Consider the following 56467-nt stretch of genomic DNA (forward strand, 5'->3'; position numbering starts at 1 on the left):
CGCGCTCAATCGCAATGCTTGAGGAACACATGGCGACTGATCACTTAGTGTTCTGGGGCTGGGAGCCTGGGCCGGGCCGCCAGCTGCCACCAATGGACAAACCCACTTTCGACGAGCAGGTCCGGACCTGGATTCGAAACGGTGCGCCGTGCGATTCGCGCGAACCGTTGCGTTCCTCGGTCGGACGGACCCGTGCTGAACTGAATGCCGATGCAGCCAAGAGCCTGCGAGCTGTCGCTGACTCTGGCATCGTGAACACCCAACCCTCCTCGAGGAGCCGGCCATGATCTCATTTCAATTGAATGGTCAGCCGCAGACGGTTGATGTGCCGGGCGACACACCGGTTCTGTGGGTCCTGCGTGACACGCTGGGCCTGACAGGAACCAAATTTGGTTGCGGGATTGCGGTGTGTGGTGCGTGCACCGTGCACGTTGACGGCCAGCAACGTCGATCCTGCGTGACACCTGTGGAGTCCATCGCCGGCCAGAGCCTCAGCACGATCGAAGCGATCGCCGAGCAGGACGAAGTCGGGCGTGCAGTGCAAGAGGCATGGGTGCGCCACGACGTGGTGCAGTGCGGCTACTGCCAGAGCGGACAGATCATGTCCGCAGTAGCGCTGCTCAAAGTCAACAAGCGGCCGTCCGATGCCGACATCGACAAGGCGATGAGCGCCAACCTGTGCCGCTGCGGCACCTATGCACGCATCCATGCCGCTGTGCTGGACGCGGCGAAATCTATCGCTTGAAGGAGCAGCAAACATGAAACGCTTGCAAGCTGCTATGGGCGCCAGCGAGATGGGGCGCCGACACTTCCTCAAACTGAGTGTAGGCACCGGTTTCGCGGTGTACGCGATGGCAATTGATGCGCAGACGCCGTCGGCAAAGCCGGAGGACGCACTCACGCCACAGCAGCAACCCAGTGCCTTCGTGAGCATTGACGCGGATGGCATCGTCACGGTCACCATCGGAAAGACCGACATCGGCCAAGGCGTGCAGACTGCGTTGCCGATGCTGGTGGCCGAGGAGTTGGATGCCGACTGGGCCAAAGTGCGTTGCAATCTGGGCCCGGCTGGCGAGGCCTATATGGACCCCGTGTACAAGATGCAAATCGTCGGCGGCTCCACCACCATGAAACACTCGTGGATCCAATACCGCGAGATCGGTGCCCGCATGCGCGCGATGCTGGTTGGCGCCGCTGCCAAGCGGCTAGGCGTGTCGGCTTCGCTGCTCAAGACCGAGGCCGGCGTGGTGATTGCACCGGATGGCCGCCGCCTGACCTACGGTGATCTGGCCACCGCAGCATTGGCCGAGCCAATCCCGAAGAGCGTTCAGCTCAAGTCAGCCGATCAATTCAAGTTCATCGGAAAACCCACTGGCCGGCTCGATGCACGCGACAAGTCGAGCGGCCAGCAGAAGTTCGGGATCGACTTCACATTGCCCGCCATGCGCACCGTGGTGATGCTGCATCCGCCCGTGTTTGGCGCGAAGGTTGCACGATTTGACGCAACGCAGGCCAAAGCAATTGCTGGCGTGGAGGACATCTACCAGGTGCCGCTCTACAACGGAGGCGTCGGTCTTGCCGTTGTGGCGAACGGGTTTTGGCCCGCGCGCATGGCGCGCGAGGCCTTGAAGGTCGAGTGGGACACTGCGGGCGTTGAGAAGGCAGACACAGACGCCTTGTGGGCAAGGTATCGGGCGTTGGCGCGCCAGTCCGGCACGAAAGCGCATTCGGCCCATACGCCCGATACCTCCGCGCTGGCAGGTGCCCGGCTGAAGATCACCGCCGAGTACACCTTCCCGTACCTGGCGCACACGCCGATGGAGCCGCTCAATTGCAACATCGACTATCGCGGTGATCAATGCACGGTGTGGGTGGGCTCGCAACTTCAGATGGCTGACCAAGCTGCGGTGGCGAACGTCTTGGGTCTGAAACCCGAACAGGTCACCTTGAACACCATGATGGCCGGCGGAGGATTTGGACGGCGTGCCACGCCGACTTCCGATTACGTGGTCGACGCCGCACAGGTTGCCAAGGCGCGCTATGCCGCAGGCCGCCGCGAACCTATCAAGATGATCTGGACGCGCGAGGATGACGTTCGTGGCGGTTACTACCGGCCGATGCACCTGCACCGCGTCGAGATAGCCCACGATGGCAAAGGCACCGTGTTGGCTTGGAAGCACATGATCGTCGGCCAGTCGATCACGGGCGGAACCCCACTTGAGCCGTTCACGGTAAAAGATGGCGTTGACGAGACGATGGTCGAGGGCGTGGCCGGAAGCCCGTACCCCTTTCCGATCGCACTCGAGGTGCACCATCCGAAGGTGAACGTTCCGGTGCTGTGGTTCCGTTCGGTGGGACACAGTCACACCGCCTTCGTGATGGAAACCTTGGTCGATGAACTGGCGCGTGCCGGGGGCATTGACCCCGTCGCGTACCGCCGCCGGCTCCTCGCGAAGCATCCGCGCAATCTCGCCGCGTTGGACCTCGCAGTTGAGAAATCCGGCTACGGCAAAAAGCCCTTGCCCCGCGGGCACGCATGGGGAGTGGCTGTGCACGAATCCTTCAGCAGTGTGGTGGCCTATGTGGTCGAAGTTTCGATGCGTGGAAACGAACCTTTGCTGCATCAGGTGACTGCCTCGGTCCATTGCAACATGCCGGTGAATCCACGCACCATCGAGGCGCAAGTGCAAGGCGGCCTGTTGATGGGCCTAGGCATGACGATCCCTGGCGCGGAGATCACCCTCAAGGATGGCCATGTGCAGCAACATAACTGGAACGACTACCGCGTGCCGACGCATGCGCACATGCCGAAGATGACGGTGCATATCGTGCCCTCGGCGGAACCACCCACCGGAATCGGTGAGCCTTCGGTTCCGCCCATTGCGCCCGCTATGGCCAATGCGATCGCAGCGCTCACCGGTAAGAGACATCGAAGTCTGCCGTTCAACGTATGACGAGTGGTCTTCTCGCATTCGCAAGTGGCAAAAGCGGGCTGCCCGAAGATCTCTGATCCGAGCGCCTTGAGCGTTTTTTAACGACACCCAGGGTTGCTCCGGCAGCGCCGTATGACCGCAAGCGCGATCTCGAACAACGCGTTCGCCGATGGGGGTGGCCGCGAGGGCGGAGCACAGACCGACGCGTTCCTGCAGATCAAGGCAGTCCAGATTCACTCCATGCGTCCACCTAGAGGCACCATGCTGCACCAGTCTTTCTTCCGGGTCCTGTACTCAAGCCTTGTGCTGACGGTGCTCACGGCTTGTGCAGGCATGCCTACGTCGATGCCTCGTGAACCGAGCACGGCCATGAAAGACACCGGCGACACCGCGCTTGGCCGGGCCGCCGCTCCCCTGACGGCGCCCCACCCGGGCCTGTCCGGCTTTCACTCTCTTACCGAAGGTCCGGATGCTTTCGCTGCCCGCATCGCCTTGGTGAATATGGCGCAGCGCAGCGTTGACCTGCAGTACTTCATTTGGCACCAGGACGCCACGGGCCAAATGTTATGGGAAGCCTTGTGGCAAGCCGCAGAACGCGGTGTAAGGGTGCGGGTACTTCTGGATGATCATCACACCGATGGACAGGACGCCGTGTTGGCCGCGATGGACGCGCACCCAAATATCGAATTGCGGCTGTTCAACCCCTACGTGAATCGGAACGTCCGCTTTGCCAACCTCGCCCTGGACTTCTCGCGACTGAATCGCCGCATGCACAACAAGTCGCTGACCGTCGACAACCAGGTGACCATTGTCGGTGGGCGCAATGTCGGTGACGAGTACTTCGGCGCCGCCGAGGGCGTCGCATTTCAAGACATGGACGTGCTGGGCATCGGTCCGGTGGCCCAAGATGTGTCGAATGAGTTTGACCTCTACTGGAACAGCGACGTTGTCTATCCCTCAGCTGCCGTGCTGCCGCCCGCGGCGAGCGACGGCCTGGCTCAGGTGCAGGCGTCATGGGCTCGCGTACATGCAGCCCCAGCGGCGCAAATCTACGTTGAGGCGGTGCGCAAGACGCTCGTCGCGCGCCAGATTGCCAGATACGAACTACCGTTTACATGGGCCACCGCCCGCGTGGTCCATGACAGTCCGGAGAAAGGCCGCCGCACACCCAAACGCGAGGAATTGTTGAATGCGCGCCTCGTGGAGTTGATGGGGAATCCCGGCAAGGAACTGAATGCGGTCTCGCCTTATTTCGTGGCCGGTGAAGAGCTCACCGAGATGCTGACCGGTTTCGCCAAGCGGGGCGTCAACGTCCGGGTCCTCACCAATGCCCTGGTCTCCACAGACGTGGTGGCCGTGCACGCAGGCTACTCAAAATATCGGGTGCGACTCCTGCAAGGTGGTGTACGGCTGTATGAGCTCAAACCGGAGTACACGGCGCAACGTTGGGACACTGCCCGTGAGCAGGCCAGAAAGTCGCGCGACCGCGAGCGGCAGGAAATGAGCCAAGATGGACAGACTACGTCCCAATTCGACTCGGCCCCACGCGCCGCATCCAGCTTTGGGTCTGGTTCGGGCTCAGGTAGCAGCGGCAGCGGGGGGAGTTCGGCATCGAGCTTGCACGCCAAGACCTTCGTGACCGATCGGCGCTTGCTGTTCGTCGGCTCCTTCAATCTCGATCCGCGATCGGAACGACTGAACACCGAGATGGGTGTAGTTATTGACAGCCCGGTAATGGCTGAAGAGATCGCCTCGTTGATGGACGACGTTGTTCCCCAGCGCGCTTACGAAGTGCGGCTTCAACCCGATGGTCACAACCTGGAGTGGGTTGAGCGCTCGTCACAAGGCGAACGCGTTTGGCGTGAGGAGCCGGGCAGCACGACGTGGAACCGATTGTTGATCAACGTATTGCAAGTGTTGCCGATCGAATGGCTGTTGTAGGGCGTGCGTGCGGTGTACGAGTGTTGATTTCCGCCGGAAATTGGCTCGGTAGATGCACGATCAGGGATGGGGTGAATCCAACAGAACCGCCGCCATTGGGCGCGAGATCCCTCGGCTAAATGTCCTGCCAGCGGCTTTTGACGTTGAGACAATAGCAAGATCGCTAGGGGCCCGAAAGGGCCTGTTATGCGTGCTTGTAATTCAGTAAAAAGGCTTCTATGCACATGACGACGATGAGGGGCGCAGCGGGTTTGCTGCATCTGGTGTTTGCAGTGCCGACGGTGGTCACAGCCATCGCGGCTTCGCCACTTTCGAGAGGTTGACCCGATGGCTGTCGAAGGAAGTGCGGGTGACCTGATCAAGGTCGTGAGTCTGCTCGGTGCTGCCGTCGTGGCGGTGCCGCTTTTCAAGAAAATCGGCCTCGGCTCCGTGCTGGGTTATCTGGCCGCGGGCCTGGCCATCGGGCCCTTCGGCTTCAAGCTGTTCACCGACCCGCAGGCTATCCTGCACGTGGCCGAGCTGGGCGTGGTGATGTTCCTGTTCGTGATCGGGCTGGAAATGCGGCCCTCCCACTTGTGGAGTCTGCGAAAGCAGATCTTCGGGCTGGGCAGCCTCCAGTGCCTGGTGTGCGGCTTGCTGCTCACGCTGGTCAGCATCGGCTTCGGCTTCCCCCTGGCCGTGTCATTCGTCTGTGCTACGGGCTTCGTACTCACGTCGACCGCCATCGTGATGCAGCTGCTGGGCGAGCGAGGCGACATCGCTGCGCCACGCGGTCAGCGCATCGTCTCCGTCCTGCTCTTTGAAGACTTGCTGATCGTGCCGCTGCTGGCCATCGTGGCTTTCATCGCTCCGCCGGCGCTGGACGCCGCCGTGGTGCCCTCACGCTGGGGCGTGATCGGTCTGGCGCTGGGTGCGCTGGCCGCGCTGGTGGCCGCCGGCATCTGGCTGTTGAACCCGTTCTTCCGAATCCTGGCCAACGCCAAGGCGCGCGAGGTCATGACGGCCGCTGCGTTGCTGGTGGTGCTCGGTGCGGCGCTGTTGATGCAGTTGGGCGGCTTGTCGATGGCCATGGGCGCGTTCCTGGCGGGCGTGCTGCTGTCCGAGTCCACCTTCCGCCATCAGCTTGAGGCCGACATCGAACCCTTCCGCGGACTGCTGTTGGGGCTGTTCTTCCTTGGCGTAGGCATGTCGCTGGATCTGGCCGTCGTGGGCCGCAACTGGCAGCTGATCGTGGCCGGCGTGGTGGCGCTGATGGTGACCAAGGCGCTGTGCATCTACGCCGTGGCGCGCCTCGCCAAGAGCTCGCACGCCGACGCGCTCGATCGCGCCGTGCTGATGGCGCAGGGTGGGGAGTTCGCGTTCGTGCTCTTCGCGGCGGCCCTGGGTGCGGGCGTCATCGATGCCACCGTCAACGCCAACATGACTGCCGTCGTCGTACTGTCGATGGCGCTGACACCGCTGATCGTCCTGGCCCACCAGCGCTGGGGCCCACGCGTTGCAGAGTCGATGGAAGGCGTGGAAGCGGCGCAAGACCGGCAGGCCAGCGTGCTGGTCATCGGCTTCGGCCGCGTCGGCCAGATCGCCAGCCAGGGCGTGGTGGCGCGCGGCGCCTCGCTGACCGTGATTGACAACGACACCCAAGTGATTCGCGATGCGCAGAACTACCTGGGCTTCAAGGTCTACTACGGCGACGGGGCGCGGTCCGATGTGCTGCACGCCGCCGGCGCGCACACCGCCAGCGCCATTCTGGTCTGCGTCAATGACAAGGCCGCCGCAACGCGCATCGCCGAGAGCGTGAGAGCCGAATGTCCGCACGCGCGCGTGTTGGTGCGGGCCTACGACCGTCAGCACGCGGTGGAACTGGTCCAGACCAATGGTGCGGACACCGTGATTCGGGAGACCTTCGAATCGGCTATGAAGATGGGCTACGAAGCAATGTTGGCCACTGGCGCGACTGTGGATGAAGCCAGCGCCGTCATTTCAGACTTGCGCCGGCTGGATGACGATCGCTTCGACTTGGAGGTGGCAGGCGACGCATTCGCTGGTCGCGCATTGCTGCAGGCCGGTCTGCGCAATCGTGGGAACCGCGATAGCAGCAGCGCTGAAGCGCCTGTGCCTTGAACGCCCGAACGCGCGGTGACTTCTCAATGCCGATGCCCTTTAGGGAACAACACGCACGCCTTTCATCATGGCAATTCGCACTTGATCGGACGTGCCCTTTCAATCCGATCAAAGCGGTTGACCAAGACGAACCACGGTTACTGCGCTTCCGCGCGGCAGATTCGAGTTCTTGTGCATCGACCTGCGCGACACGATAGGACGCCGGCTGATACGGCGAATACCAAGACCTCTCGCACGCTGCAATCGTAGATTTAACAAAGTATGAAAGGCGAATGATGTCGTTTTTTAGATCTCTCACCAACACTGTATTGATCGCCGGCTTTATCAGCGGTTGCGCCACCGTGCGCCAGCAAGATTTGGATGCTTGGGTGGGCGCTCCTGTCGAGGCCCTGGACGCGCATCCGGTGTTCTTAACGATGCCCATGTACCGCGCACAGACCGCCAGCGGCGTCGAGACACGCAACTACGTAAACAGTAAAGAAGTGGAGCAATGCTTCACCAACCTCGGTGTACGCCGTGGAGATAAGAAGTATGTGAGCCACAGCGCATTTACCACTTGCTCCGATAGCCGGGTGGTATGCAATAACCTGTTTTACATTCAAGGCGAAAAGGTTCTACGCTACGTGCCGACTGGCGCCTGCTACACGGACGATAGTGTGCGACCAAACGTTGGCTACTTGGCGCCCAAGCAACCCGTCCGGTAGCGCTCGGCGTGAGCCACCAACACCACTTTCTCAGCCCCCTGCGGAAGTCAAAAAGCCCTAAGTAATCACCACTTAGGGCTTTTTTCTTTCCAGCGTCCCCAGCAAGCGCTGCAACGCCTCCAGGTCGGCCGGCTTGACCAGGTGGTGGTCGATGCCCGCTTCCCGCGACCGGCGGCGATCGTCCTCCTGCCCCCAGCCCGTCAACGCCACCAGCGTCGGAGGCGCCACCGGAAACAGCCGATGGATCGCCTTGGCGACCTCGTAGCCGTTCATGCCGGGCATGCCGATGTCCAGCAGCACCACATCGGGCTTCCATGCCGCCAGCACCTCCAGGCCGTGCACGCCGTCGTAGGCCACGCGCACCCGTGCATCGAGCGACTCCAGCACCATGGCCAGCGTGTCCACAGCGTCGCGGTTGTCGTCGATGAGCAGGATCTCGATGTGTCCCAGCGTCGCGGTCGCCGGGGCTGCCGCAGCCTCCGCGGCCGGCAGGGCCTGCGCGAGCGGCAGGCGCAGGGTGAACTCGCTGCCCTGCCCCAGCCCGTCGCTGCGCATCGACAAGGTGCCGCCGTGCATCTGCGCCAGCCGGCGCGACAGGGCCAGCCCGATGCCCAGGCCCGCCTGGTGGCGCGCGCTGTAGCGGTCGCCGCGGCTGAACATCTCGAACAGCCGGGGCTGCAGTTCGGCCGCAATGCCGATGCCGTTGTCCTGCACCCGGATCACCGCGCAATCGTCTTCGCACGCCGCAGTCACCGAAATGCGCCCCTTGTCTTCGGTGTACTTGGCCGCGTTGTTCAGCAGGTTGGCCACGATCTGCGCCATCCGCACGGGGTCGCCTTCCAGTTGCAGCGGCACCTCCGGCAGCGTCACGGCGAGCGTGTGGCCCGCCGCCTTGATCAAGGGGTCGCTGGTTTCCACGGCGCTGGCGATCACGCTCGCCACGTCCACCCGTTCCTTGCGCAGCGACAGCGCGCCCCGGCTGATGCGCGACATCTCCAGCAGGTCTTCGACCAGCCGGATCATGTAGCTGATCTGCCGGTCCATCATGGCGTGCAGCCGCTCCGAGCGCGCATCGGAATTGCCCGTGCGGCGCAGCACTTCGATGGCCATGCGCAGCGGCGCCAGCGGGTTGCGCAACTCGTGCGACAGCGTGGCCAGAAACTCGTCCTTGGCGCGGTCCGCCTGCGCCAGCCGCTCGGCCTGCTCGCGCACCGACTGGTCCGCGGCCTGCCGCTCGGTGATGTCGCGCGTGGTGCCCGCAATGGCGACCACTTCGCCGTCGGCACCCAGCACGGGCGCGAAGATGTAGTCGTACACGCGCGTGCCGTTGGTGCCGGTGAAAGGAATCTCCCCGCGGATCGGCGCGCGCGTGGCGATCACGCGGTCGATTTCGGAGTCGTGCAGGTCGGCGTGCCACTGCTCGTAGCCCAGGTCCGTCCAGCGCTTGCCGCGCACGTCCTGCACGCCCCAGGTCTGCAGCAACGCGTCGTTGGCATACAGCGCTCGGTGGTCCAGGTCGAACACGTAGACGAAGTCGGGCGTGCTGTTCAACGCGGTCTCGTAGATGCGCCGCTGCGTCTGCGATTCGTCGATGAGCCGCTCGCGCTCGGCCTGCGACTTTCTGGCTTCCTCGGTGAGGCTCTCCAGCATGCCGTGGCTGTGGTGCGTGGCCGACGACGCTTCCTCCACGTGGTTGACGATGAATTCGATCTCGCCGTCGTCGCCCGCAACCGGCGTGCTGAGGATGTTCCAGCAGCGCTTTTCGAACCCGCCGCCCATCGCCTGCGGCAACGCCAGGTCGTAGCGCTGACTCTCCACCCTGTGGGGCGAGCGGGAGTCCAACACATGCCGCAGCGCGGCGTGCAGATTGCTCGCGCTGTCAACAAGCGGGTCCCCCGGAAACACATCGAACAACGCGCGCCCGAAGATCGATGCGTCGGTGCGCGTGGTCGCCAGAAATTCAGCGCTGGCAGCGACGATCGTGAAGCCGGCGTCCGGCCTGACGACGAGATACCGACCCGTGAGGGCCTGAAACAACCGTTCGATGAGAGGGGGCGGGGGCATCTTTCGATTCTGCATGCGGACCTGCGCCCGGCGCCGCCCTGCGAGCGCCAGCGCATCGTCCCAGGCTGTAAGCGCGCCGCTCGAAATGAAGCGGGCCGAAGCCTACCTGCGCTTCTGCCTGGCAAAGCCCTCGTGGTCGATGGCCGTCACGCGTTCGCCCGCCGAGCATTCGCTGGTGAGCGTGATCCTCTCGTTGTCCGAGAAATAGGTGGCGTAAAGGTGCCACAGCTGGCCGTCCAGGCCGAAGCTCAGGTGCAGCTTGAAGTCGGAGCCCCACCGGGCGGTCCCCGTGCCCACCTTCTCGACCCACTGGTGCAGGCCCTTGATGATGATCACGTCCCGCTCCGCAGAGCCCACGTAGTCGCCCAGCTTGCTCGCCCCGACGCCGCCGGGTCGGCAGTTCTGCGCAGCGGGCCGGCCGAACAGCTCCCTGATCTTGGCCTCGGTGTTGTAGGTGCCGGTCAACAGCCGGTCGTAGGAGCGCCGCGGGTTCAGGCGAAGCAGGCTCGTATCGTTCCAGGCGCGGTGCCTGCTGTAGTTCCGATAAAGCGGGTTCGTTCCGTCGTGGAAGGTCAGGGACATCGCTGCGCTCCGGGAAGCCGAAAACCGCAGATTCTTCATCCGCGCGCCGAACAAGAGTAGTCGTCCGAACGGCCTAAGCCATCCGCGCGAGCACCGTCAGGATCTTGCGCCAGCCCGCCTGCTCGTCCAATGAAGTCCCGATCTGCGCCGCCTCCATCGCCTGCCGCTCGCGCGCGGTCGCCTGCTCCTCGATGCGCGCGCCCCGCACCGTGAGCCACAGCTTCTTGGCGCGATGCTGCGCGGGGTCGCGCTCCGCGACGATGAAGCCCTGGTCCTGCAGCAGCTTGATCGGCCCCTGCAGCACATGCTTGCCCACGCCCAGCAACTCGGCCAGTTGGCCGGCCGAGAGCCCGTCGGCACGCGCCACCGCATAAAGCACGCGGCGATGCACGCGCAAGAGCCCGTGCTCGGCAAGGAAGGCATCGGCCTCCTTCACCAGACCGCGGTGCGCGAAGTGCATGAGCAGCAGCGCGCCGTCCTGCGGATGCAACGCGCGCATGCCGAGGCTGGCGACGCGCTCCAGGTCGAAGGCGGGATGCGCAGCGGTATCGGCGCAAGCGGAAGAAGATGGAGAAGAAGAAGACGGATCGGCCATGTGCCGGCATTGTCCTTGCGGCACCAAGACCGCACGGTCAGCCGGACATGCGCCGGAGGGCATGTCGCCGATAATCCGCCGCGATGCTCCTCCGCTTCCACACCGCACCGCACAGGCCCGCCGCCCGCACGGGCATGCCGCGCCCGGGCGTGGCGGTGATCCGCTGGGCACTGCTGTGGTTTGCGCTGTCGCTGGGCGCGGCCATTGCCTCGCCGCTGGTGCACCCGCTGTCGATGGAACTGGTCTGCTCGGCCAGCGGTTCGGTCAAGGCCATCGTGCACACCGACGACGGCGTGCACGAACTGGGCGCCGGCCACCTGGACTGCCCGCTGTGCATGCTCGGCGGCGCGCCGCCTGCCGCGCCGGTTGTCTCGCCGGCCACGGCCGCGCCTGTGGACCACGCCGTCGCGCAGGCAGCGCACACGCACATCGCGGCCGTCGCCGCGGCGCCGCTGCCGGCGCGCGGGCCTCCCGCCCTCTGCTGAATCGCTTCAGGTTTTTATTGCGCATGCGAGGCTGCCGTTAAAGGGCATGCCGCATGGCGCGTTCCAGCCATTCATGCGTAGGCGCATTGCGCGCACGCCAGAGAGCTTTCATGCACATTCCAGGCCCATTGCCAATTTCTCGCCGCCATCTGCTCATTGCAGGCGGCAGCCTCGCCGCCCTGTCGCTCGCCGCCTGCGACAAGGTGCTTCCCGTGCGCTACAACGGCATCGACCTCACCGGCGCCAACTACGCGCAGGACTTTCGGCTCACCGACGCCGACGGCCACGAGCGCACGTTGGCCGACTTCAAAGGCAAGGCGGTGATGCTGTTCTTCGGCTTCACCCAATGCCCCGACGTGTGTCCCACCGCGCTGGTGCGCGCCGCCGAAATCCGTCGCATGCTCGGCGCCGACGGCGAGCGCCTTCAGGTGGTGTTCGTCACCGTGGACCCCGAGCGCGACCTGCCCGTGGTGCTCAAGGCCTACACCCAGGCCTTCGACCCCAGCTTCATCGGGCTCTACGGCGACCTCAAGACGACCAGCGAAACCGCCAAGGCCTTCAAGGTCTTCTATAAAAAGGTGCCCACCGGCTCGTCGTACACCATGGACCACTCCACCTTCAGCTACGTGTTCGATCCGGCCGGAAAAATCCGGCTGGTGCTGCGCCACGAACAAAGCGCGCAGGAATGCGCAGACGACCTGCGCAAGATCCTGCAGACCAGCGCCTGACTTTTCAACCATTCACCCGATTCAGTTCCATCCAAGGAGATCTCTCATGACCCCCATCGCCCGCATCCTCGCCCTCTCGGCCGCCTCGTTCCTCGTGAGCACCGCCTATGCGCAAGTCACCGTCAAGGACGCCTGGGTCCGCGCCACCGTGCCCAAGCAGCAGGCCACCGGCGCATTCATGCAGATCAGCGCGCCGCAAGACAGCAAGCTGGTGTCCGCCAGCTCGCCCGTCACGCCTGTCGTCGAAGTCCACGAAATGGCCGTGCAGGACGGCGTGATGCGCATGCGCCAGGTGCCCTCGGTCGCGCTGCCCGCGGGCAAGACCGTCGAGCTCAAGCCCGGCGGCTATCACGTGATGCTGCTCGACCTGAAGCAGCAAGTGAAGGAAGGCGACACGGTGCCGCTCACGCTGGTGTTCGAAGGCAAGGACGGCAAGCGCGAATCGCTGGAGGTGAAGGCACCGGTGCGTGCCTTGAATGCGTCGGCCAAACCGGCGACTGCGCACGGCGATCACAAGCACTGAGCGACGCTGGGCGACTTGGCGCGACTTGGCGCGACTTGGCGCAAGGGCCGGCACGCACCGGCCTCACGCCCCATCAATTCATCGGCTTCGGGCAGCCTCGATCAACGCGAGCCCCGCCGTCTCCAGCGCATGCACCGGGCCCTTCTTGCCCAGCCGCTGGCCGTTCATGTAGGCACCGTCGATCAGCAGCACCAGCTGATCGGCCAGCTCCGCGGGCTTGCGCGCACCGATGCGCTTGGTCAGCGCGTGGAGCCGGCGATGCAGCTCGACCTTGTTGCGCAAGGCCACCGCGCGAGCGGGATGCGCAGGCTCCGGGAACTCGGTGGCCACGTTGAGAAAAGGGCATCCGCGGTACGCAGGCGTTGCGATGTGGCGAGCGATCCAGCGCAGATGCGCCTTCAGTTCCGCGCCTGCATCGCCCTCGTGCTTTGCAGAAATCGCATCCCAGTCGCGCCAGTACGCCGCATCTTCCTGCTCCAGAAATGCAACGACCAGATCGTCCTTGGTCGTGAAGTGCCGGTAGAGGCTGGTCTTGGCAACGCCCGAGCGCTCGACCACCAGGTCGACGCCCACCGCCCTCACGCCCTCCCGGTAAAAAAGCTGCGCGGCGGTTTCGAGAACGCGCGCCCGCGCGCCGGATGCTGCGGGCTCGCCTGCCGCCGCAACGGCTTCGGCAGCGATGGAATTGCGTCGGGTCATTGCATGTGCTCCAGGGATCGAAGGGCGTGCCATCCGCACGCAGCCGGAGTTTACTTGACACGCTACAGATCTGTACTCTAAGCTCGCCCAAGGGGAGTACAGATCTGTAGCGTTTTGCGGCAGATGTCTCTGCCGCAGGAGTTCTTCACATGCCATCGAATCCATCCGTGCTCGTCTACGGCGCCTACGGGCACACCGGGCGCTTCGTCGTGTCGGCGCTGCGCGAGCGCGGCTTCATGCCCATCCTTTCGGGCCGCGACGCCGACAAACTGAACGCGCTGGCAGCCAGGCATGCAGGGCTCGAAGTGCGGCCTGCATCGGTCGATGAAGCTGCATCGCTGGACCGTGCGTTGACGAGCGCCGCGGCGGTCATCAACTGCGCGGGCCCTTTCGCCAGCACCGCCGCGCCGCTGATCGAAGCCGCGCTGCGCGCACGCATTCCGTATCTGGACATCGCGGCCGAAGTCGAAGCCAACATCGACACCTTCGCGCACTTCGATGCGCGCGCCCGCGAGGCCGGCGTTGCGGTGGTGCATGCCGTTGCGTTCTATGGCGGGCTGGGCGATCTGCTGGCAACCGCGGCCATGGGCGACTGGGATTCGGCCGACGAAATTTCCATTGCCTACGGCCTGGACAGCTGGTTGCCCACGCCCGGCACCCTGGTCGCGGGGCAGGTGTCGAGGCAGCGGCGCGACGGTCGACGGGTCGTGTTCGCAAACGGAAAGATCTCGTACGTCACAGGCCCCGCGCCGACGGCCGAGTGGACGTTTCCCGCGCCCCTGGGCACGCAGCCGGTCATCGCTGAATTCACCATGGCCGACTCGGTGACGATCGCGCGCCACCTGAAGGTGCCCGAGATCCGCTCGTACATGACGGCGGTGGCGGTCAAGGACCTGAGCGCACCGGGCCAGGAGGCACCGAAGGCCAGCGACGAGAGCGGCCGCTCATCGCAGACCTTCGTTGTCGAAGTGGTGGTGCGCCGAGGCAGCGAGCGCCGCACCGCCGCTGCCAGCGGGCGGGACATCTATGCGTTCAGCGCGCCGCTGGTCGTGGAGGCACTCGCGCGCGTGCTCGGCGGCGATGCGAGGGCGGGCGGTGTGTTCACCGCCGGCGAGGCCTTCGATGCAAAAGATTTTCTGGCGTCGCTCAGCCCTGCGCATCTGTCGTTCGCACTGGGTTGAAAAACCGCGCGAAACCTTCTCTGCCGCTACCACGCTTTCCCTCATACAACCGCTTCGAAGTCATCTCTTTTTCCCACCGCTGAGCCCCCTGCCTGTTCAACAGGCAATGTGGTGGAAAGCCCCGTCAATCCTCGCTTCGCGCACTCACCTCCTCAGGCAACCCACAGAGTTGTCCACAGAAAAATCTAACAAGTCATCCAACTGACTTCGACCTGCGCTTGGCCGAAAGGCTGTTCCAGAACGGCGGAACTATGATTCGCCGCAACCAGAAAGCCCCTTGCCATGACACACCCACCACTTGACTACTCGGCTGCAGGCGTCGACTACAACAAGATCGACCCGCTCAAGCTGCTGGCGCAAAGGTCCGCCAGCGCAACCGGTGCCAACCTTGCCGCGCACGGCGTGGCCGAAGTGGCAGGCTCGCGCGGCGAGTCCGCCTATGTGATGGAAATCGACGGCCGCTTCATCGCCTCGATCACGGAATGCCTGGGCACCAAGGCCCTCGTCGCCGACGCGGTGCGCGCGATCAGTGGTCGCACGCACTACGACACGATTGCGCAAGACACCATCGCAATGGCCGTCAACGACCTGATCACCGTCGGCGCCACGCCGCTTTCGGTGCACGCCTACTGGGCAGCCGGCGGCAGCGACTGGTTTGCGGACGAAGAACGCATGCACGACCTGGTCGAAGGCTGGCGCAAGGCCTGTGACGTGTGCAAGGTCAGCTGGGGCGGCGGCGAAACGCCGGCGCTCGCGGGTGTGGTCGAGGCCGGCCGCATCGACCTGGCCGCATCGTCGGTGGGCATCGTGCCCTCGCGCGAGCGCCTGACGCTCGGCGAGAAGATGGGCAACGGCGACGCCATCGTGCTGCTGGCCTCCAGCGGCATCCACGCCAACGGCGTGAGCCTGGCGCGCAAGCTGGTCGAGCGGCTGCCCGACGGCTACGCCAGCTTGCTGCCCGACGGGCGCACGTACGGCGAATCGCTGCTGGATCCGACAACGCTGTATGTGCCCGTGACCGAAGCGCTCTTTGCCGCAGGCATCGTGCCGCATTACATCGCCAACATCACGGGCCACGGCTGGCGCAAGCTCATGCGCCACGCGGGCGAGTTCACCTACCGCATCCACACGCTGCCCGACGTGCCGCCGGTGCTGCGCTTCATGCAGGAACACGCGGGCATCGACGACCACGAGGCCTATGGCAGCCTCAACATGGGTGCGGGCTTTGCGCTCTACGTGGCCAAGGAGCAGGCCGAAGAAGTGGCCCGCATCGCGCGCGGCCTGGGCGTTGCCGCATGGGTCGCGGGGCGGGTGGAAGCGGGCGCAAAAAGCGTGGTGATCGAGCCGCTGGGCGTGACCTATGCGGCGGATGAACTGCACGTTCGCGCGTAGGCACGCTTCGGAAAGTTCGAGCCGCAGTCAAACGGATTTCGCGGCGACGTAGCCCTTGAACTGCTCCCGCAGCTTGGTCTTCAGCAGCTTGCCGGTGGCCGTATGCGGCAGGCTCTCCACAAAAGCCACGTCGTCTGGCAACCACCACTTTGCCACGCGCTGCGACAGAAAGGCGAGCAGCTCCTCGCCCGTCACCGCCGCCCCCGCGCGCTTGACCACGATGAGCAGCGGGCGCTCCTGCCACTTGGGGTGCGCGATGCCGATCACCGCCGCCTCGGCCACCGCCGGGTGCGCGCTCGCGGCGTTCTCCAGGTCGATGGACGAGATCCATTCGCCGCCCGACTTGATGACGTCCTTGGCGCGATCGACCAGCTGCACGTAGCCGTCTTCATCGATGTTGGCGACATCGCCCGTCGGAAAGAAACCCTCGGCGTCCAGCACCGCCCCGCCCTCGCTCTTGAAGTAGCCGCTTGCAATCCACGGCCCGCGCACATGCAGGTGGCCGAAGGCCTTGCCGTCGTGCGGCTGGCGCTGGCCGTCTTCGCCGACGATCTTCAGCTCCACGCCCCACACGCCGCGGCCCTGGCGCATCTTCACGCGCACCTGTTCTTCCTTGGGCATCGACGCATGCTTGGGCAGCAGGTTGCCGATCACGCCGATGGGGCTGGTTTCGGTCATGCCCCAGCCCTGCACGAAGTCGGCGCCGAAGTCGCGCTCGAAGCGCTCGATCATGCTGCGCGGCGTGGCGGCGCCGCCCACGCCGATGCGCTTGAGCCCGATGGCGCGCGTGTCGATGTCGGGGTGCGCGTCGAAGTACTGGAACAGCATGAGCCAGATGGTGGGCACCGCCTGCGAGAAGCCGACCTTCTCGTCGCGCATCAGCTCGTACAGGCTCTGGCCGTCCATGTGCGGGCCGGGCATCACGAGCTTGGCGCCGGTCATGGCCGCTGCGTACGGCATGCCCCAGGCGTTGGCATGGAACATGGGCACCGCGAGCAGCAGCGTCATCTGCGAGTTGACGCCGAAGGTGTCGGGCGCGCATTCCATCAGCGAATGCAGCACGGTGGAACGGTGCGAATACAAGACGCCTTTGGGGTTGCCCGTGGTGCCCGAGGTGTAGCAAAGCGACGAAGCAGTGCGCTCGTCGAACTCTGGCCATGTGTAGACCTCGCTCTGTGCGCCCACCAGCTCGTCGTAGCACAGCAGATGCGGCACGTCGATGGCGGGCATGTGCGCGCGGTCGGTCATGGCGACGAAGGCGCGCACGCTCCTGAGTTGCGGCGCGAGCTTTTCGACCAGCGGCGCGAAAGTGGTGTCGAAGAACAGCACCTTGTCTTCGGCATGGTTGACGATGTAGTCGATCTGCTCCGGAAAGAGACGCGGGTTCACCGTGTGCAGCACCGCGCCGGTGCCCGACACGCCGAAGTACAGCGCGAGGTGCCGCCAGGTGTTCCATGCCAGCGTGCCCACGCGGTCCCCCGGCTCGACGCCCAGCACCTTCATCGCATGGGCGACCTGCTTGGACCGACGCTGCACCTCCGCGTAGTTGGTTCGATGCACCGGCCCTTCGACCGTGCGCCCCACGATCTCGGCATGCGGGTGGAAAGTGGCCGCGTGATCGATGAGCGACGAGATCATCAGCGGGCGGTCTTGCATCAGTCCGAACATGGGTCTTGTCTCCTGTGCGGTGAATCTTCTGTTCCGGCGGTCGGCCGGATGGTGGCAGGGCGCCCCGATGCCCACATCGTCGGAACGGACGATTGAGCGGCCGGAACTTGCACCTAGGATGAACCTTCGTCGAGCATCATGGACGCCCCTGAATGAAAGCCAAAGCATGAACGTGTACGAAGCCGTTGAAAGCCGCCGATCGGTGCGCGCGTTTCTGGCCAAGCCCGTCGCCCCCGAGGTCATCCGCCGCGTGCTGCAGGCGGCCTTGCGCGCACCTTCGGGCGGCAACCTGCAGCCCTGGCACCTGCATGTGGTGGGCGGCGACCGGCTCGATGAACTCAAGGCCCTCATGCGCACCCGCGTGCAAGAGGCGCCGGCCGGCGAAGGCAGCGAGTACGACATCTACCCGCGCGAACTGGTCGCGCCCTATCGCGACCGCCGCTTCGCGGTCGGCGAGGCGATGTATGCGCGCCTTGGCATTCCGCGCGAAGACAAGGCCGCGCGGCGCGACTGGTTTGCGCGCAACTACCAGTTCTTCGGCGCGCCGCTGGCGCTGTTCTGCACGGTGGACCGGCGCATGGGGCCGCCGCAATGGTCCGACCTGGGGATGATGTTGCAGAGCGTGATGCTGCTCTTGCGCGCCGAAGGCCTCGACAGCTGCCCGCAGGAATGCTGGGCGATGTACCCGCAGACCATCGGCCGCTTCATCGAACTCCCGCCCGAGCGAATGCTGTTCACCGGCATGGCCATCGGGTATGCGGACCGGAGCGCGGCGCTCGATGGGCTGGTGACGGAGCGTGCGCCGCTCGCAGAGGTGGCGGAGTTCGTCGGCATCTGAGCGGTGTTGCATCAATGCAGGGAACGGTTCCTGCTTGATGTGTGGAACCACCCCGCTCTACGTTGCCCCATGCTCATCGCCCAGATCTCCGACCCCCATGTCCGGCCCGCCGGCCAGCTGTACCAGGGCGTGGCCGATTCGAACCGGATGTTCGCCGAGGCCATCGACCACCTGCACGGGCTCGACCGCCGGCCCGACCTGGTGCTGCTGACCGGCGACCTGGCCGATGACGGCCGGCCCGAGGCGTACGCGGAGGTCCGCCGCCTGCTGATGCACCTCGCGATTCCGTACCTCGTCATCCCCGGCAACCACGACCATCGCGAGAACTTTCGCGCAGCCTTCGCCGACCACGCCTACCTGCCCGCCACGGGTGCACTGCACTACTGCATCGACACGCACCCGGTGCGCATCGTCGCGCTCGACTCGTGCATTCCCGGTCTTCACCACGGGCACGTCGATGCCGAGGGCCTTGCATGGCTGCAGCGCACGCTGGAAGCCGACCGCGAGAAGCCCACGCTGCTGATGCTGCACCACCCGCCCTTCGTGAGCGGCATTCCCTACATGGACAGCTACCGGTACATCGACACGGCACCGCTCGAAGCCATCGTGCGCAGCGCAAGCAACATCGAGCTGTTGCTCTGCGGGCATGTGCATCGCACGATGCTCAAGCGCTGGGCTGGAACGGTCGTGTGTTCGTGCCCGAGCAGCACGACCGAGATCGCGCTGCAGCTCGCGCCCGGTGTGGCGCCGGCGTCGTACCTGGGGCGGCCGGCGTGCATGCTGCACCTGTGGGATGCGACGCATGGCATGGTCAGCCATGTGAGCCACATCGGGGGGATGGACGGGCCGTATCCGTTTGCGTGAGGGTTTGCGCGCGATTCGCGCCATGACGCCACGAGCCCCGACAAGGCGGCGGGCCGACGACAACCGCGCAGGCAGAATGCACTGGAGCAACGCCGCTGCGGAACACCCGGTGCATGCACGAACACGCCGGATACGGATCGACATGGCGCGCGAATCGTCAGACCCTTCGCCGGCAATCACGTCAACCCCACGGAAAGGCGACAACAAGCATGAGCACCCACACAGTCCGACTGCACCGCGTCTTCGCCGCGAAGCCCGAGAAGGTCTACCGCGCATTCCTCGACGCCGATGCCAAGGCGCGGTGGCTGCCGCCCAATGGCTTCACCGGCAAGGTCCATGCGATGGACGCCAGGGTGGGCGGCAAATACAAGATGTCGTTCACCAACTTCACCACCGGCCAGAGCCACGCGTTCAGCGGCGAGTACCTGGAACTGGTGCCCAACGAACTGCTGCGCTACACCGACACTTTCGACGACCCCAACCTGCCTGGCGAAATCCAGGTCACGGTCACGTTAAAGCAAGTCTCGGTCGGCACCGAGCTGAGCATCGTGCAGGAAGGCCTGCCCTCGGTCATTCCGCTGGACGGGTGCTATCTGGGCTGGCAGGAGTCGCTGCAGAACCTCGCAAGGCTGGTCGAGCCCGATATCGAGGGGTAGGCAACAAAGGCAGCGCCGGCTCGCCCTCAGCGCGGCGCCATGCGAATGGCCCCATCCAGCCGCACGCTCTCGCCGTTGAAATACCCGTTGGTGATCATCAGCTCCGCCAGCGTCGCGTACTCCGACGGGTTGCCCAGCCGCTTCGGAAACGGCACCGATGCGGCCAGCGCGGCCTTCACGTTGTCGGGCGCACCCTGCAGCAGCGGCGTGTCGAAGATGCCCGGCAGGATGGTGTTCACGCGGATGCCCTCGCCCATCAGGTCGCGCGCGATCGGCAGCGTCATGCCGACAATGCCCGCCTTCGACGCGGTGTAGGCCGCCTGCCCCATCTGCCCGTCCTGCGCCGCCACCGACGCGGTGTTGACGATGGCGCCGCGCTCGCCGTCCTGCAGCATGTCGAGCGTGAGCATGCCGGCCGCCGACTTGGCGATGCAGCGGAAGGTGCCCACCAGGTTGATCTGGATGATGCGGTCGAAGTTGGCGAGCGGAAAGTGCTTGATCTCGCCCGTCGTCTTGTCGCGGCTCGCGGTCTTGACCGCGTTGCCGGTGCCCGCGCAGTTGACCAGCACCCGCTCTTGCCCGTGCGCGGCGCGGGCCTTGGCGAAGGCCGCATCGACCTGCGTGTCGGAGGTGACGTCGACCTGGCAGAACACGCCGCCCAGTTCCCTGGCGAGCGCTTCGCCCTGTTCCGCGTTGAGGTCGAACAGCGCGACCTTCACGCCGTGTCCGGCCAGGCGGCGCGCGGTGGCCGCGCCCAGGCCCGAGGCGCCGCCGGTGACGACGGCGGAAATACTGGCATCGAGTTGCATCTTGAGGTGTCTCCGGATGGATTGTTGGCAGGCAGTTTAGGAAGCAGAATCGCCTGCCGGAATCGTCGGAAGCGACGGAATTTCAAGGCGCTCACTCCCCGTTTGCGATGCCTTCTTCTTCTGCCCCTTTGCCTTCCGCTCCCCGGATCCTGGAGACCAAGCTCAACCCGCCGGCCTTTGTGGCCACGCAGGTGCCGCGCAACGCCATCGCGCAAGAAGTTGCCGCGGCCGCCGTCAAGCTGGTGCTGGTGCGCGCGCCGGCCGGCTTCGGCAAGACCACCGCCATGGCGCAGATGCGCGAGCGCATGGAGGCACAAGGCACCGGCACCGCATGGCTCACGCTGGACCGCGCCGACAACGACGTCTCGCGCTTCCTCAACTGCCTGGCCGAAGCCGCGCTGCGCCTGGGCGTGGAAGAGCCGCGCACCGGCGGGCCGTTCGACGCCGTGGCCGCGCTGGATGCGCTGGCCGCGCACGACTCGCCCTTCACCCTGTTCCTGGACGACTTCGAGGTGGTGCAGGAGCCCGCCGTGCTGGGCCTGGTGCGAGAAATCATCGAGCACCTGCCGCGCCGCGGGCAGTTGGTGATCGGCTCGCGCAGCCTGCCCGACCTCGGCCTGGGGCGGCTGCGCGCTCGCGGCCAGCTGGTGGAGATAGACACCGACCGCCTGCGCTTCACGCTCGAAGAAACCGCCGCCTTCTTCGGGCTGCGGCAGGCCAACGCATCGAACGCACCTGGCGCACCCCAAGGCCCGCACGCCCTGCCCGCCGACCTGCTCTCCCAGCTGCACCACAAGACCGAAGGCTGGGTCGCCGCCATCTGGCTCGCGTCGATGGCGCTGGAGCGGCACGGCACCGCGACCGGTTTTGTGGAGCGCTTCTCGGGCTCCGACCGCGCGGTGGCCGACTACCTCGCCGAAGACGTGCTCGCGCACCAGCCGCCGGAGATACGCGACTTTCTGCTGCGCACCAGCATCCTGCGGCAGCTCGACGCCTCGGTGTGCCAGGCGCTCAACCCGCGCATCGACAGCGCCGCCATGCTGGAGCAACTGGCCGCGGCCAATCTCTTTCTGACACCGGTGAGCGGCGACGGCCGCGCGTGGCGCTATCACAGCCTGTTCGCCGACTTCCTGCGCGCACAGCTCGCGCGCGAGCTGCCCGGCGAGATCGCGCGGCTGCACCTGGCGGCCTCGGGCTGGTACGAATCGCAGGACCGCCCCGTGCCCGCCATCGACCACGCGATCGAGGGCGGCGACCATCCGCATGCGCTGACCCTGCTCGACAGCTACGCCGGACAATTTCTGGAGCAGGGCCGCATGCGCATGCTCGCGCGCTGGTTTGCGGCCATCCCCAGCCACCGCCTGCGCGCGCACCCGTTTCTGCAACCCATCGCGCTGTGGGCCGTTTGCTTCACGCGCGGGCCGTGGGAGGCGATGCAGATGCTGGCGCAATCGGGCTGCATCGACAGCGCCATTCCCGAAGTGCGGGCCAGCGCCCACGCGCTGGTGCCGCTGCTGCTGGCCATGCAGGACAAGCACGACGAAGCCTACGAAGCCGGCCGCGCCAGCCTGGCGCGCATGCCCACCGGCCTGGCCTTTGCCGACAGCGTGCTGCTCAACGCCATGGCCAACATCCTGGCCGTGCGCGGCGACCCGCACGAGGCGCAGCGCCTGCTCGACGCGGCGCGCCGCGCGCAGGGCGACAGCACGTTCAACCGCATGTACACCGAATCGCTCGCGGGCCTGTTCGACCTGCAGGAAGGCCGACTGCGGCAGGCCAGCGCGCGGCTGCGGATGGCCGTCGACACCACGCATGCGGTGTCCTACAACCACAGCCACGGCAACGCGTGGGCGGGCGTGCTGTATGCGGGCGTGGTGTACGAATCGAACCAGCTGCTGCAGGCCGGCCACCTGCTGAACGTGTATCTGCCGCTCGCGCGCGACGTGGGGCTGCCCGACCACATGATCCTGAGCCATGTGATGCGCTCGCGCATTGCGTTCTGCGCGGGCGACATCGATGCCGCCATGCAGGCGCTGACCGAGCTCGAATACCTGGGCCACCAGCGGCAGCTGCCGCGCGTGGTGGCCGGCGCCAAGCTGGAGCGCTCGCGCATGCTGCTGCTGCAGGGCAACGGCCCCGCGGCACGCGACGAACTGGCGCGCGCGGACGACGACCCGGCCCTGTGGGAGCGCGAGCGCCGGCAGCGATTGCCCGCCCACGACCTGGACTACCTGGCGCTGGCGAAGGCGCGGTGGGAGATTGCGTTCGGCGATGCGCGGGGTGCGGTGGCGGTGCTGGACGCCGAGATTCAGGCGGCTTTGGCGGCGACCCGACATCGGCGGGTGTTGAAGCTGCGCGTGCTGCGGGCCATGGCGCTGCAGCGGGCTGGTGATGTGGCGTCGGCTGTGGAAGAGATGGGGGCGGTGCTGGCGGTGGCGAGCCAGGAAGGGTTTGTGCGGCTCATCCTGGATGAAGGGCCGGCAGTGGGCGCATTGGTGCAGCGGGTGGCGAATGCTGCCGCGATGCAGGAGAGTGCCGCTGTTGCTGCTTCCCCTTCGTCGCGGGGTGATCCGATCCTGGCGGACTATCTCCAGCGCCTGCTGCAGGCGATGGGGGCTGTGGACGCGGAGCCGGCTCTTTCAGGGGATGGGCTCAAGGAGCCGCTGACGCGCAAGGAGATTCGCGTGCTGCAGCTGCTGGCCGAGGGATATTCGAACGCCGCGATGGCGGAGAAGCTGTTCGTGTCGGACAGCACGGTGCGCACGCATCTGCGTAATATCAATATGAAGCTGGATGCGAAGAGTCGGACGCAGGCGGTGGCGATTGGGCGGAGGGTGGGGGTGATTAGATAGCGTCTTTTAACGATTGGGTCGATTGGTAGTAAAACCCGTCCCTATCTATCTAATTACAGATCTGGGCGGATATATAACACGCATATCCTTCCGGAATTGCACAAGTCCACCATAGCTCGGATGCCTCACTGGAAATATTTTCAAGCCAAAGCGCGCCGAATATCGAGTCGCGTCGACGCCGACGGCAACAATTCGGCGAATATTCAGCCAAGCAAATAGCTCCGCATTAATATCATCGACTCTTTTTAATTCAGAAGAACTGAATTTTCGATTAGTAAAACTATGTTCTGCTTCATGTGGATGAAGCGGAAATACGTTCCACAATAACGGGGGATCTTTGAGGCTAGAAATTATTCTCCAGACTTCAGATGCGGTTCTTTCAGCAACGGCAGGAGTGCGAGTTGCTTTATTTGCGTTTGCCCCTGAATATACGCTACACACTCGGGCCAAGTGCGCTTCATCCGTGAATGCCAAGCCTGTTCGTCGTCCGCCACGATAGCCTAAATCTCGCCCCATCCACATCGTATCTACTCCCGATTCTTGGAAGGCACTTAGGTAGCTTCTTAAATTGCCTCGACGGCAACTTGCAGCGCTCTTAATATCATGCGTTGGACATACTTGACAATAAGGATTGAAAACCGAAGGCAAAACTACCTGCGATAGAGCTCGAACGATTTTTGACGCATCCATCGGCCTTCTCCAAAATTATATTTCCGATAAAGACGACTCTCAAAATCGCAACTCTTGTTGCCCTCTGAAACTCTCAACTTGATCGCCAGAAATTATATTTGTTTCGGCATTTTGCTGAGAAGATTTCACGTCTATCTTCCATTTTGGAGGAAATCGCGGAGCCTTCAATTCACCTTTTGGAGAAAACCTCTGCTTTATCCTCGTGCGACCTGTCATCTCACTAAATTCTGGGTGAGCAACGCGAGCATACTTGTCTGTTTCGCAAAACAGATTTTGGCAATCGATCAAATGTAAAGGACGCCCCCACAACGATGGAAATTTCAATCCCAGCCTCTCAAACTCGGCGTCTTGGCGATCTTTTACCCACTCAATAGTTTCTGCGGGTGTGTAGTCACCTAACGAAGAAAAGCATTTCATCAAGCCGTGCAATGCTCCTGGGCCAGGCTGTACAAAATCGTCTTCACTAAAATTGAAGTACTCGCTGTATGTAAGATCGATGGCATACTGATAAGCCAAGAATGGGCCAATACCAGGTAATCCACGCAATACGAAAAACAACTCCTGAAAAGATTTGGCCGTCAATATACGCTCCATTATCCCATCTCTTAAAACAGCAGCCAGCAAATCCAAGTGAGTTTTATGCTTATAGGTTGACTCCCCAATTCGCAATGCGCTCGGCATAATATAGGCCGCCGAATAAATCCTCTCTCCCGCCTGCATGGCATCTGTCAGGATTGAGTTCAATTTGCTCACATTGAAACTCGCCGCATCCAGAACACCAGCTTTTTCTTCCAAAAGCTCCCAGGTTTCGATTTTGTTGAATAATTTAAACAAAAGAATTCTCAAAACCGTATTGCGCGCGTCAAAATCACCCGAATAGATCACGTCTCCAATTAAATACTGACTCACACGATCAGATGCTCGATACGCATTTGTAAATCGATGCGACGAAATTATTGGGTCGTTTGTCCAAGGGCCAGTTCGATCTGTGAATCGCCTAAAATAAACTGCTTGCCGCTCTGTCGCAAATCGCCAATAAGTGTCGAATACGTATGTTGGCGTCGGAGGTGTTCGGATAGCAAAAATTAGGGCGTTCGAGTTAATGTGAGGCATAAAATTCTCTAGAAATAGACTGCAACGATTTACCGCATGCTTGGTCAAATTTTCGCACGCAAAGGCGTTCTGCTGCAGCTTTACGAAGAAGATTCACATACCCCTTGCGAGCAAACAACATGGAGCCAACGGGCATCGCCAAATTGAATTTTTTACCTAATTGGCAACGATTTTCCGAGCGGATTCGGCTGCGTTGGATTGGTCGGTTGTGCTGCTATAACCGGCTCGCTTCCTTTTACAGACTGCATTACCAATCTCCCCCACGCGCTGACCGCAGGACCTATGAGAAGTGCAATCAACGTGGCTAATACGCTAGCCAGTCCGACACAAACTGTCACTGTCCGGGTATGAATTCTACCTAGCTCGTGGACGTGCTCCTTCAACGCTTTGGTATCTCCCTCCAGGCGTTTAACCTCCTCCTTAAGATGCGCACTAAGATCAACAAACGAGTCGCTACCACCGGTAAGATTACTAATAATCCCTGGCGAAATAACCAAAGAGGCCGAATGCTTTTTATGGTCTTCTGAAGGAGCATCTAAATCCGCATACCAGATCAAAAATAGCGGCAACCCACGATGAAGATGGATTGGTTGAGGTCCCGCGTTAAACACCGCAAAAACCAAAGGTCCATGCCAACCAGGATCGACATGGAACCCAGACACATTGACCAAACCCTTTAATTTAAACGTCGCTTTCATGGAAATGAATGCCATTGCGTCGACGGGCACCTTCAATATTTCCTCCGTAAGCAAAAATGCGAACTGCCCCGCAGGCACTAAAAATGGCTCGTTCTGAGCTAGAAGCCGTTTTGTCCGCTCCTTACTTTCCGAAACGCTGGGGGTCACATAAACCTCCGCGCCCACTCGCAGTTGTATGGCGTTGCAATCTATCAATGCAGGAACGGCCGGCTCCGCTAGTTCTGCTAAACGCTGATGAAGTGTCTGGCTGCTCCAAAACGTCATGGCTTTTTCCTCGATCTTCTTTGGAAGGCGTACTCGCCTAGCCCGTTTATGGGATGTGTCGGACACCGCTCTACAGGACAATTAGTTGCAAGTCAAGCTAGAGAATTTAGGGAAAACCATAAACAAGCCGTCATTCCGATAAATTGATGCGGTTTCCTATCTGGATCTTAATCGCACATAATGGATTCGGCGACTCCGTCGTCTCGAGGACCGCAGAATGCACTCAATGTCCCCTCTTACTCAACTATCATTTTTAAGTAACCGACCCTTTGTCACACTCCCCGCGGAAATATCGGATGGAAAGGTTATTGGCTTGAACGCCTATCAACGAGTTGCTCGACAGACAGATAGGCTTGCTGGGGAGGGCCTTGAACTTCCTATTCTTGGGCTTTTTGGAGAAGTCGGGAGCCTGCTCAGCGCTCTAAAAAAGAGGAATAGAGATGGCTCTTCTCTTGATAGATATCGATCGGCGGTCGTTGAAGAACTTGGAGATACCTTGTGGTATTTCGCAAATGTGGCATCTCGAGGGGGACTTGAACTCGTCGTTTTAGCTCAGCGAATGTTTCGCGACCTAGAGGACTGGGACGAAGTGGAGTACGGCCACGAATTTGGTAGCTTTGCGGACATTCAAGCAATCCAAGACGGCCCGATTTCCGAAACCGAATTCAATAAGAGAGCTACTGATTTAGCGGGCTGCGTCGGCGATCTTTTAAATGATTTTCGCAGGGATGCGTTTCACAGAAATCGAGACAAACTATCTGCGCACCTTGTCGAAATTTTTCGCGCGATCATCTCGGCTGCCGATGCCTCGGGGATTTCCTTGGAAGATGCCGCACTTGAGAATTTGTACAAAACATACAGCCGCTGGCCTATCGATTTCACCTATCCACCGAAATTCAACTCTACTGGCAAAAGCTATGAAGAATTTCCAGAGAAGATGGAAATATTTATTAGCGAAGAAGATCACGCCGAAAAATCGTATGTAATCATGCGGTGCAACGAATTGATCATCGGTGATCGCTTAACTGATAACAAGCAAGAATTTGACGATTATCGATTTCATGATGTTTTCCATTTTGCGTTTGCCGTTCATCTAGGGTGGTCACCCGTCCTGCGCGCTCTGCTTCATTTGAAACGAAAAAGCGACTCGAACTTAGATGAAAATCAAGATGGTGCGCGTGCAATAATCATTGAAGAAGGAGTTGCGACATTTATATTTGCCAGGGGATTAGAACTGAATTTATTCAGCAACGTCTCACAAGTCGAGTACGATTTACTCAAGGCAATTAAAGATTTAATTTCCGGATATGAAGTTGAAAGGTGTGCGCTATGGCAATGGGAGCGAGCAATTTTGGATGGCTTTCGCGTATTTCGAAGTCTCAAAGAGCACCGCAAAGGAATACTTTCAGTTGATCTAAAAAATCACTCCCTCACATTTTCTCCCGCTTGATAATTTCAAAAAACTTTCAAAATCGAGGTGGACAATGAATATACATAATGTTTGCTTAATATATATTGCCCAAATGGCAAGCGTTGCAAATAAGGTCCGCGCCGAACTGGAAGCGGAGGGATTAAATGTTTGCTCAACAGAGGCAACCCTTGAGGAAATTAAGCAAACTCAAGCAGGAGCGCCAGCAATACGACCTGAACTCGCTGAGTGCATTGAATCAGCAGATTCTTGCATTTTTGTGATCCCTTCGAAACCCATTTCAGGCGAATTTGGTGCAGGAGTCGGGGAAGCGAATGCAACGGCAAAACAAATTATTGCGGTTCTCGAGAGCGGTACTCCGCTCCCCCCTCTATTCGACGAACATGCTGATTCAGTGGTTTCCGCGTCAGGGGATCAACTCATCCCCGCTATTCGGGGAAAAGTTGTCTGGGAAATTACCGGCGTCCCTAATGTAAAAATCCCGGTACGCATTAAATGCCAATGACCGATGAGAGTTTATTCTTACAAACTAACTCGAGATTATGGATTCGCACCCAATCCATTCAATGGGGTTTGCACGCTTGCAACCTGCAAACCTCAAGTTCGCACCCACGCTAAGGTGGGAGACTTGGTTTTTGGTTGTGGAAGCTCTGAACTTAACTTAGCTGATCATTTGATATTTGCACTCCAAGTTGAAGAAAAGCTGACATTCGATCAGTACTGGAACGACGAAAGGTTTTTTTCAAAAAGGCCGGCATTCAACGGTAGTCTTAAAAGAGCCTACGGAGACAATATTTACCACAAGGACGGGAAAAATTGGGTTCAAGCGGATTCGCATCACAGCCTTGACCACGGTGAGTTAAATACCAGCAATCTAAACAGAGACACCGGCTCTGACAATGTTTTGATTTCCTCAAACTTTGTCTACTGGGGCGGCTCGGCACTAAAAATACCACTCGTTTTTTTAGACTTTGAGGGTGACAGTCTTTATCCGGGTGGACGACCCCACAGGTCCATCTTTTCAGACTCTTTTACTCAAGCTTTATACGCTTGGTTTAGTTCAATTTCCTTAAAAGGCTGCCGCGGGCGTCCAGGTTCTTGGCCAGCGCCTATTTAGCGATGTGTCAATAAATCCCCACTGATACAAGCGCCTCGGAAATTTGCATTGCATGTGCGTGCGTGCGTTCACTCCAAATTGCTCCATCCGTGCAATCTAGGTAAATCTACGCAGTTTCTCGAATCCTTAGAACTACGGAAACCGGTGATACCGCCCCCTCCCCCCCATGCCTAGCATCCTGTCAACACAAGCACAGGCCATGCATCGCAATGCCCAGAGGTATCCCCAACCCAGCCGCCATGTACGGCATTGCCCCACGTCCCTGGGGCTTTGAAGTCTCGCTCGTGCGCAACGGCACGCGCTACTACCGGCAGTTCGGCAAGGCCAGCTACGGCGGGCTGGAGCAGGCGCTGCTGCAGGCGCAGGACTGGCGCGACGCCGTGGTGCGCAGCGTGCCGCCGGTGGCGCGGCGCACGCGGGCCGAAAAGCTGCGGGTCAACAACACCACCGGCGTCTCGGGCGTGTTCTGCCAGGTGGCGGCGGGCGGGCGGGTGCGGGCCTGGGTGGCCAAGACCTACATCGGGCAGGACGAGATCCTGCGCACCGACTTTCCGGTCGATTCGGTCGGCAATGCCGCGCTGGCGCTGGCCATCGAGGAGCGCGAAAAGCAGCTGGCCCGCATGTCGGGCCTCGCGCGGCTGCATCCGGCCGAGGAAGCGATTCGCCAGGGCATGACGCTGCAGCCGCCGGGGCCGCGCGCGTCCAAGCGCTCCAAGTCCGAGATCACCCGCAGCACCAATTCCAGCGGCGTGAGCGGCGTGCAGTTCAAGATGCCCAACCCAGGCCATCCGGGCTACTGGCTGGCCACCACCTTCACCACCGGCAAGGGCAGCGTGTGCAAGGCGTTCTCCGTCAAGGAGCATGGCTACGACATGGCCAAGAGCCTGGCCATTGCCGAGCGCATGCGCCAGCTGGCCGAGAAGCTGAAGAAAGCCGAGCAGCAAGAGAACACGCAGCAGCGACAGCCGCAGCCATCACAACATCAGCAACGGCAACAACCGCAGGCATCGGGCGAGCACTCCTTCCAGCGCGAGGCCAGCGGCCACTCGGCCCGGCCATGAGGAACCACAAGCCGATTCATCAGCTGCTGCGGGTGGCTTCTCATCTGCTGGACCAGGCGGCCACGGAAGTGCACGACACCGCGCTCGATCCGATTCCGGAGAACATCGAGCACCTGGGCCGCGCGCTCATCGAGGTGATGGAAGTGCAGCGCAAGCTCTTCGAGCTGCACCCGGAGCTGCGCCCCAAGACGCTCGCGGCCTCCGACCGCGAGGCCGACGCCAACAAGCTCTTCACCCAGTTCATGCTCGAAGCACTGGAGCTGGAAGACACGGGCAATACCGTGGCGGCGGTGGAGCGCTACACGCGCTTCATCGGCATTTCGCCGTCGTACCACCACCGCGAAATCGCGCGGGCGGAGATTCGCCGGTTGACCTGAGCTTCACAGCGCCCGCGAAATCACTTCTTTCATGATCTCGTTGGTGCCGCCGTAGATGCGCTGCACCCGTGCGTCGGCGTACATGCGCGCCACCATGTATCCGCTCATGTAGCCGTAGCCGCCGAAGAGCTGCAGGCATTCGTCCATCACGCGGCCCTGCGCCTCGGTGGCCCAGAGCTTGGCCATGGACGCGGTGGCGGTGTCCAGCGTGCCGGCGACCAGGTCTTCGACGCAGCGGTCGATGAAGGCCCGGCCCACCTTGATCTGCGTGGCGATTTCGGCGAGCTTGAACTTGGTGTTCTGGAACTCGGCTACGGGCTTGCCGAAGGCCTTGCGGTCGCGCACGTAGTCGAGCGTGGCCAGGTAGGCGCCCTCCATGGCCGCGAGCGCGCTCACGCCGATGATGGTGCGCTCGTACGGCAGGTCGCTCATCAGCTGGAAAAAGCCCTGCCCTTCCTGGCCGCCGAGCAGCGCATCGGCGGGCACGCGCACATCGTCGAAGAAGAGCTCGGAGGTGTCCTGCGCCTTCATGCCGATCTTGTCGAGCACGCGGCCCACCCGAAAGCCTTTGCAGCCCTCGGTTTCCACGATGAGGATCGACGTGCCCTTGGCGCCCTGCGCGGGGTCGGTCTTGCACACCACCAGCACCAGGCCGGCGAGGTAGCCGTTGGTGATGAAGGTCTTGGAGCCGTTGATGAGATAGCCGCCACCACCCTCGACCTTCTCGGCGCGGGTGCGCACGCCCTGCAGGTCGGAGCCGGCGCCGGGCTCGGTCATGGCAATGGCGCCCACCAGCTCGCCGCTGGCCATGCGCGGCAGGTAGCGGCGCTTCTGTTCCTCGGTGCCATGGTTGAAGACGTAATGCGCGACGATGGTGTGCACCGACGTGGCCATGCCGGTGAGGCCGCGGATGCTCATCTCTTCATAGATGACGGCCTCGTGTCTGAAGTCGCCGCCCGCGCCGCCGTAGTCCTCGGGGATGTCGGCGCACAGCAGGCCGAGCGCGCCGGCCTTGCGCCACACCGCATGGCCGACGTCGCCGCGCTTGCGGGCTTCTTCGTCGTGCGGGAGCACTTCGGTTTCGACGAAGCGCACCACGTTGTCGCGGTAGAGCGCCAGGTCTTCATCGCTCCAGGAACGGCGGAAGTCGATGGGCATGGGGGTTCCTTTTCTTGTGGGGTCGGCGGTGTCATGCGCTGGCATCATGCGCCGGGGCCGCGCCCCAGCGGCGCAGAACGGTGTGGGCGTCGTCGGCCGCCACGGCGGGCGGCATGACCGGCACGGTGCGGCTGAAGCGCGGCGCGGGCGCGGGCTGCACCACGCCGCCCACGTTGGCGAAGGTGCCGCGCGCCAGGTTGTGCGGATGCGCGGGGGCTTCGTCCCAGTCGAGCACGGGCGCAAAGCAGGCGTCGCTGCCTTCGAGCAGCACGCACCATTCGTCGCGCGTGCGGGTGCGGAACAGGTCGGCCATGCGCAGCTTGAGCAGCGGCCAGCGGTCGGCGTCCATCTGGGCGTCGAAGGCGGTGTCGTCGGCGATGCCGCAGCGCTCGCGCAGCAGCGCATAGAACTGCGGCTCGATGGCGCCGACGGCCACGTACTTGCCGTCCGCGCAGGCGTAGGTGTCGTAGAAGTGCGCGCCGCCGTCGAGCAGGTTCTCCCCGCGCTGGTTGCTCCACAGGCCGGCCGACTTGAGGCCGTACATCATCGAAGACAGGAGCGCCGCGCCGTCGGTCATGGCGGCATCGATCACCTGGCCCTGGCCCGAGCCCTTGGCTTCGTGCAGCGCGGCGAGGATGCCGAAGGACAGCAGCATCGCGCCGCCGCCGAAGTCGCCCACCAGGTTGAGCGGCGGCACCGGCGGCTCGCCCGCGCGGCCCACGGCGTGCAGCGCGCCGCTGAGGGCGATGTAGTTGATGTCGTGGCCGGCCGCGTGCGCCAGCGGGCCGTGCTGGCCCCAGCCGGTCATGCGGCCGTACACCAGCCGCGGGTTGCGCGCGTGGCATTCGACCGGGCCCAAGCCCAGGCGCTCCATCACGCCGGGCCTGAAGCCCTCGATGAGCACGTCGGCCCTGGCGATGGCGTCGAGCGCCGACGCTTGCGCGCCAGGCGCGCGCAGGTCCAGCTGCAGCGTGCTGCGGCCGCGCGCGAGGATGTCGTGCGGCGCGGCGGGCGTGCCGGGGCGCTCGATGCGCACGACCTCGGCGCCCATGTCGGCGAAGAGCATCGCGCAGAACGGGCCAGGGCCCAGGCCCGCCATCTCGATGACCCGGAGGCCGTGCAACGGACCTGCCATGTGTTGTCTCCTGTCAGCCTGTGGGGTTGAGGGTGCAGGGGCATCTTGGCGCGGGGGCGGCGAGGGTGCATCGTCGGAAGCGACGAATGCGGGGAATGCCACGCCCCGCTGCCCGCCTACCTGGCGGTGGCAGTGGCGGCTGCGGCGCGCAGCCGGGCCACGCGGCGCAGGTGCCAGGCGGACGGCCCGAACTGACCTTCGATGAGGGTGGCGCGGCGGAAGTAGTGGCCGACCGCCAGTTCCTCGGTCATGCCCATGCCGCCATGCAGCTGCACCGCGCCCTGCCCCACAGCCTTGCAGGCCTTGGAGACGGCGACCTTGGCGGACGAGACGGCGAGTGCGCGTTCGTTGTCTGTGGCGGTGCCGATGTTTTCGCCGACGCTGGCGGTGAGCGCCGCCGCCTGCTCCAGCGCCATGTGCATGTCGGCCAGGCGGTGCTGCAGCACCTGGAAGCTGGCGATCGGCACGCCGAACTGCTTGCGCTGGCGCACGTAATCGAGTGTGTCGCGCATCAGGCGGCGCATGACGCCGATGGACTCGGCGCAGACGGCGAGCGTGGCTTCGTCCAGCGCCCGTTCGATCTGCGGCAGCGCGCCGCCTTCGGTGCCGAGCAGGGCCTCGGCGGGCAGGCGAACATTGTCGAAGGCGATGTCGGCGGCGCGCTGGCCATCGCGTGTCGGGTAGGCGCGTGAACGCAGGCCGGGTGTGTCTTGGGGCACCACGAGCAGCGAAAGGCCTTGGGCGCTGCGCGCGGTCACGATCAGGTGACTGGCCCATGGCGCGGCCTGCACCACGGCCTTGCGGCCGTCGAGGCGAAAGCCGTCGCCCTCGCGCACGAGCTGCACCTGCACGTCGGCGCGGTCGTTTCGGCTTTGCGGCTCGCTGTGCGCGAAGGCCAGCACGGCCTGCCCGGCGACGACCTGCGCGAGCAATGCGTCGGCCTGCGCACCGGGGTGGCGCTGCAGCAGGCCGGCGCCGATGACCATGGTCGACAGGTAGGGCTCGGCCGCGAGCGCTCCGCCCAGCGTTTCCATCAGCGCGAGGTGCGCAGCCATGCCCAGGCCCAGTCCGCCGTGCGACTCGGGCAGCGCCGCGCCCAGCAGGTCGAGCTCGCATGCCAGGCCCCGCCAGAACGGCGGCGGCGCGTCGTCGGCCTTGGCCAGCGCGTGCAGGCGCTGATCGAAGCCGTGGTGATCGTCCAGATAGCGCGCGAGGCTGCCGCGCAGCATCGAGAGGGTGTCGTCCTGTTCGGTGAGGGTGTTCATGTCGGCAACCTCAGCGGGCCAGCAGATGGCTGGCGATGATGTTGCGCTGCACCTCGTTGGAGCCTGCGTAGATGGAGGCGGCGCGGTCGTTGAGGTAGGCAGACATCGAGAACACGGCCTCTTCGGGGATGGCGAGTTCGCTGTCGTGCAGTGCGTCGTCCAGCGGCAGGTTGACGGCGGCGTGGTGGCCGACGATTTCGACGCCCAGTTCGGTCAGGCGCTGGCGCAACTCGGAGCCGAGCACCTTGCCCATCGAGGGACGAATGCCGGGCGGCTCGCCGCGCGCCTGCGCGCGCAGCGATTGCAGTTCGGTGGCTTCCACGGCGTCGATGGCGCATTCGGCTTCGGCCAGGCGCAGCGCCATGTCGTCGGCTTCTTGTGCGTCAGAGATCGCATCAGCCGCATCGCGCAGGCGGCGAAGGCGTGCGCGCAGCATCGGCGCCCAGGCACCACCGCGTTCGTGCTGCAGCAGGTATTTGGCGATGGTCCAGCCCTGGTTTTCCTCGCCGATGAGTCCGTCGGCGGGCACGCGCACGTCGTCGAAGAACACCTGGTTCAGTTCGTGGTCGCCCGAGATGCTGAGGATCGGCCGGATGGTGACGCCCGGCGCCGGAAGATCGAAGCACAGGAAGCTGATGCCCTGCTGCGGCTTGCCGCCCGAGGCGGTGCGCACCAGACAGAACATGCGGTTGGCATGGTGGGCGTGGGTGGTCCAGATCTTGGTGCCGTTCAGCACGTAGTGGTCGCCGTCCCGCACGGCCTTGCATTGCAGCGAGGCCAGGTCGGAACCGGACTGCGGCTCCGAGTAGCCCTGGCACCAGTAGTCCTCGCCCGAACGGATGCCGGGCAGCCACGCACGTTGCTGCGCCTCGGTGCCGAAAGCGATGATCACCGGCGCGACCATGCCCGGCCCCATGGGCGCGCGCTGCGGCGCGTCGGCCGCGGCCAGCTCGCTCGCAAAGAGGTAGTGCTGCATCGGCGTCCAGCCGGTGCCGCCGTGTTCGACGGGCCAGTGCGGCACGCTCCAGCCGCGCGTTGCAAGGATGCGGTGCCAGCCGTTGCCTTCGGCGTAGTCGCTGAAGATGCCGGAGCAGCGGCGGCCGGCGGCGCGCAGGGCGGGGGTCAGCTCGCGTGCGAGGAATTCGCGCACCTCGTCGCGGAAGGCGCTTTCGGCTGCGCTGAGGGTCCAGGCCATGGTGGGGTCGTGTCTTGTTGGAATGCAGCGCACAGTGTGCGCTCGGTGGGCGCGCCGGCGGCATCGTCGGATCGGACGATCATTCACCGTATTCCGTAGTTCGGACGGCCATCCGGGATAGTCCTGAACGACGCGGGCGCGCGGCCGCGCAGAATCTCTTCACGGGAGTTGTTTGTTCTGTGCGTCGAAGAATGCGCCGAGCCCCACGGAGAGCCTCATGCACGTCAACACACCCGGTTTCTCGCACGCCAGCGTCGAGCGGTTGTGCGACTACGAACTGCCCGCTCCGCCGGCCAGTGCCGCGCAGGTAGCGCCCCTTGCCCCCACCCCCGATGATGACGACGACGCCCAGAACCTGGCGTTGAACTGGTGGCTGTGGATGGACGGGATGAGCAAGAACATGCTGCGGCACTACGACGCGTGGCGGGAGCAGTTCGACCAGGCGACCCGGAAGGGGCCGACGCGCGGCGGGTGATGGACCGGCCGACGCTCAGCGAAACAGATCTGCCGCTGCATCCGCCAGCCCGCAGGGCGGCAAAGGCGTCCACAGCAGGCGTTCTATCGCAGTCCAATGCATTGCGGGCACCGCATCGCCCCGGGACGAACGCACGGTTTCAAACAGGGTGTGACGGATCTCATCGAGTACGCGCTTGCCGTTGCAGGCCATGCGGTACATACCTTCAAAACCGAGTGCGATGACGACGAGTTGAAGCTCCAGCAGGTCGATGTGCTCGGCCGGATTCTTCAGTACGGTTGCCATGATCCTGAAGACGTTCTCGCCGCCTTTGCCATCGCCGTGAAACCGGATCGCCAACAACCGATCCGCCCAGATGTGCCCGTCGTCGGCCGGTCCCTTCGCTCGAGCGGACAAGCCCGCGGCTTCGTCCAGTGCGCTGCACAACGTGTAGCTCGCGCCGGTGATGTACTCGTGTCGGATCCGGGCATCGCTGCAAACGGACTGGAACGTGCCGACCTGATCCGCCAGATCACCCTGCAAGGCATTGCCCTGTGCGGCGTCGAGTTGCCGGGGCATGCGAGCAAGCGCAAGCAGCAAAGGCCGCGCGGCCTCGATCAGAGGGACGCGGGCCGCCTGGACGGCAACAAGGCGGTCAGGCTGCGGAGATTGGCGCGCGAGGGTTTGCGGGCTCGTCAACAGAGGCCGGGGCGGGGGATTGGGAGCGGCTACTGCTGCGGCGAGGCGCCGGGCAAGTTGCTCGAAATGGTCGTGAGCGGTGCGCGTGAACTCTTCGCGAAGAGGCATGGGATTCTTCAGTCTCCTGGCGCAGGGAAAGCGTCGGCCGTTGCGCTGCGGTCTGGGCGTTGAGCGTGCCCGGGATTTTCTCGATCCATTCTTGATTTTTGCTTTGATGGTGTTGATTGCTCGGGGCGCGACCGATCACTCAATCTCTACGCGCCTGGGCTTCAGCCAGCGCCTCCGCCGTGCCGTAATGCGTGAGGAACTCGATTTCATCCGCCTTGCTCAACCGGCCCTGCGCCCGGTACACCAACGCCGTCATCACGGCGCCCGTTTGCACAGGGCGGTCTTCGGGCTCACCCATGCCGCTGTCGCTCTGCCACTCCTTGGGAAAGCGCGGCCAGCTGCATGTGATCTGACTGCTCATGTGAAAGAAGGTTTCCATGAAGCCGGGCCTGCACTCCAGCCGGTACTGGCTGCTGCTGGGTAGGCCGCAGTAGGTGGTGTAGTCAGGATGCAAGTAACGCGCGATGCCTTTGAAGTTGGACGGTGCGTCGGGCGGAATGCGATCGATGGTGGGGCCTGTTTCCATGTACTGGCGGATGTATTCCCACAGGTGCGCAGCGCCGCTGGGGCCGGTGACGGCCGGGCCTGCGAACAGGCAGTCTTCGCCTTTGGCCGTGGGGTCGTCGGCATCGAAGGGAGGGTGGTAGAGGGCCAGCATCGCAACGTCCTGCTTGTCCCAGTAGTTGGTGCTTTGGGGATCGAACAGTGCGACCAGTCGATCCCACTCGAACACCGCATTTCCTCCGCAGTACTGGGGACGCAGCACATACACCTTGCGTGTGAGTCGATTGAAACGGATGCGGCCTCGTGCGGAAGTGAAGAAGCAGGTGCGCATGCCCATGTAGTAGAACCAGGCGAAGATCATGAAGGCGGAGGCTGAAGCCAGGGGAAAAAGCAGGAGCCATCCAAACCAAAGAAGAATATTTGGAACCTCATCGCCGACAACAAAGAAAAATATAACCTCATGGAAAAGCAGCGGGTGTACTGCAAACCCGTACCACATCCAAACAATAAACAACCCTGGCAGGATTACATAGAGGTTTGCTATCCCTGCACGCCACTGCAAATTCCACCCCGGATTGCACACCTCCAGATAAGCCTCGTTCTGGGCGTAGGCGCTGCCGTTGGGAATCGTGATACCCCTCGCGCCAGAGCGATTGGTCGGCCATTGCTTTTGTCCATCCAGATTGATGTGTGCACGACTTTTTGCCACGGCCGATCTGTGTAGGCGGGCATAGCCCTCTTCGCGAATGAACATGGGACGATCTCAAGCGGGTCGTTGCAGCGGGTGCATCCACACCGCGTCTTTGAGCTTGTTGCTTGCCAAGTTCGTGACCTTCAAGTCGACTCTCCGGCCGACCGCGCCTTGGCTTTCGCGATTGCCTCGGGCGTTCCGTAGCGTTCCATCAATTCCACCTCGTCGGCCTTGCTCAACCGGCCCTTGGCGCGATAGACCAGTGCGGTCATCACGGCCCCCGTCTGCACGGGGCGGTCTTCGGGCTCACCCATGCCACTGTCGCTCTGCCACTCCTTGGGAAAGCGCGGCCAGCTGCATGTGATCTGGCTGCTCATGTGAAAGAAGGTTTCCATGAAGCCGGGCCTGCACTCCAGCCGGTACTGGCGGCTGCTTGGCAAGCCGCAGTAGGTGGTGTAGTCGGGGTGCAGATAGCGCGCGATGCCTTTGAAGTTGGCGGGTGCGTCAGCGGGAATGCGATCGATGGTGGGACCTGTTTCCATGTACTGTCGGATGTACTCCCACAGGTGCGCCGCGCCGCTGGGGCCGGTGACGGCGGGGCCTGCGAACAGGCAGTCTTCGCCTTTGGCCGTGGGGTCGTCGGCGTCGAAGGGAGGGTGGTACAGGGCCAGGGCTTTGATGGTCTGCTTGGCTCCGGCGCTCGTGCCCTCGGGCTCGAACAGTGCAACCAGTCGATCCCACTCGAACACCGCGTTGCCTCCGCAGTACTTGGGACGCAGCACATACACCTTGCGTGTGAGTCTGTTGAAACGGATGCGACCTCGTGCAAAAGTGAAGAAGCAGGTGCGCATGCCCATGTAGTGGAACCAGGCGAAGATCATGAAGGCGGAGGCTGCGGCCATGGGAAATAGCAAGAGCCATCCAAATACAAGATAAGGCCAATCATCGACTCCATAGGCTATGGTCGGCCAAAAGAAGATGATCTCTGCGAAGAGTAGTGGATGCACCGCAAATCCGTACCACCCCCAAATGACGAGCAGCGCTGGCAAGATCACATATGGATTCCCAATCCCAGCGCGCCACTGCAAACTCCACCCCGGATTGCACACCTCCAGATAAGCCTCGTTCTGCGCAAAGGCGCTGCCATTGGGGATCGTGATCCCCCTTGCACCTGCGCGATTGGTCGGCCATTGCTTCTGACCTTCAAGATTGAGATGAGTGCGGCCCTCCTCGATGGATTTTTTTCGCGCTATCGCGTAGCTGCTTTCTCGAACGAACATGTGTGTTTCCTCAAGCAGGTTGCAGTTTGCCCTGGGCACTAGCCAGCTCTTGCAGCGTATCCCGCAAGTTGTCGTGTATCGGCTTCTTGCCCTTGCGTTGTTTGTTTAATGGGATGTCGCGCAGCCAGGTGATCCACTTGTCCTCGCTCAAGAAGAGCACGAAGATCGTGCCGACGATACTCAGCACGGCTCCCGCCAAGCCCAAGGTCGCTGCAGCCGCCGCCCAGGCGAGGCTTCCCACACCGAAGATCGCGGCACCAGTGCCAAGGACAGTGAAGATGGCTCCAAAAGCGCTTGCCGCTTGCGCAGTTGCCAACCCTCTTTGCCCACGTTCACCAGACCTCCACGCATCCATCCCATCCAGCACCACCGAAAACATAGCCGCCGGCCCCAGAAACTTGAATGCCGTCACCCGCAGGCTCTTGAGATGCAGCGCATTGATGCTGTCCAGTCCTTCCCTGTGCGCCGCGTACTTGTAGACGTCATACCCCTTCACCCCATTGAAGATGGTTTCTTCATACACCTTGGCGCGCCAGTCATACAGGCTGCCGATGCCTTGCAGCAGCTGGCCTGCAAGGTCGAAGGCACTGCGCGCATCGAGCTTGGCGCCCAGCTGGTTGCCCTTGATGACGGCGGCGCCGAGGTCCATCAGCGCACCCAGCATCGCGGTACGCGTGCCGGGGGCCGCACCGCGTGCGCGCTCTAGCGCCGCGGCCTTGCCAGCGCGGGTGGCCGGGTCGGCAATGGACTCCAGCTTTTTGGCCCGCAACGCGATGCGCTTGGCGTTCTCTGCAACGTCGGTTTGCAGCTGCGCCACCGCTTTGTGCACCGTGCTGCCCATGGTGCTCATGCCGGCCAGGGCCAGGTGCTGCACCATGCGTGCTTCCAGCTGCGATGCTTTCAAGCCGCCGATGCCAGTCGCGGCGCGCACCGAGAGCAGGGAGAACACATGACCCGCCCACGCCGCCTTGCGCAGCATTGCGGGTGCATCGGCCTTGTTCGCTTCGTCGATGAAGCCCAGTGCCTTGTCGCCCAAGGCCAGGCGCCCGGCAACCAATTTGAGACTGGTCGCCAGCGCGTCGGCCATAGCGGTTTCGGGATCAGGCGCGGGTATCGATGGACCAGGCAACTTGCCGTTCTCCAGGTTCTTGTAGGCAGCCTGAAGGGTGGCGCTGTTGAAGCACAGCACGCGCGACAGCAGGCTGCCGCCCCACGGACTCATTGCCAACAGTGCCTGGCGGCCAGCTTCGTGCGTCTCCAGGCCCGACAGGCACTGTGCGAGATGCAAGCTCAATGCGGCACCGCCGCCGGGCTTGTTGATCTTTCCATCCTGATTGCTGAAACGGCCCAGGGCTGCGAGCAGCGTGCTGCTGAACACCCATTTGTTCTGATCGCGGCCCAGCGCTGCCACTTTGTCTTGCGCTTGCCCCTGCCGGATTTTTTGCTCCTGCAGGATGTCGCGTGCCGCAGCCTGATCGAACCATTGGTTGCAAGCGAGCTGGATGGCCGACCGGGCGTTGCCGAGTTCGCGATGGTGGTTGGCCGCGCGCGCTGCGCCCCGAAGTGCGCTTTCCTTGGCGGCTTCCTGGGGATCGCGCGGCAGCGGCGCACGGATGCGTGCCGACTCCGCATAGCCTCGGTCCACGCGCGCGACCGCGCCTTGTTGTGCAAGCGCGATCAGCCCCTGCGCCCCGACCGCCGTCTGGAACACCCATTCGTTGCTCACGTCCTTGTGATGCCCTGTGGCACTTGATGCCTGCCAGTGGCTGTAGATGGTTTGCGCTTCGGCCTGCAGGTGCCCCAGTTCCTGCGCAATACCAATGGCGTCTTCGCACGCGACGATGGCACCACCGTTGTCGGCCAGGAGTTTGGCGATGTTTTGCAGGCGCTTGCCGTGGGCACCCGCGTAGTCGGGTTGCCTGATGGTGACGGTCTCCGTGGTCGGATATGCCCCGGCATAGTCGCCCATGGCGGTGTAGGAGGGAGCGTCCACTGTCCTGGTGTCTTCATGGTCGCCCCACCCGCGCTCCACTGCATTGCCGCCCATCAGGCCGTACAACTGGGGATCCAACGCGTTGCGAACGACTTCGTCTTTCAGCGCCTTGAATTCGGCCACGTTCCAGCCACCTGCGTCTGGAGTGGGCACCGCGGTGTCGGGCGCGGCCTTTCGGCCGTTGATCCAGCTGGCCACGTCGAAACTCTGCGTGTACTTGTCGAGGTCCTTGTCGATGACACTGTTCAAGTGGTCGGGGTCCACCGGGTCGGGGTGGAACAGATAGTTCAGCTTCGTGACATCTCTGGCACCCTTGATCCACACAAGGCTTCTGTTGGCCCCCCAATCCTGCGGACTGCACGCGGCAAGGCCCTCGGCTTCGTTGGGGTGATCGACATCGAATCGTGTCAGGTAGCCATGCGAATGCACCGCGTAGCCGAACCAGGCGGGGCGCCGGCAGTTGGTTTCGATGCGGATGTACAAGTAGCCCGCGCGCAGCATGCGCACGTTGTACTGGGCTGTCTGGAGCGCCACGCCGCCTGGCTGGCTCCTGAAGTTGCCGCCGGGCTTGAGCTTTTCCAGCGCCGCCGCGCCTTTCTCGGTGCAACTGTAGGCTGCAGCGTAGCGCGTGAACAGAATCGGCACTCCGCTCTGGACGCATTGATCACAGGGGTTCTTGCAAGCCATGGCTTATCTTTTCTGAGGCTGAATGATCTTGTTCAGAAGCATTGAAAAACTGGCGTCGGGCCTATCGCGCAGCTGGTCTTCGATCCGGTTCAAAGTCGGTGCGAGGTGCGGCAGGCTCCAGTCCATGGCGCGCGCCGGGCCTTCCTTGGGGGCGTGCATCCAGGTGATCCAGACATAGTCTTCAAGGTCGATGTTTTTCAGGCCCATGCGCGCGGCATCGGCCAGCATTTGCAGCAAGCTGTCCGGATCGGGCTGGGCCTCTGGCGGTACGTCGTGCTTGGCATAGCTGCGCCAGATCGAGTTGGCGTCCGGCGAGATGCCCGAGAGGAACCACTGCGCTTCGTCGAGCAGATCGCGTGGCGATCCGCCCGCCTGCGTTCCGCAGGGAAGCACCGGCGCTTTGGCACGGAACCATTGGGCAGGCTCGGGCCTGTCGCGTAACGGGCCCCAGGGTTGCATGAGCGACCACCATTGCATGACCGGCCCGAGCCACCGGCTTTGCTGCAGAGGACTCAGCGCAGGCCAGACCCGCTGCATGACGCGCGGGTCGTGGTAGCGAAACAGCACGCTGTCTTCGGTGCCTGGCGGTCGTTGATCGCCCAGGCCAACCCAATGCCGGGCGATCTTCTGCTCCGATTCCGTGCTGATGACCACACCGCAGAAGTCCTGCTTGGTGATGCGTTCGTTCGCCCGCTGGGAAGCGACCTCCAGACAATGCGCCAACCATGCGCGCAGGTCTCGAGTCTTGTGTCCGGGGATGGAGACAATCAACTCTTCGGGCAACTCCAGCAGGCACGGTGCACGCTCTTCGCGATACTCGAAGTAACTGTCGGGCACGTTGATGTGGTCGCGCGCCCATCTCGGAAACTGTTCACACAGCTCTCTTGCCAGTGGGTTGCCATCCCAGCGGTTGAATACCAGGTAGGCCCGCCGGGGGAGCGCCTCCTTCTCACGCTTGCGTGCGTCTACGGACTCCCTGGACGGAAGCACGGTCAACGCGTTCCAGCCCTGGATGAGCGCATTGAGCAACTCTTCGCCATTGGCAGCTCGACCTTCGGCCCCAACGCCGTCGATCATCGGCGCGGCACCGAGTTACCACCCTTGTCAGCGGCCTTTTCCTTGGTGCCGCAGGCTTCGCCGTTCAACTTCTCGGGCGCTTTGGAATCGGCCGGAGCATAGCCGTGGATTGCCGCATGGTTGGTGTACTTGCCGGCCGTCCCCTTGGTAATGTTGCCGGCGCTGTATTCGCCGTAGCTGCCCCCACCATTGATGGTCAGCTGGGTCTTGGCAGTGATGTTGATGACGTCCGCGGTCAGTTCGATCTTGTCTTTGGCAAGCATCTTGATGGAGTTGTTGAGGGCCTTGATCTCGATGTCCGCCTGGGCCGCAATCACCTCCATGCCGTTTTGCATGGCGTAGACCTTGAACGCTTCCAGCGCGACCGCAATCAGGCTGCCGCCGCTGTTGATGCTGGTATGCGCGGAACTGGTGATCTGCGTGTGTTCGACACTGGCAATGTGCGTGGAGCCGCCCGAGGTGACGGCGATGCCGCTCGGACTGGCGAGCACGAGGTGGGGGTCGGCGAGCTCCGGGAATTGGCCCTCTTGCGGGTTGCCGCCGCTGCCCTTGATGGCGTCGTTCTGTTTCTTGAGAGCTTTGGCAACGGCATCCTGGTCGCCTTTGGTCTGGGCCTCGCTGATGCGGGCTGCATCGGACTGGCCTTCGATCAGATCGCGCGCCAGTGTGAGGCGGGGAAGGGCTTCGCCCAAAAGCTTGGCATGCCCTGCGGCATCCATACACGCTTCAGTTGTGATGAGCATGCCGTCGGCGGCGCGCAGGACACCGTGGCCATCGGTTCGCAGTTCGTAGCCTTGCCCGCGCGGGTCTTTGCGCCCTGCGTTGTCTTCGATGCGGGTGATGGCGCCCAGGCTCAAGGAGCTTGACTGGTGATCGCTCTTGAGCTGGACCTGAATTTTCCCGGCCGTGTCGTCCAGCACCAGTTGATTGCTGCGCCCCGCGGCGCTGTTGCCGCCACCGCCGACGAGTTCGCGCGAGCGAAAACCCGAAAGCGCTGCCTGATCGGGCAGCTTGTATGGCGGCATGTTCATCTGGTTGTAGACCCGACCTGTGCAAATGGGCAGATCGGGATCGCCACCGAAGAACTCGATGACGACTTCCTGGCCGATGCGCGGAACGTGCATCGCGCCAAGCTGGTTGCCGGCCCATGCCGCGCTCACGCGCACCTTGCATGAACTGTTCTGGTTGAACTGCCCGTCGCGGTCCCATGGAAACTGGACCTTGATCCGGCCGTACTCGTCGGTCCAGATGCTCTGCCCGGCGGGCCCGACGACAACGGCGTTTTGAGGGCCACCCGTCTGGGGCTTGGCGCGTGTGGGCGCGGGACGCAACTCTTCCTGGAGCGGATGCGCCGTGAAATCGACGCTCACCTTCCAGTTCTGCGATCGACCGGGGGCGGCACCCTTGATCTGGCTGTCCTGCCCCACGTCTTCGATCACGAAGTTCGTATGCAGGATCAGGTATTCGGCATTCGCACTCTCGCGCGGATGCTTTTGCATGCGGAATGTGCAGCCCGGCACCATGCCCCGCAGGTTGCCCGAGGCATGGGCGCGGGCACCATGGGTGCGCAGGTGCTGCATGCGCAGGCGCGCGAAGGCTCGGGCTTCGGTGGACGGGTCATTGGGGCCCGTGACTCCGGCCTCTGGTTGTGCGAAATGGCTGCCGCCGACACTTGCGTGGTACTGGTACACCTCGCCGTTGGCGTGGCTCGTGGAGCGCGGTGCGCTGTTCTGGCCGATCAACCGGGCCTTGCTGCGCGTGTAGTCGTAGTCCCGGGTGACGTAGGCGCCGCTGGTGAGTTGGTTGTGCGACGCAAAGCGGTGGATGTACTCGGCATCGGTCTTGTAGCCCGGTGCATGAAACTCGACATTGGCGTAAGCGGCGCTGGGGCATTCCCGGTAGGCGGCCATCGCATCCGACAGAACCAGGCGATGCGCGCCATCTCCGTGCTCGAAGTGGTAGTTGATGCCGTACTCCTGGCACAGGCGCTCGAAGAACTCGAAGTCGCTCTCGTTCCATTGCACGCAATAGTCGCGAATCGGATAGGTGTCGTACAGCCTCTTTTCCACTGGGAACGAGTAATTTCCCAACACCTGATCCAGCGTTTTGACGACCGTCTGGTCCTGGTAGATCTTGCAGTCGCAATTGAGCGTTGCCAGGTGCAACCAAGGGCGAATGATGAAGCGGTAGACGACGTGGCGGCCTGCTTCACCTTCCATGACGGCGTCCGTCACGATGCCGCTGATTTGCCGTGTCCCGGCGCCCATGCCGTGGGTGCTGGGGCCGATGGCTCCGGCCCGTAGCTCGCCAGAGCCGTCGAGCCCGATCACGCAAGTCATGGCGTGCCCAATGAAGCCGTCAAGGTTGAAATCAGCTGCGCCGCTTGCACCGAGGTTCAGCGCATCGGGGGTCTTGAGGATGAGTTCGTATTCGAAGAGGCCGTTGACGCCTTCCCGGCCGGCGAGCCGCACTGGCACCAGTGCGGGTAGCCCCAGGCTCGTGGGGATGGCGGTGCTGGTAACGGAGAGAGTTTGGGGCACGAGCGACAGACTTGACGGATGGCAATCCGAAAAGTCTGGGGCACACACAACCCGCACATTCGCAAACAATAGTCAAACGACCACCACCACGGCGATGGGGGACGCAAGAATGCGAAAAATTCACGGCTTCAAGGCCAGAGCTTCCATCAATTGGCCCGAGCCGACTTCATTCCTCGATCACGGCGTGCAGCAACGTCAAGACATCCCGCGCCGCCGCGAACGATCGGCCGCGTTTAGGCCGCGACGACTTCCCGCGCCGGCGCCGCCTTCGAGGCCACCGGCATGTACTGCGCCCAATCGATGATCTCCAGCGTGCCGTCCGCATGCTCGGCCAGCGCCGTCAGGCTCTCGACCCAATCGCCGTCGTTGCAGTAGAGGATGCCGTCGATGTCGCGCATCTCCGCATGGTGGATGTGGCCGCAGACCACGCCCTGTGCGCCGCGCTTGCGGGCCTCGCGGGCCACGGCGTTCTCGAAGTCGCCCACGTAGCTCACGGCGCGCTTGACCTTGCCCTTGAGGTACTTCGACAGCGACCAGTACGGCAGCCCCATGCGCGCGCGCATCGAGTTGAGGTGGCGGTTGAGCTTGAGCGTGAATTCGTAGAGCGAATCGCCCACGTAGGCGAGCCACTTGGCGCATTGGATGACGCCGTCGAACAGGTCGCCGTGAATGATCCACAGCTTGCGTCCGTCGGCCGTCTCGTGGATCCACTCGTCGGCCACGTCGATGCCGCCGAAGTTGTGGTTGAGGTATTTGCGGGCGAACTCGTCGTGGTTGCCCGGGATGAAGATCACGCGCGTGCCCTTGCGCGCCTTGCGCAGCAGCTTCTGGATCACGTCGTTGTGCGCCTGCGGCCAGTACCAGTGGCGCTTGAGCTGCCAGCCGTCGATGATGTCGCCGACCAGGAACAGCGTCTCGCATTCGGTGTGCTTCAGAAAGTCGAGCAGCGCGCGGGCCTGGCAGCCGGGCGTGCCCAGGTGCAGGTCGGAGATCCAGAGCGTGCGGAACTGAAGCGGCGGACGCTGGCGATCGTCGTCCTCCGGGTCGGGGGCCTGGGTCGCGGTGTCGCGCCATGCGCGAAGGAAAGCGTCGTCGCGTTGCATGGACGGGTAGGCTCCCACCCGCGCATGACGCTGCGATGGCACACCCGTGACATCCCGGTGACGCGTTGCCACAATCGCGCGATGCGCCCTGGCCAGATCATCGTTCTTGCGACCCCCGTGTTCTTTCTTCTGATCGCGATCGAGTTCGCGGTAGGCCGCGCGCGGGCGCGCCGCGGCACGGGGCATGACACCTACCGGCTGGCCGACGCGGTCAGCAGCATCGGCCTGGGCATGCTGAGCCAGATCAGCGCGGTGCTCACCGGCCTCTTGCGCATCGGCATCTACACGGCCGTGTATTCGGCGGTGGCGCTCTTTCCGCAGGAAGCGGCGCGCGAGTTCTGGACGACCTGGTACGGCTGGCTGCTGGCGCTGGTGTTCTATGACTTCTGCTACTACTGGCTGCACCGCATGGGCCATGAATCGGCGGTGCTGTGGGCGGCGCATGTGGTGCATCACCAGAGCCAGCACTACAACCTGTCGACCGCGCTGCGGCAGACATCGAGCGGGGCGTTGTTCGGCTGGATCTTCTATATGCCTATGGCCCTGGCCGGCGTGCCGCCGCTGGTGTTCGGCGTGGTGGCGCTGGTCGACCTGCTCTACCAGTTCTGGGTGCACACCGAGCAGGTGGGCAAGCTGGGCTGGTTCGACCGCTGGTTCTGCTCGCCCTCCAACCACCGGGTGCACCACGCGGTGAACGACACCTACCTGGACAAGAACTACGGCGGCATCCTGATCGTGTGGGACCGCATGTTCGGCACGTTCCGCGAAGAGGACGAGCGCTGTGTCTACGGCACGCGCGGCGAACTCAAGAGCTGGGACCCGCTCTGGGCGAATGCCGAGGTGTACTGGGGGCTGGCCAAGGACTCGTGGCACGCGCGCAGCTGGGCCGACAAGCTGCGCGTGTGGCTCAAGCCGCCCGGCTGGCGGCCGGCTGATGTGGCGGAGCGCTTTCCGAAGCCGGCGTTCGACATCGCGAAGGTCACGCGCTACGAGCCCGTGGTCAGCCGCGGCGTGCAGTGGTTCGCGGGCGTGCAGTTCCTGCTGATGCTGGGTGGCGTCGCCTTCTTTCTCTGGTTTTCCGACGGCATGCCGCTGCAGCGCGCCGCCGTCTGGCTGGCGGCATTGACCGCGAGCCTGTGGGCCATCGGCGCGGTGCTGCAGGGGCGCATTTCGGTCACCGAGGTGCTGCTGGTCGAGGCGGCCGCGCTGGCCACGGCGAGTGCGGCGCTGGGCATCGACGGGCTGCACCACATCTTCAAGCCGCTGGCGCTGTCGATCGCGATCGTCTTCGCGGCGCGGCGCGCGATGGCATCGGGCGGGGTGACGCGCTTCGAAGGGCTGCTGCTGGCCGGGCTGGTGGGCTCGCTGGCGGGCGACGTGCTGCTGATGGGACCGGCGAAGTTTTTCGTGCCGGGGCTCGTGTGCTTCTTGCTCGCGCACCTGGCGTACATCGCGCTGTTCCGCATCGGCGTGGGCATGTTCCCGCGGCGCGGGGCGCTGGCGGTGACGCTCTTGATCGGCGCGGGGATGTATGCCTTTCTCTGGCAGGGCGGGTTGCCGCCGGCACTGCGGATTCCTGTCGGGGTCTATGTGGTGGTGATTGCGTGCATGGCGGCGCAGGCCATCGGGCGTGCGGCGGTGCTGCGCGAAGCCGACCCGTCAGCCACGTGGGTGGCGGTGGGTGCCTGCTTCTTCATGCTGAGCGATTCGCTGTTGGCGATCAACCGATTTGTCACGCCGCTACCGCTGGCGCAGTTGTGGGTGCTGGGGACTTACTACGCGGCGCAGGTGCTGATCGTGCGGCACGTTCGCAGGCCGGCCGTCTGAATTTCTTTCTCCCTCCCTCGCTGGGGGAAGGAGCAAGAAACCCGCCTCTATGCGGGTTGCAAACCCATCGTCGGCGGGCCGATCTCGAACGATGCCGTCTGGATGAGGCCATTCCGGACCACATAGACGCAGACCATCTCCACCGTGCCAACCCCTTCGGGGAAGTTGCGCGTCACCACCTCATGGTCGATCACGACATTCCCCATGACAGAGCGCTGCAGCAGATGCGCATGGAGGTCAGGCTCGGCAAAGCGGAGCTCGGTGCGGGCACGCAACTCGGCGTGTCCGGAGGCCAGCAGCTTTCCCGCCAGTTCGTATTGGCGGGCGTCCTCGGCATAGGTGGCCAGCCATGCCTGAAGGTCCCTGGCGTTGTAGGCGGCCAGTTGGCGCTCGACAACGGCTTCTGCGGAAAGCGGAATGGACATCGGCTCAGTCCGCGCAGCGCTGGATTTCCACCGTCGAGTGGCGGATTTCCTCGTGCATCGAGAAGCAGGCGCGCACCTCGTCCGCGGTGAGCGTGAGTGAATGCGTCACGACCGTGAGCGCACAGGCGTAGGCATCGCGGCCGACGCGCCAGACATGCAGGTCGGCCACACGGGTTTCCGAATCGGCCAACGTGGTTTCCACGCCTTCGCGGATCTCTTCGGTGACCGGGTGATCCATCTCGCGGTCGAGCAGCACCTTGCCGGTTTCCTTCAGCAAGCCCCGGGCCCAGCTGGCGACCAGCACCGCACCGACGATGCCCATCGCCGGGTCCAGCCAGGCCCAGCCGTAGAACCAGCCGCCGAGCAGTGCCGCGATGGCGAGTACCGAGGTGGCGGCATCGGCCACCACGTGCATGTATGCGGAGCGCAGATTCAGGTCATGGCCGTGTTCATGCGAATGACCGTGATCGTGGCCGTGGTGGTGATGCCCATGGTCGTGGTCATGGTGCGCGCCGCCCAAGAGCCGCGCGCAGACCAGGTTGACCACCAGCCCAAGCACCGCCACCGAAATCGCCTCGGGGTAATGAATCGCCGAAGGCGACCACAGCCGTTCCAGCGAGCCCACCACCATCAGCGCCGCCACGCCGAGCAGCAGCAGCGCGCTCGCGAAGCCACCGAGCACCTCGATCTTCCAGGTGCCGAACGCAAAGCGCGGATCGCGCGCATAGCGGCGCGCGGCCGCATAGGCAAAGGCGCTCAGGCCGATGGCCAGCGCGTGCGAGCTCATGTGCCAGCCGTCGGCCAGCAGCGCCATCGAGTTGAACCACCAGCCGGCGCCGATTTCGACCACCATCATCGCGGCGGTGATCCACATCACCAGGCGCGTGCTGCGCTCGGCGGCGGCATTGCCGGCGCCGAACTGGTGGTCGTGCTGCCAGGCGCTCAGGTCATGGGTGTGCATGGGTCTTCAGACTCCGAAAAGGTCCTGTCCGTCGGAACGGCTCGAGGGCGGCGTCACGCCCAGGTGGCGGTAAGCCGCCAGCGTGGCGATGCGCCCGCGCGGCGTGCGCTGCAGGTAGCCCTGCTGGATGAGGTAGGGCTCGATCACGTCCTCGATGGTGTCCCGCTCCTCGCCGATGCTGGCTGCGACGTTGTCCAGGCCCACCGGGCCGCCGTCGAAGCGGTGGATCACGGCTTCGAGCAGCTTCCTGTCCATCAGGTCGAAGCCCTGCGGATCGACGTCGAGCATGGCCAGCGCCTTGTGGGCGATGTCTTCGGTGATGCGGCCGTCGCCCTTCACCTCGGCATAGTCGCGCACGCGGCGCAGCAGGCGGTTGGCGATGCGGGGCGTGCCGCGCGAGCGGCGGGCGATCTCGAAGCCGCCGGTTTCGTCGGTTTCCACCTTGAGCAGGCGAGCGCTGCGGGTCACGATGAGTGCGAGCTCTTCGGGCGTGTAGAACTCCAGCCGCGCGACGATGCCGAAACGGTCGCGCAGCGGATTGGTCAGCATGCCGGCGCGGGTGGTAGCGCCCACCAGGGTGAAGGGCTGCAGGTCGAGCTTGATGCTGCGCGCCGCGGGGCCTTCGCCGATCATGATGTCGATCTGGTAGTCCTCCAGCGCGGGGTACAGGATTTCTTCGACGACCGGGCTCAGGCGGTGGATTTCGTCGATGAAGAGCACATCGTTGGGCTCCAGGTTGGTCAGCAACGCCGCCAGGTCCTTGGGCTTCTCCAGCACCGGCCCGGAGGTCTGGCGCAGGTTGACGCCCAGCTCGGCCGCGATGATGTGCGACAGCGTGGTCTTGCCGAGGCCGGGCGGGCCGAACAGCAGCACGTGGTCGAGCGCTTCCTTGCGCTTGCGCGCCGCGCCGATGAAGATTTCGAGCTGCTCGCGCACCTTGGCCTGGCCGACGTATTCGTCGAGCAGCTTGGGGCGCAGGGCCCGTTCGATGGCCTCCTCGTTGGGCGAGGCGGGGGCGGCAGACACCACGCGTTGGGGGGCGGGCGCGAAGTCGTCGGTCTGAATAGTCATTTGAGAGGGGTGTGCGCTGAGGAGTTTAGTACCTGCACACTGGCAGAATGCTTCGGCCATATAACGAACGAGGGGAAGGCAGAACGTGTCGATCTACGAACTGAAGCCGCGTTTCCAGGCCCTGCTGCGGCCGCTGGTGGCGCGCCTGCATGCGATGGGCGTCACGGCCAACCAGGTCACGCTGGCAGCGTGCGTCGTGTCGGTCGCGCTCGGGCTCTGGCTTTTCTTCGCGGCGCCCTCGCTCGCGGCCTTCGGGCTCATTCCCGCATGGATGTTCCTGCGCATGGCCTTCAACGCCATCGACGGCATGCTGGCGCGCGAGCACAACCAGCAGAGCAAGCTGGGCGCCTTTCTCAACGAACTGACCGACGTGGTCTCCGACGCCGCGCTCTACCTGCCCTTTGCGCTGGTGGCGCCGTTCAGCCCCTTCTGGGTCGGCACGGTGATCGTGCTGGCCGGCTTGAGCGAATTCGCCGGCGCGCTGGGCCCCACGGTGGGCGCCTCGCGCCGCTACGACGGGCCGCTGGGCAAGAGCGACCGGGCCTTCGTGTTCGGCGCGCTGGGCCTGTACGTGGCGCTGGGCTGGCCCCTGCCGGGCTGGACCGCCTGGCTGATGCCGCTGCTGGCGGCGCTGGTGGCCTGGACCACCGTCAACCGCATCCGCCGCGCGTTGGCCGAAGCCGACGCAGCCGGCCGCTGAACATACAGGCCAAGACAAGATTCACAGGGATTCAATGACAGACACCACACCGCGCATTGCGCAAGAGCATCACTTCCAGACGCACGACGGCGAATCGCTTTTCTACCGCCACTGGCCGGCCACGGGCGCCGTGCGCCGCGGCGCCATCGTGCTGTTCCACCGCGGCCATGAGCACGGCGCGCGCATGGCGCACCTGGTCGACGAGCTGAACCTGCCCGACTTCGACTTCTTCGCCTGGGACGCACGCGGCCACGGCCGCTCGCCGGGCCAGCGCGGCTACAGCCCGAGCTTCGGCACCTCGGTGCGCGACGTGCAGACCTTCGTGCACCACATCGGCAGCGCGCACGGCGTGCCCGAGGAAGACATCCACGTCGTCGCACAGAGCGTGGGCGCGGTGCTGATCGCCACCTGGGCGCACGACTACGCGCCCAAGGTGCGCGGCCTCACGCTGGCCTCGCCCGCCTTCAAGGTGAAGCTCTACGTGCCCTTCGCGCGCGCCGGGCTCGGGCTGATGCACAAGCTGCGCGGCCTTTTCTTCGTCAACAGCTACGTGAAGGCGAAGTTCCTCACGCACGACCCCGATCGCATCGCGAGCTACGAGAGCGATCCGCTGATCTCGCGGCCCATCGCGGTCAACATCCTGCTGGGCCTTTACGAAGCGGCCGACCGTGTGGTGGCCGATGCCAATGCGATCACGCTGCCGGTGCAGTTGCTGATCTCCGGTGCCGACTGGGTGGTTCACCACAAGCCGCAGCACCAGTTCTTCGAGCGGCTGGGCAGCGCCGTGAAGACCAAGACGGAGCTGCCGGGCTTCTTCCACGACACGCTGGGCGAGAAAGACCGGGCGCCGGCCGTGGCGCAGATCCGCGAATTCATCCTGCAGCGCTTCGACGCGCCGGCCGTGCCGGTCGACCGCACCGCCGCGCACCTGGCCGGCGACACGGCCGACGAGTCGCGCGCACTGGCCGAACCGCTCTCGCCCCTGTCGCCGCGCGGCGCCTACTGGGCCATGACGCGCGCGGGCCTGCGCATCGGCGGCAAGCTCTCCAGCGGCATCGCGCTGGGCCACACCACCGGTTTCGATTCGGGCAGCACGCTCGACTACGTCTACCGCAACCACCCCGAAGGCAAGGGTCCGCTGGGCCGGAACATCGACAACACGTATCTCAACTCGATCGGCTGGCGCGGCATCCGCCAGCGCAAGATCCACGTCGAGGAGCTGCTGCGCATCGCGATGGAGCGGCTGGCCGAGATGCACCGCGAGGTGCGGGTGATGGACATCGCCGCGGGCCATGGCCGCTATGTGCTCGACGCGGTGCTCGCGAGCCCGGTGAAGGCCAGCTCGATCCTGCTTCGCGACTACAGCGACATCAATGTGCGCGACGGCCGCGCACTCATCGCCGAGAAGGGCCTGCAGGACGTCGCGCAGTTCGTGCAGGCCGATGCCTTCGACCGCATCAGCCTGGCCACGGTGACGCCGCGGCCCACGCTGGCGGTGGTATCGGGCCTGTACGAACTCTTTCCCGACAACGAGATGGTGCAGCGCTCGCTCGCGGGCGTGGGCGATGCGGTGGAAGACCGCGGCTACCTGGTCTACACGGGCCAGCCGTGGCATCCGCAACTGGAGATGATCGCGCGCGCGCTCACCAGCCACCGCCAGGGCGAGGCCTGGGTGATGCGCCGCCGCACGCAGGTCGAGATGGACCAGCTGGTGGAAGAAGCGGGCTTCCGCAAGATCGACCAGCGGGTCGATGAGTGGGGGATCTTCACGGTTTCGCTGGCGGTGCGCACCGGTAGATGAAAACCTGGCTCGCGCAACGCCCCTGGAAGCGCGCCGCCGCATGGCTCGTGTTCCTCGGGCCGCTGTTCTACGTGACCTACGGCTTCGCCAACTGGTGGGCCACCACGCGCGCGAACGTGCCTTCGATGGCCTTCGACTGGGAGCGGCAGATCCCGTTCTGGCCGTGGACGATCTTTCCGTACTGGACGATCAACTTGTTCTACGCGCTGTCGCTGTTCCTCGCGCGCAGCAAGCACACGCTGGACCGGCATGCGCTGCGGCTGGTCACGGCGACGCTCGTCGCGTGCACCTGCTTCATCCTCTGGCCGCTGCACTTCAGCTTCGGCCAGCCGCCAGTCGGTGGCGCGCCGGCGTTTCTGTTCAATGCGCTGCGCGGCTTCGACCAGCCGTTCAACCAGGCACCCTCGCTGCACATCGCGCTCGCCGTGATCCTGTGGGACTGGTACCGGCAGTTCATCCGCCCGCTGTGGGCGCGGCTGGTGCTGCATGTGTGGGCCTTCGCGATCTGCGCCTCGGTGCTCACGACGTGGCAGCACCACTTCATCGACATTCCGACCGGCGCGCTGCTGGGGCTGGTCTGCGTATGGCTGTGGCCGCTGGAGCGCGTGGTGTCGATGCGGCGCGCCTGGCAGGTCACGCGCGATCCGCAGCGCTGGAAGCTCGCGAGTTTCTATGGGCTGGGTGCGGTGCTGTGCCTGGCCGCTGCGCTGTATGGCGGCGGCATGTGGCTGTGGCTTGCATGGCCGGCTGCGTCGCTGGCCCTGGTGGTGCTCAACTACATCGGGCTGGGGGCGCGCGGCTTCCAGATGAACGGTCGCGGGCGCATGGGTTGGGCGGCGCGCTGGTTGTTCGCGCCCTACCGGCTGGGCGCCGCCGTCAATGCCTGGCTCTGGACGCGCAAGCTGCCGGCGTCGGTCGAGGTGGTGCCCGGCCTCCGGCTCGGCCGCCGGCCCACGCATGCCGAATGGCTGGCCGCCGGCCAACCCCGCCTGGTGAGCCTGTGCGCCGAATTGCAGGTGCCGGCCGGCGTGACGGACGCGCGCTGCGTGCCCTTGCTCGATCTGACGGTGCCGCCGACGGTGCGGCTGCAACGCGCGGCAGCGGTCATCGAAAGCCAGCGCCGCAACGCCGGGGGCACGCCGGTGTGGGTGTGCTGCGCGCTCGGCTTCTCGCGCAGCGCCGCGGCGACGATCGCCTGGCTGGGCCGCTACGGTCCGGGAAACGGACTGATGCAGGCCGAGGACGCGGTGCGCCGCGCGCGGCCACAGGTCGTGCTGCACGCCGCTTGGCGGGTGTCGCTCGCACCCCTGAACACGCTGCCGCAGGCGCCGCCCCATGAATGACAACGACCGCGCCACCTGCGCTGCGCTCGCCGGCCTGCTGCGCGCTTTCATGGTGCTGGCGCTGTGGGGCTTCGCGCTGACATGCATCTCGGCGCTGGTGCTCGCGCTCACGCTGCGTTCGCTCTCGACCACGGCCGCCATGGGTTTCGGGGCGGTCGTGATCCTCGGGGTGCTCGAACGCTATTTCGCGTTCCGGTTGCGGCTGGACCAGTCGCTGTTCGACGACCTGGCGCGCGGCACCATCGCCTCGCTCGATGCGCTAGACCGCGCACTCGACCGCCTGGGCCTGCGCAACGCGCCTGCATCGCACACGTCCCGCCCGCTCGACGACCGCGTGCAGGGCACCCGCCAGCTCATGCAGCGCCACGCCATCGTGGTCGCCTGCCAGAGCGCCATGTTCCTTCTTGCCTTGATGACACAGGACCTCTCTTGACCGACGAAGCCGACAACAACGAAAAAGACGACAGGCCCGAAAGCACGGTGCTGCGCCGCGCGCTCGCCGTCGTCGCGGGCAAGCTCATCATCGGCGCGGCGGGCCTGCTGACCGGCGTGCGCGCCATCTGGAGCGGCACCACGCCCAAGGCCGAGCAGACGCTCTACTTCGCCAACCACACGAGCCACGGCGACTTCGTGCTGCTGTGGGCGACGCTCCCGCCCGACCTGCGCGCCCTCACCCGGCCAGTGGCCGGGCAGGACTACTGGATGGCCTCGAAGGTGCGCCAGTTCATCGGCGCCGACGTGTTCAATGCGCTCATGATCCGCCGCGACGGCTCGGGCCAGGGCGACAACCCGGTCGAGCAGATGAAGGAGGCGCTGGAAGGCGGCGACTCGCTCATCATGTTTCCCGAAGGCACGCGCAACACCGGCGACGAGATCCTGCTGCCGCTCAAGAGCGGCCTCTTCCACCTGGCACGCGCCTGCCCCAACGTGCGGCTGGTGCCGGTGTGGATCGAGAACTTGAAGCGCGTGCTGCCCAAGGGCACGCTGGTGCCGATTCCGCTGGCCTGCACGGTGCGCTTCGGCACGCCGATCGTGCTGGCGGAGGATGAGGACAAGAACACCTTCATCGCCCGCGCACGCGCCGCCATGCTGGATCTGCGCCCCGAATACGACCGAGCATGAGACACACCCCCAGGCTGCGCGCACTTCGTGTCGCTTCGCCAACCCCCTTGCAGGGGGCAACACCAGCGGCCCGGCAAAGCCGGTTCCGCGGTGTTCCGCGAACAATCCAAACCAGACGTCCGACATGACCCTCTCTCCTTTCGCGTGGACCACGCTCAAGCTCTTCGGCGGCGTCTTCGGCGTGCTGGTGCTGGCCTCGGCCATCGGCGCGCTGCTCAAGTGGCGCGTGGCGCGCGGCCAGCCGCATTCGGTGATCGACAACCTCAACTCTCGCGTGAACGCGTGGTGGGTGATGGTGGCGGTGATCGGGCTGGCCTTCGCGTTCGGCAAGGGCGGCGTGATCGTGCTGTTCTATCTGATCTCGTTCTATGCGCTGCGCGAGTTCATCAGCCTCGCGTACACGCGGCGCGGCGACCACGCGGCAATTGCGCTCGCGTTTTTTGTCGCGCTGCCGGGGCAGTACTTTTTGATCTGGATCGAGTGGTACGGGCTCTATTCGATCTTCATCCCGGTCTACGCTTTCCTTATCCTGCCGATCCTCGCGGCCGTGGGCGGCGACACGCAGCGCTTTCTGGAGCGCACCTCCAAGATCCAGTGGGGCCTGATGGTCTGCGTGTTCTGCATCAGCCACGTGCCCGCGCTGCTCACGCTGCAGATTCCGGGCTTCGAAGGCCGCAACCTGTTGCTGATCGCGTTCCTGGTGATCGTGGTACAGGGCAGCGACGTGCTGCAGTACGTGTGGGGCAAGCTCTTCGGCAAGCGCAAGGTCGCGCCCGAGCTCTCGCCCTCCAAGACCTGGGAAGGCCTCGTCGGCGGCGTGGCGAGCGCCACTGCGCTGGGCGCGGCGCTCTACTGGGCGACGCCGTTCAACCCGTGGCAGGCGGCGCTGATGGCCTTCATGATCTGCTTCATGGGCTTCTTCGGCGGCCTGGTGATGTCGGCGA

49 protein-coding genes (1 of these 49 running past the window's edge) are annotated in these 56467 nt (G+C 63.9%); 27 read left to right on the plus strand and 22 right to left on the minus strand.

The features are described 5' to 3' along the window. The first annotated feature begins 283 nt into the window (after window positions 1–283). From ABIC90_RS24320 to ABIC90_RS24340, 5 genes are all read left to right on the plus strand, one after another. Window positions 284–745, plus strand: a complete 462-nt coding sequence (locus ABIC90_RS24320) for a (2Fe-2S)-binding protein (protein ID WP_354358738.1) — start codon at window positions 284–286, stop codon at window positions 743–745. Window positions 746–758: 13 nt separating this feature from the next. Further along, a complete protein-coding gene (locus ABIC90_RS24325; RefSeq protein WP_354358740.1) occupies window positions 759–2954 on the plus strand; it encodes a xanthine dehydrogenase family protein molybdopterin-binding subunit in 2196 nt (731 codons plus the stop codon). Window positions 2955–3065: 111 nt separating this feature from the next. After that, window positions 3066–4874 carry a phospholipase D family protein gene (locus tag ABIC90_RS24330; protein ID WP_354358742.1) on the plus strand — a complete coding sequence of 603 codons (1809 nt, stop codon included), beginning with the start codon at window positions 3066–3068 and terminating at the stop codon, window positions 4872–4874. 327 nt (window positions 4875–5201) lie between these two features. Beyond that, the gene (locus tag ABIC90_RS24335; RefSeq protein ID WP_354358744.1) at window positions 5202–6995 is read left to right on the plus strand and encodes a monovalent cation:proton antiporter-2 (CPA2) family protein; all 1794 of its coding nucleotides are present in this window, start codon (window positions 5202–5204) and stop codon (window positions 6993–6995) included. Window positions 6996–7267: 272 nt separating this feature from the next. After that, entirely contained in the window at window positions 7268–7699 is a 432-nt protein-coding gene (locus ABIC90_RS24340) for a hypothetical protein (protein WP_354358746.1), read from the plus strand. 72 nt (window positions 7700–7771) lie between these two features. Here the strand turns inward: ABIC90_RS24340 and ABIC90_RS24345 are convergent, their stop codons facing one another. The 3 genes from ABIC90_RS24345 to ABIC90_RS24355 all read right to left on the minus strand — a co-directional run bounded on the left by ABIC90_RS24345 (window position 7772) and on the right by ABIC90_RS24355 (window position 10940). Continuing rightward, window positions 7772–9763, minus strand: coding sequence for a hybrid sensor histidine kinase/response regulator (locus tag ABIC90_RS24345; protein ID WP_354358748.1), 1992 nt, complete (start codon window positions 9761–9763; stop codon window positions 7772–7774). 102 nt (window positions 9764–9865) lie between these two features. Next, window positions 9866–10345 (minus strand): hypothetical protein, encoded by a 480-nt coding sequence (locus ABIC90_RS24350; protein ID WP_354358750.1) that lies wholly within the window; start codon window positions 10343–10345, stop codon window positions 9866–9868. A gap of 73 nt (window positions 10346–10418) precedes the next feature. Next, window positions 10419–10940 carry a MarR family winged helix-turn-helix transcriptional regulator gene (locus ABIC90_RS24355; RefSeq protein ID WP_354358752.1) on the minus strand — a complete coding sequence of 174 codons (522 nt, stop codon included), beginning with the start codon at window positions 10938–10940 and terminating at the stop codon, window positions 10419–10421. Between the two features lie 134 nt (window positions 10941–11074). On the opposite strand from ABIC90_RS24355, the gene ABIC90_RS24360 reads away from it, so the two are divergent. The 3 genes from ABIC90_RS24360 to ABIC90_RS24370 all read left to right on the plus strand — a co-directional run bounded on the left by ABIC90_RS24360 (window position 11075) and on the right by ABIC90_RS24370 (window position 12676). Then, window positions 11075–11425: a DUF2946 family protein gene (locus tag ABIC90_RS24360; RefSeq protein ID WP_354358844.1), complete on the plus strand. Its 351-nt coding sequence runs from the start codon at window positions 11075–11077 to the stop codon at window positions 11423–11425. A 110-nt stretch (window positions 11426–11535) separates the two neighbouring features. Then, window positions 11536–12153 carry an SCO family protein gene (locus ABIC90_RS24365; RefSeq protein WP_354358754.1) on the plus strand — a complete coding sequence of 206 codons (618 nt, stop codon included), beginning with the start codon at window positions 11536–11538 and terminating at the stop codon, window positions 12151–12153. A 46-nt stretch (window positions 12154–12199) separates the two neighbouring features. Continuing rightward, window positions 12200–12676 (plus strand): copper chaperone PCu(A)C, encoded by a 477-nt coding sequence (locus tag ABIC90_RS24370; protein ID WP_354358756.1) that lies wholly within the window; start codon window positions 12200–12202, stop codon window positions 12674–12676. A gap of 78 nt (window positions 12677–12754) precedes the next feature. Here the strand turns inward: ABIC90_RS24370 and ABIC90_RS24375 are convergent, their stop codons facing one another. Beyond that, a complete protein-coding gene (locus tag ABIC90_RS24375) occupies window positions 12755–13375 on the minus strand; it encodes a TetR/AcrR family transcriptional regulator (RefSeq protein WP_354358758.1) in 621 nt (206 codons plus the stop codon). A gap of 149 nt (window positions 13376–13524) precedes the next feature. On the opposite strand from ABIC90_RS24375, the gene ABIC90_RS24380 reads away from it, so the two are divergent. Then, window positions 13525–14556, plus strand: coding sequence for a saccharopine dehydrogenase family protein (locus ABIC90_RS24380; RefSeq protein WP_354358760.1), 1032 nt, complete (start codon window positions 13525–13527; stop codon window positions 14554–14556). A 282-nt stretch (window positions 14557–14838) separates the two neighbouring features. Then, entirely contained in the window at window positions 14839–15948 is a 1110-nt protein-coding gene (locus ABIC90_RS24385) for an AIR synthase-related protein (protein WP_354358762.1), read from the plus strand. Window positions 15949–15975: 27 nt separating this feature from the next. Here ABIC90_RS24385 and ABIC90_RS24390 read toward each other — a convergent pair whose 3' ends face one another. Then, window positions 15976–17616: a 3-(methylthio)propionyl-CoA ligase gene (locus tag ABIC90_RS24390; RefSeq protein ID WP_354358764.1), complete on the minus strand. Its 1641-nt coding sequence runs from the start codon at window positions 17614–17616 to the stop codon at window positions 15976–15978. A 166-nt stretch (window positions 17617–17782) separates the two neighbouring features. Here ABIC90_RS24390 and ABIC90_RS24395 point away from each other — a divergent pair, with 166 nt between their 5' ends. From ABIC90_RS24395 to ABIC90_RS24405, 3 genes are all read left to right on the plus strand, one after another. After that, complete coding sequence (locus ABIC90_RS24395) at window positions 17783–18454, plus strand: nitroreductase (protein ID WP_354358766.1); 672 nt, start codon at window positions 17783–17785, stop codon at window positions 18452–18454. 69 nt (window positions 18455–18523) lie between these two features. Further along, window positions 18524–19318: a phosphodiesterase gene (locus tag ABIC90_RS24400; protein WP_354358768.1), complete on the plus strand. Its 795-nt coding sequence runs from the start codon at window positions 18524–18526 to the stop codon at window positions 19316–19318. Window positions 19319–19527: 209 nt separating this feature from the next. Next, the gene (locus ABIC90_RS24405) at window positions 19528–19974 is read left to right on the plus strand and encodes an SRPBCC family protein (protein WP_354358770.1); all 447 of its coding nucleotides are present in this window, start codon (window positions 19528–19530) and stop codon (window positions 19972–19974) included. Between the two features lie 26 nt (window positions 19975–20000). Here the strand turns inward: ABIC90_RS24405 and ABIC90_RS24410 are convergent, their stop codons facing one another. Continuing rightward, window positions 20001–20783, minus strand: coding sequence for an SDR family NAD(P)-dependent oxidoreductase (locus tag ABIC90_RS24410; RefSeq protein WP_354358772.1), 783 nt, complete (start codon window positions 20781–20783; stop codon window positions 20001–20003). A 107-nt stretch (window positions 20784–20890) separates the two neighbouring features. On the opposite strand from ABIC90_RS24410, the gene ABIC90_RS24415 reads away from it, so the two are divergent. Then, window positions 20891–23635 (plus strand): LuxR C-terminal-related transcriptional regulator, encoded by a 2745-nt coding sequence (locus tag ABIC90_RS24415; RefSeq protein WP_354358774.1) that lies wholly within the window; start codon window positions 20891–20893, stop codon window positions 23633–23635. 729 nt (window positions 23636–24364) lie between these two features. Here ABIC90_RS24415 and ABIC90_RS24420 read toward each other — a convergent pair. Further along, on the minus strand, window positions 24365–25438 hold the full coding sequence (locus tag ABIC90_RS24420) for a nucleotide kinase domain-containing protein (RefSeq protein ID WP_354358776.1): 1074 nt from the start codon (window positions 25436–25438) through the stop codon (window positions 24365–24367). A gap of 152 nt (window positions 25439–25590) precedes the next feature. Beyond that, window positions 25591–26400 (minus strand): dCTP deaminase domain-containing protein, encoded by an 810-nt coding sequence (locus ABIC90_RS24425; RefSeq protein ID WP_354358778.1) that lies wholly within the window; start codon window positions 26398–26400, stop codon window positions 25591–25593. Between the two features lie 313 nt (window positions 26401–26713). On the opposite strand from ABIC90_RS24425, the gene ABIC90_RS24430 reads away from it, so the two are divergent. The 5 genes from ABIC90_RS24430 to ABIC90_RS24450 all read left to right on the plus strand — a co-directional run bounded on the left by ABIC90_RS24430 (window position 26714) and on the right by ABIC90_RS24450 (window position 30384). Next, entirely contained in the window at window positions 26714–27850 is a 1137-nt protein-coding gene (locus ABIC90_RS24430; protein ID WP_354358780.1) for a nucleoside triphosphate pyrophosphohydrolase family protein, read from the plus strand. Between the two features lie 73 nt (window positions 27851–27923). Continuing rightward, on the plus strand, window positions 27924–28334 hold the full coding sequence (locus ABIC90_RS24435; RefSeq protein ID WP_354358782.1) for a hypothetical protein: 411 nt from the start codon (window positions 27924–27926) through the stop codon (window positions 28332–28334). Window positions 28335–28337: 3 nt separating this feature from the next. Further along, on the plus strand, window positions 28338–28946 hold the full coding sequence (locus tag ABIC90_RS24440; RefSeq protein ID WP_354358784.1) for a hypothetical protein: 609 nt from the start codon (window positions 28338–28340) through the stop codon (window positions 28944–28946). 209 nt (window positions 28947–29155) lie between these two features. Beyond that, entirely contained in the window at window positions 29156–30007 is an 852-nt protein-coding gene (locus ABIC90_RS24445) for an AP2 domain-containing protein (RefSeq protein WP_354358786.1), read from the plus strand. Further along, window positions 30004–30384, plus strand: a complete 381-nt coding sequence (locus ABIC90_RS24450) for a hypothetical protein (protein WP_354358788.1) — start codon at window positions 30004–30006, stop codon at window positions 30382–30384. Before ABIC90_RS24445 ends, ABIC90_RS24450 begins: the two co-directional genes overlap by 4 nt. Window positions 30385–30387: 3 nt before the next feature. On the opposite strand, the gene ABIC90_RS24455 is transcribed toward ABIC90_RS24450, so the two are convergent. The 4 genes from ABIC90_RS24455 to ABIC90_RS24470 all read right to left on the minus strand — a co-directional run bounded on the left by ABIC90_RS24455 (window position 30388) and on the right by ABIC90_RS24470 (window position 35137). Beyond that, window positions 30388–31542: an acyl-CoA dehydrogenase family protein gene (locus ABIC90_RS24455; RefSeq protein WP_354358790.1), complete on the minus strand. Its 1155-nt coding sequence runs from the start codon at window positions 31540–31542 to the stop codon at window positions 30388–30390. A 31-nt stretch (window positions 31543–31573) separates the two neighbouring features. Beyond that, complete coding sequence (locus ABIC90_RS24460) at window positions 31574–32677, minus strand: CaiB/BaiF CoA transferase family protein (protein WP_354358792.1); 1104 nt, start codon at window positions 32675–32677, stop codon at window positions 31574–31576. A gap of 116 nt (window positions 32678–32793) precedes the next feature. After that, window positions 32794–33942 (minus strand): acyl-CoA dehydrogenase family protein, encoded by a 1149-nt coding sequence (locus ABIC90_RS24465; RefSeq protein WP_354358794.1) that lies wholly within the window; start codon window positions 33940–33942, stop codon window positions 32794–32796. 10 nt (window positions 33943–33952) lie between these two features. After that, entirely contained in the window at window positions 33953–35137 is a 1185-nt protein-coding gene (locus ABIC90_RS24470; RefSeq protein ID WP_354358796.1) for an acyl-CoA dehydrogenase family protein, read from the minus strand. Window positions 35138–35354: 217 nt separating this feature from the next. Here ABIC90_RS24470 and ABIC90_RS24475 point away from each other — a divergent pair, with 217 nt between their 5' ends. Further along, complete coding sequence (locus ABIC90_RS24475; protein WP_354358798.1) at window positions 35355–35612, plus strand: hypothetical protein; 258 nt, start codon at window positions 35355–35357, stop codon at window positions 35610–35612. A 15-nt stretch (window positions 35613–35627) separates the two neighbouring features. On the opposite strand, the gene icmH is transcribed toward ABIC90_RS24475, so the two are convergent. The 7 genes from icmH to ABIC90_RS24510 all read right to left on the minus strand — a co-directional run bounded on the left by icmH (window position 35628) and on the right by ABIC90_RS24510 (window position 46273). Beyond that, window positions 35628–36398: a type IVB secretion system protein IcmH/DotU gene (gene icmH / locus ABIC90_RS24480; protein WP_354358800.1), complete on the minus strand. Its 771-nt coding sequence runs from the start codon at window positions 36396–36398 to the stop codon at window positions 35628–35630. Window positions 36399–36537: 139 nt separating this feature from the next. Then, complete coding sequence (locus ABIC90_RS24485; protein WP_354358801.1) at window positions 36538–37656, minus strand: hypothetical protein; 1119 nt, start codon at window positions 37654–37656, stop codon at window positions 36538–36540. Between the two features lie 80 nt (window positions 37657–37736). Beyond that, window positions 37737–38873, minus strand: a complete 1137-nt coding sequence (locus tag ABIC90_RS24490) for a hypothetical protein (RefSeq protein WP_354358802.1) — start codon at window positions 38871–38873, stop codon at window positions 37737–37739. 10 nt (window positions 38874–38883) lie between these two features. Then, window positions 38884–41553: a T6SS effector BTH_I2691 family protein gene (locus tag ABIC90_RS24495; protein WP_354358803.1), complete on the minus strand. Its 2670-nt coding sequence runs from the start codon at window positions 41551–41553 to the stop codon at window positions 38884–38886. A 3-nt stretch (window positions 41554–41556) separates the two neighbouring features. Further along, window positions 41557–42630, minus strand: a complete 1074-nt coding sequence (locus ABIC90_RS24500; protein ID WP_354358804.1) for a DUF4123 domain-containing protein — start codon at window positions 42628–42630, stop codon at window positions 41557–41559. Then, on the minus strand, window positions 42627–45170 hold the full coding sequence (locus tag ABIC90_RS24505; protein WP_354358806.1) for a type VI secretion system Vgr family protein: 2544 nt from the start codon (window positions 45168–45170) through the stop codon (window positions 42627–42629). The genes ABIC90_RS24500 and ABIC90_RS24505 overlap by 4 nt, the downstream gene beginning before the upstream one ends. 233 nt (window positions 45171–45403) lie before the next feature. After that, a complete protein-coding gene (locus ABIC90_RS24510) occupies window positions 45404–46273 on the minus strand; it encodes a UDP-2,3-diacylglucosamine diphosphatase (RefSeq protein ID WP_354358808.1) in 870 nt (289 codons plus the stop codon). Between the two features lie 81 nt (window positions 46274–46354). Between ABIC90_RS24510 and ABIC90_RS24515 the strand changes: the two genes are divergently transcribed. Further along, window positions 46355–48100 (plus strand): lysoplasmalogenase family protein, encoded by a 1746-nt coding sequence (locus ABIC90_RS24515; RefSeq protein WP_354358810.1) that lies wholly within the window; start codon window positions 46355–46357, stop codon window positions 48098–48100. Window positions 48101–48147: 47 nt separating this feature from the next. On the opposite strand, the gene ABIC90_RS24520 is transcribed toward ABIC90_RS24515, so the two are convergent. The 3 genes from ABIC90_RS24520 to ruvB are packed head-to-tail and all read right to left on the minus strand — an operon-like array spanning window position 48148 to window position 50557. Next, window positions 48148–48525 carry a nuclear transport factor 2 family protein gene (locus tag ABIC90_RS24520; protein ID WP_354358812.1) on the minus strand — a complete coding sequence of 126 codons (378 nt, stop codon included), beginning with the start codon at window positions 48523–48525 and terminating at the stop codon, window positions 48148–48150. 4 nt (window positions 48526–48529) lie between these two features. Then, complete coding sequence (gene dmeF, locus ABIC90_RS24525) at window positions 48530–49486, minus strand: CDF family Co(II)/Ni(II) efflux transporter DmeF (protein WP_354358814.1); 957 nt, start codon at window positions 49484–49486, stop codon at window positions 48530–48532. Window positions 49487–49492: 6 nt separating this feature from the next. Continuing rightward, complete coding sequence (gene ruvB / locus ABIC90_RS24530) at window positions 49493–50557, minus strand: Holliday junction branch migration DNA helicase RuvB (RefSeq protein ID WP_354358816.1); 1065 nt, start codon at window positions 50555–50557, stop codon at window positions 49493–49495. A gap of 85 nt (window positions 50558–50642) precedes the next feature. Here ruvB and ABIC90_RS24535 point away from each other — a divergent pair, with 85 nt between their 5' ends. The 6 genes from ABIC90_RS24535 to ABIC90_RS24560 form a co-directional block, all read left to right on the plus strand. Next, window positions 50643–51257, plus strand: a complete 615-nt coding sequence (locus tag ABIC90_RS24535; protein ID WP_354358818.1) for a CDP-alcohol phosphatidyltransferase family protein — start codon at window positions 50643–50645, stop codon at window positions 51255–51257. Between the two features lie 34 nt (window positions 51258–51291). Further along, the gene (locus ABIC90_RS24540) at window positions 51292–53058 is read left to right on the plus strand and encodes a bifunctional alpha/beta hydrolase/class I SAM-dependent methyltransferase (RefSeq protein WP_354358820.1); all 1767 of its coding nucleotides are present in this window, start codon (window positions 51292–51294) and stop codon (window positions 53056–53058) included. Next, window positions 53055–54401, plus strand: a complete 1347-nt coding sequence (locus tag ABIC90_RS24545; protein ID WP_354358822.1) for a phosphatase PAP2/dual specificity phosphatase family protein — start codon at window positions 53055–53057, stop codon at window positions 54399–54401. The genes ABIC90_RS24540 and ABIC90_RS24545 overlap by 4 nt, the downstream gene beginning before the upstream one ends. After that, window positions 54394–54834 carry a hypothetical protein gene (locus ABIC90_RS24550; protein WP_354358824.1) on the plus strand — a complete coding sequence of 147 codons (441 nt, stop codon included), beginning with the start codon at window positions 54394–54396 and terminating at the stop codon, window positions 54832–54834. Before ABIC90_RS24545 ends, ABIC90_RS24550 begins: the two co-directional genes overlap by 8 nt. Window positions 54835–54881: 47 nt before the next feature. Then, a complete protein-coding gene (locus tag ABIC90_RS24555; RefSeq protein WP_354358846.1) occupies window positions 54882–55523 on the plus strand; it encodes a lysophospholipid acyltransferase family protein in 642 nt (213 codons plus the stop codon). A gap of 124 nt (window positions 55524–55647) precedes the next feature. Beyond that, window positions 55648–56467, plus strand: partial view of a phosphatidate cytidylyltransferase gene (locus ABIC90_RS24560; RefSeq protein WP_354358826.1) — the 5' portion only. It continues 134 nt past the right edge of the window; only the first 820 of its 954 coding nucleotides appear in the window; it begins with the start codon at window positions 55648–55650; the stop codon falls past the right edge of the window.

Origin of the sequence: Variovorax boronicumulans, from assembly GCF_040544675.1 — a bacterium.
GTDB classification, from domain to species: Bacteria; Pseudomonadota; Gammaproteobacteria; order Burkholderiales; family Burkholderiaceae_C; genus Variovorax; species Variovorax boronicumulans_D.

What these genes read in the sequence shown, in the direction of transcription:
- ABIC90_RS24450 (WP_354358788.1), top strand. Translation starts at nt 30,004, where the DNA reads ATGAGGAACCACAAGCCGATTCATCAGCTGCTGCGGGTGGCTTCTCAT.
- ABIC90_RS24320 (WP_354358738.1), top strand. Translation starts at nt 284, where the DNA reads ATGATCTCATTTCAATTGAATGGTCAGCCGCAGACGGTTGATGTGCCG.
- ABIC90_RS24420 (WP_354358776.1), bottom strand. Translation starts at nt 25,438, where the DNA reads ATGCCTCACATTAACTCGAACGCCCTAATTTTTGCTATCCGAACACCT.
- ABIC90_RS24400 (WP_354358768.1), top strand. Translation starts at nt 18,524, where the DNA reads ATGCTCATCGCCCAGATCTCCGACCCCCATGTCCGGCCCGCCGGCCAG.
- ABIC90_RS24550 (WP_354358824.1), top strand. Translation starts at nt 54,394, where the DNA reads ATGAATGACAACGACCGCGCCACCTGCGCTGCGCTCGCCGGCCTGCTG.
- ABIC90_RS24495 (WP_354358803.1), bottom strand. Translation starts at nt 41,553, where the DNA reads ATGGCTTGCAAGAACCCCTGTGATCAATGCGTCCAGAGCGGAGTGCCG.
- icmH (WP_354358800.1), bottom strand. Translation starts at nt 36,398, where the DNA reads ATGCCTCTTCGCGAAGAGTTCACGCGCACCGCTCACGACCATTTCGAG.
- ABIC90_RS24355 (WP_354358752.1), bottom strand. Translation starts at nt 10,940, where the DNA reads ATGGCCGATCCGTCTTCTTCTTCTCCATCTTCTTCCGCTTGCGCCGAT.
- ABIC90_RS24425 (WP_354358778.1), bottom strand. Translation starts at nt 26,400, where the DNA reads ATGACGTTTTGGAGCAGCCAGACACTTCATCAGCGTTTAGCAGAACTA.
- ABIC90_RS24395 (WP_354358766.1), top strand. Translation starts at nt 17,783, where the DNA reads ATGAACGTGTACGAAGCCGTTGAAAGCCGCCGATCGGTGCGCGCGTTT.
- ABIC90_RS24470 (WP_354358796.1), bottom strand. Translation starts at nt 35,137, where the DNA reads ATGGCCTGGACCCTCAGCGCAGCCGAAAGCGCCTTCCGCGACGAGGTG.
- ABIC90_RS24390 (WP_354358764.1), bottom strand. Translation starts at nt 17,616, where the DNA reads ATGTTCGGACTGATGCAAGACCGCCCGCTGATGATCTCGTCGCTCATC.
- ABIC90_RS24375 (WP_354358758.1), bottom strand. Translation starts at nt 13,375, where the DNA reads ATGACCCGACGCAATTCCATCGCTGCCGAAGCCGTTGCGGCGGCAGGC.
- ABIC90_RS24410 (WP_354358772.1), bottom strand. Translation starts at nt 20,783, where the DNA reads ATGCAACTCGATGCCAGTATTTCCGCCGTCGTCACCGGCGGCGCCTCG.
- ABIC90_RS24545 (WP_354358822.1), top strand. Translation starts at nt 53,055, where the DNA reads ATGAAAACCTGGCTCGCGCAACGCCCCTGGAAGCGCGCCGCCGCATGG.
- ABIC90_RS24325 (WP_354358740.1), top strand. Translation starts at nt 759, where the DNA reads ATGAAACGCTTGCAAGCTGCTATGGGCGCCAGCGAGATGGGGCGCCGA.
- ABIC90_RS24335 (WP_354358744.1), top strand. Translation starts at nt 5,202, where the DNA reads ATGGCTGTCGAAGGAAGTGCGGGTGACCTGATCAAGGTCGTGAGTCTG.
- ABIC90_RS24465 (WP_354358794.1), bottom strand. Translation starts at nt 33,942, where the DNA reads ATGAACACCCTCACCGAACAGGACGACACCCTCTCGATGCTGCGCGGC.
- ABIC90_RS24380 (WP_354358760.1), top strand. Translation starts at nt 13,525, where the DNA reads ATGCCATCGAATCCATCCGTGCTCGTCTACGGCGCCTACGGGCACACC.
- ABIC90_RS24485 (WP_354358801.1), bottom strand. Translation starts at nt 37,656, where the DNA reads ATGTTCATTCGCGAAGAGGGCTATGCCCGCCTACACAGATCGGCCGTG.
- ABIC90_RS24510 (WP_354358808.1), bottom strand. Translation starts at nt 46,273, where the DNA reads ATGCAACGCGACGACGCTTTCCTTCGCGCATGGCGCGACACCGCGACC.
- ABIC90_RS24460 (WP_354358792.1), bottom strand. Translation starts at nt 32,677, where the DNA reads ATGGCAGGTCCGTTGCACGGCCTCCGGGTCATCGAGATGGCGGGCCTG.
- ABIC90_RS24365 (WP_354358754.1), top strand. Translation starts at nt 11,536, where the DNA reads ATGCACATTCCAGGCCCATTGCCAATTTCTCGCCGCCATCTGCTCATT.
- ABIC90_RS24435 (WP_354358782.1), top strand. Translation starts at nt 27,924, where the DNA reads ATGGCAAGCGTTGCAAATAAGGTCCGCGCCGAACTGGAAGCGGAGGGA.
- ABIC90_RS24350 (WP_354358750.1), bottom strand. Translation starts at nt 10,345, where the DNA reads ATGTCCCTGACCTTCCACGACGGAACGAACCCGCTTTATCGGAACTAC.
- ABIC90_RS24405 (WP_354358770.1), top strand. Translation starts at nt 19,528, where the DNA reads ATGAGCACCCACACAGTCCGACTGCACCGCGTCTTCGCCGCGAAGCCC.
- ABIC90_RS24385 (WP_354358762.1), top strand. Translation starts at nt 14,839, where the DNA reads ATGACACACCCACCACTTGACTACTCGGCTGCAGGCGTCGACTACAAC.
- ruvB (WP_354358816.1), bottom strand. Translation starts at nt 50,557, where the DNA reads ATGACTATTCAGACCGACGACTTCGCGCCCGCCCCCCAACGCGTGGTG.
- ABIC90_RS24520 (WP_354358812.1), bottom strand. Translation starts at nt 48,525, where the DNA reads ATGTCCATTCCGCTTTCCGCAGAAGCCGTTGTCGAGCGCCAACTGGCC.
- ABIC90_RS24370 (WP_354358756.1), top strand. Translation starts at nt 12,200, where the DNA reads ATGACCCCCATCGCCCGCATCCTCGCCCTCTCGGCCGCCTCGTTCCTC.
- ABIC90_RS24455 (WP_354358790.1), bottom strand. Translation starts at nt 31,542, where the DNA reads ATGCCCATCGACTTCCGCCGTTCCTGGAGCGATGAAGACCTGGCGCTC.
- dmeF (WP_354358814.1), bottom strand. Translation starts at nt 49,486, where the DNA reads ATGCACACCCATGACCTGAGCGCCTGGCAGCACGACCACCAGTTCGGC.
- ABIC90_RS24415 (WP_354358774.1), top strand. Translation starts at nt 20,891, where the DNA reads ATGCCTTCTTCTTCTGCCCCTTTGCCTTCCGCTCCCCGGATCCTGGAG.
- ABIC90_RS24445 (WP_354358786.1), top strand. Translation starts at nt 29,156, where the DNA reads ATGCCCAGAGGTATCCCCAACCCAGCCGCCATGTACGGCATTGCCCCA.
- ABIC90_RS24360 (WP_354358844.1), top strand. Translation starts at nt 11,075, where the DNA reads ATGCCGCGCCCGGGCGTGGCGGTGATCCGCTGGGCACTGCTGTGGTTT.
- ABIC90_RS24475 (WP_354358798.1), top strand. Translation starts at nt 35,355, where the DNA reads ATGCACGTCAACACACCCGGTTTCTCGCACGCCAGCGTCGAGCGGTTG.
- ABIC90_RS24540 (WP_354358820.1), top strand. Translation starts at nt 51,292, where the DNA reads ATGACAGACACCACACCGCGCATTGCGCAAGAGCATCACTTCCAGACG.
- ABIC90_RS24490 (WP_354358802.1), bottom strand. Translation starts at nt 38,873, where the DNA reads ATGTTCGTTCGAGAAAGCAGCTACGCGATAGCGCGAAAAAAATCCATC.
- ABIC90_RS24340 (WP_354358746.1), top strand. Translation starts at nt 7,268, where the DNA reads ATGATGTCGTTTTTTAGATCTCTCACCAACACTGTATTGATCGCCGGC.
- ABIC90_RS24515 (WP_354358810.1), top strand. Translation starts at nt 46,355, where the DNA reads ATGCGCCCTGGCCAGATCATCGTTCTTGCGACCCCCGTGTTCTTTCTT.
- ABIC90_RS24500 (WP_354358804.1), bottom strand. Translation starts at nt 42,630, where the DNA reads ATGATCGACGGCGTTGGGGCCGAAGGTCGAGCTGCCAATGGCGAAGAG.
- ABIC90_RS24345 (WP_354358748.1), bottom strand. Translation starts at nt 9,763, where the DNA reads ATGCCCCCGCCCCCTCTCATCGAACGGTTGTTTCAGGCCCTCACGGGT.
- ABIC90_RS24330 (WP_354358742.1), top strand. Translation starts at nt 3,066, where the DNA reads ATGACCGCAAGCGCGATCTCGAACAACGCGTTCGCCGATGGGGGTGGC.
- ABIC90_RS24440 (WP_354358784.1), top strand. Translation starts at nt 28,338, where the DNA reads ATGAGAGTTTATTCTTACAAACTAACTCGAGATTATGGATTCGCACCC.